Genomic DNA, 57,671 nt, shown 5'->3' with positions numbered 1-57,671 from the left:
CAGTACCACGGGCGCGAAGGCTTCCTCACCTTCAGCAAGGCCAAGAGCCTGTTCATCAAACAGCGCTTCAACGCCGCCCGGCTGATCTACCCGCCCTACGGCAGATGGTGGCAGAAGCTGATCTACGCTCTGTTCATCCGCTGAAGCACGACGTCACGATGCCCGATCTCTCCGTCAACCGCCGCCAGTTGCTCAAGATCGGCCTGCTCGGCAGCGCGGTGCTGGCCGGAGGCGGCCTGCTCAGCCGAACGCTCAGTGCCGCTGCCGACGGTCCGGCGAGTGGCTTCACCATGCTGCGCGAAAGCGATCTGCCGCTGCTCAATCGCCTGACGTCGCTGCTGCTGCAAGGAGCGGCGCCCGGGGAGGCCATGCCACAAGCAGTGCAGGATACCCTCGCCAGTCTCGACCTGGGGCTGCGGCATCTGTCGCCGGCCCTGGCGCAGCAGGTGCGGCAGCTGTTCGATGTGCTCAGCCTGCCGCTGACCCGCGGTCCGTTGACTGGGGTCTGGGGCGACTGGAGCCACGCCTCGGATGACGAGCTGCGGGCATTCCTGCAGCGCTGGCAGAACAGCTCGCTGGCCCTTTTGCGTCAGGGCCACGCCTCGTTATTGCAGATGATCCTCATGGCCTGGTACGCCAGCCCCGCCTCCTGGGCGCACTGCGGTTACCCCGGCCCGCCCAAAGTCTGACCAAAGGAGGCCTGCATGCCTGTTGTCGATCTGTTTGCCGAAGGCCTCGCCCGCGGCTGGACGACCCACGACGGCTCGCGACTGCAACGCGACCTGACCCTGGAAGCCGACATCGCCATCGTCGGCAGCGGCGCAGGCGGTGCCACCAGCGCCGAAGCGCTGAGCGCAGCCGGCTACAAGGTGTTGCTGATCGAGGAAGGCGCGCTGCGCACCAGCGGCGACTTCGACATGCAGGAGGGCCGCGCCTACCGCTCGCTCTATCAGGAAGCCATCGGCCGCACCAGCAAGGACGGCGCCATCACCATCCTGCAGGGTCGCGCCGTCGGCGGCACCACGCTGGTGAACTGGACTTCGAGCTTTCGCACACCGCCGCAGACCCTGCAGCATTGGGCCAGTGAGCACGGCGTCAGCGGGCTTTCCGCCGAAACGCTGCAGCCCTGGTTCGAACGCATGGAGCAGCGCCTCGGCATCGCGCCCTGGACCGTGCCGCCGAATGCCAACAACGCGGTACTGCAGCGCGGCTGCGAAAGCCTTGGCCAGCACTGGGCGGTGATCCCGCGCAACGTGCGTGGCTGCTGGAACCTCGGCTACTGCGGCATGGGCTGCCCGACCAACGCCAAACAGTCGATGCTGGTCACCAGCATTCCCGCAATGCTGGAAAACGGCGGTGAACTGCTCTACCTCAGCCGCGTCGAGCGCTTGCTGATGCAGGGCGAGCGGGTCGTCGGCCTGGACTGCCTGGGCATGGACGAACGCGGCGTAGAGCCGAACGGACACCGCATCCGCGTCGTCGCCAGGCACTACATTCTGGCCGGCGGCGGCATCAACACGCCGGGTTTGCTGCTGCGCTCGAACGCTCCCGACCCGCACCAACGCGTCGGCAAACGCACCTTCCTGCACCTGACCAACTTCTCCGCGGCGCAATTCGACGAGCGCATCGATGCCTTCAGCGGCGCACCACAGTCGATCTATTCCGACCACTTCCAGTGGCGCGACGGGGTTACCGGGCCGGCCGGCTACAAGCTCGAAGTTCCGCCCATCCATCCCGCGCTCGCGACTACCCTGCTTGGCGGCTTCGGCGCGGAGAATGCCCAGCGCATGGCCGCGCTGCTGCATACCCACGCGATGATCGCCCTGCAGCGCGACGGCTTTCATCCGGACAGCGCCGAGGGCACGGTCGAGCTGCGCAGCGATGGCAGTCCGGTGCTCGACTACCGCATGACCGACTATGCCTGGAACGGTATCCGCCGCGCCTTTCACAGCATGGCCGAGATCCAGTTCGCCGCCGGCGCCCGTGCCGTGCTGCCATTGCATGGCGACGCCCGCTACGTGCGTACGCCGCGTGCCGCCCGTGAACTGATCGAGGCTCTGGACCTCGCGCTGTACCGCACCCGCCTTGGCAGCGCCCACGTCATGGGCGGCTGCGCCATGGGCGAAGACCCGCGCCAGGCGGTGACCGACAGCCTGGGACGGCACCATCAGCTGGCCAACCTGTCCATACACGACGGCTCGCTGTTTCCCACCAGCATCGGCGCCAACCCCCAGCTCTCGATCTACGCGCTGTGCGCGAAATTGGCGTCGGATCTGGATGATCGGCTGAAGAAGTCCTGAGATTGACTCCCATTCACGTCAGATCGCCGCACGGCATTCAGGCTTTACGCTGTCGACACCGAGCCGCTACCATCCACACCCCCACGCATGCGTCAGGACGCCGCGATGAATCGAGTGTTGTATCCGGGAACCTTCGATCCCATCACCATGGGCCACGCCGATCTGGTGGAACGCGCCTCGCGCCTGTTCGACGAGGTCATCATCGCCGTGGCGGCCAACCCCAAGAAGAACCCGCTGTTCCCGCTCGAGCAACGTGTGGCGCTGGCTCAAGAAGTCACCAAGCACCTGCCGAACGTGAAGGTCATGGGTTTCTCCACGCTGCTGGCGCACTTCGTCAAGGAGCAGCAGGCCAACATCCTGCTGCGCGGCCTGCGCGCGGTATCGGACTTCGAGTACGAATTCCAGCTGGCCAACATGAACCGCCAGCTGGCGCCCGACGTGGAAAGCCTGTTCCTCACGCCGTCGGAAAAGTATTCCTATATTTCCTCGACGCTGGTTCGGGAGATTGCCTCGCTCAAGGGTGACGTATCCAAGTTCGTCCACCCGGCGGTGATGAGCGCGCTGCACGAGCGCTTCGGCCAGAACTGACGCTGCCCGCCGGTACCGCGTCGGGTGCACGCGGGCCGGCGATGCGGCACAATTACCCGGTCGTAATATTGCTGTGCCGTGGTCAGAGCCATGGCAGGAGTTAGCTGGATGTCCCTGAAAATCACCGATGACTGCATCAACTGCGATGTGTGCGAGCCGGAGTGCCCGAATAGCGCCATTTCCCAGGGCGAGGAAATCTACGTCATCGACCCCAACCTCTGCACCGAGTGCGTCGGCCACTACGATGAGCCGCAGTGTCAGCAGGTCTGTCCGGTGGACTGCATCCCGCTCGACGAAAACAACGTCGAGAGCAAGGACGAACTGATGCAGAAGTACCTGATCATCACCGGCAAGGCGTGATGATCCTGCGGCGACCGACCCTGCGGAAAAACCTGCTCAAGGGCTTCCAGGGTTGTCTCGCCGCCCTCCTGCTGCTGGCCTGCGCGGCCCAGGGCAGCTCCCTCACCAATGGTGCCGTGGCCACGGCCCATCCGCTGGCCAGCGAAGTCGGCCGGCACATTCTTGAATCAGGCGGCAACGCCTTCGACGCCACCGTTGCGGTCAGCGCAGCCCTGGCGGTGGTCGAGCCATACGGGTCCGGGCTCGGTGGCGGTGGTTTCTTTCTGCTGCGCGAGGCCGGCGACCCGGCCCGCCACATTTTTCTCGATGCCCGCGAGCGCGCACCTGCTGCTGCCACGCCGGACATGTACCTGCGCGATGGCGAGATCCAGCGCGAGCTCTCGTTGAACGGCCCGCTGGCCGCCGCGATTCCCGGCACGCCGGCAGCGCTGGTCGAACTCGCCGAGAAGCGCGGCCGCCTGCCCCTGAAAACCACCCTGGCGCCGGCCATCGCGCTGGCTCGCGATGGCTTTGCCGTGGATGCGGTCTATCGCCATCGCGCTAGCTGGCGCCTCACGGCGCTGCGCGATGATCCGGAGAGCGCGCGACTGTTTCTCCACGACGGGGACCTGCCAGCCGAAGGCCATCTGCTGCGCCAGGCGGAACTCGCCGAAACCCTCGAGCGCCTCGCCAGCCAGGGCCGTGATGGCTTCTACCGCGGCGAGGTGGCCGAGCGGTTGGTGCAAGGCGTGCGAGCAGCCGGCGGCATCTGGACACTGCAGGATCTGGCCGACTATCACACCGTCGAGCGCGAGCCGCTGCGCCTCGCCCTCGCCGATGGCCGCGAGCTGATCGGCGCGCCGCCGCCCTCGGCCGGCGGCATGATCCTCGCGCAGAGCCTCGGCATCCTCGAACGTCTGGCCTGGCGCGACGCCGAACCGCTGCAACGCAGTCATCTGGTGGTCGAGGCGCTGCGCCGGGCCTATCGCGACCGCGGCCTGCTGGGCGATCCGGACTTCGTCGCGTCACCGCTGCCACATCTGCTTTCAGACCAGTACCTTGAGCAGCTCGCCAGCTCCATCGACCCCGACCGGGCGACGCCCAGCATCGCGCTGCCGCCAGCGCCGCGCTGGCGCGAGGGCGAGCACACTACGCATTTCGCGGTGATCGATGCCGAAGGCAATGCGGTGGCCGCGACGCTGTCGCTGAACATGATGTTCGGTGCCGCCTTCACCGTGCCCGGCACCGGCGTGCTGCTCAATGACGAGATGGACGATTTCGCCGCCGACATCGACGGCAGCAATGCCTATGGCCTGAAAGGCAGCAGTGCCAACGCCATCTCCGGCGGCAAGCGTCCGCTGTCGAGCATGAGTCCGACCTTCATCGAAAGCGCCGAGGAGTTCGCCGCCTTCGGCACGCCCGGCGGCAGCCGCATCCCGAGCATGGTGCTGCTTTCGGCACTGTCTTATCTGGATGGCGAGCCGGTGCAGGCCTGGCCGGCGGTGCCGCGTTATCACCACCAATACCTGCCGGACGTACTGCAGTACGAGGCCGATGCCTTCACCCCGACTCAGCTCGATGCCCTGCGCGAGCGTGGCCACCAGCCGAAACTGATCGAGCGCGACTACGGCAACCAGCAGGTCCTCTATTGGCACAAGCCGAGCGGCACGGTCGAGGCGGCCAGCGACCCACGCGGCATCGGCCGAGCCCTGAAAGTGCCGGCAGGCCGCGAACCGGTTACAGCTGCAGAATGACCGGGCCGTCGTCCTCGGCGAGCTGACGCAGCTGCCGCGTCAGCTCATGCCCCTCGCCGAGCAGCAGCGCATTGCGCAGGCTCTGGATGATACGACTGGCATAGCCGAGATCGTTCATCAGCGAACTGGTCTGCAGGCCATCCAGCTTGTGGTTGCGGATCGACTCGAACAGGCGGCGGCGGAACTCGGTATCGAATTGCGCCGCGCGCTCGTCCAGCCAGTTCAGCCGCTCGCGCCAGAGCTCATCGGGCAATTCCGAGTGGTTCAGTGCACGAATCTCCCGTAGGGATTCCAAGAGATGCCGGCGCAACTCGACATAGGCCTGGCGCGCGGCAGATTCATCGGTGCGCAGATAGTGCCCGAGGTTCTTTTGCAGGTGCTTGGCATCCTTGACTGCATCAACCAGTTGCAAAGCCGCCACCTGACAGCTCAGCCAGAACGCCTGGTGGCTTTCGTCCAAGGGCAGTTCCAGGCGGCCCATGAAGGCCAGCAGATCGGAATACACGCCCTTGATATGCCGCTGATAAAGCCGCTCGGCGTCCAGCGCCTGCGCTTCGGGTTTCGCGTTGATCAGCGCTTCGTCGATCTTGCCCTGTTGCCGCAGCTGATCAACCGGCAGGTAGGTCGCATGACAGATCACCTCCAGGCTCAACCGCGCCAGGTGCTGCAGCTCCTGCGCCACCGCGCTGGCTGCAGCGTCTGCCGAATCCAGCGCACGATCGTTGAGGTAACGCGCATGGGTCAGCGGCTCTGCCGGCATCGCCTGGGCAAGCTCGGTAATCAGCACCGTCGGCTCGACACGATCGGGCAGCACCCGCTGCAGCAACTCGGCCAGCTGCCGCTGAAACGGCCAGAACAGGGCGACGCCCATGGCGTTGAACAACGAATGGAACAGTGCCAGCTGAATCAGCGTGTTGCCACCCAGCCCCAGGGGCTCGGTGATCCAGCGCACCAGATCGGTCAGCGGCAGCAGCAGAACCAGCGCCAGTAGCGCGGTCACCACGTTGAACAATACGTGCGCCAGCGCCAGCCGCTGGGCGCTCCGATTGCCGCCGAGCGAGCCTACCAGGGCAGCGGTCACCGTGGTTCCCACATTGGCACCGATGGCGGTCGCCAGCGCCTGCCCGAGATCCAGCTGCCCGGCCGCCAACGCTGTCAGCGTCAGCATCAGCGTCGCATGACTGGACTGCAGCACCACGGTGGCGAGCAGCCCGATCGCGACGAACAGCAGTTGCCCCTTCAATCCCCCCGCATGGTAGTGCGACAGGTCGAGGCTGCCGAAGCTAGAAAAGCCGTCCTTGATCTGGTCGATTCCGAGAAAGATGAAGGCGATGCCAAGCACGATGCGCCCGGCTGCCTTGCCCTTGTCGCCGGTGAAGCTGGCCAGCACACCGAATACCAGCAGCGGCAAGGCAAGCGGGCTGAGGCTGACGTTCTGCCCGGCCAGGGCGAGCAACCAGATGCCCGTCGTAGAGCCCAGATTGGCGCCGAACAAAATCGCGATGCCGCCCGCAAGCTTGATCAGCCCGGTACTGATAAAGGCGATGGTGAGTAGCGAAACCAGCGTGCTGGATTGCAGCAGCATGGTGCCGCTGATTCCGAACAGCAGCCCCTTGAGCGGGGTTGCCGTGCTACGCGCCAACAGCTGCTCGAGCTTGCTACCGGCCAGCTGACGTAACCCCTCCTCCAGGCACTGCATGCCAAACAGGAAAAGCGCGAGCCCCGCGCAAAGCTCGAGCCAGCCGTCATTGGCCCAGAACGACCAGGACAACATCAGCACGCCGACGATCGGCAGAAGGATCTTGAAGTAGCGATTGTTCAAGCGTTGGGCTTCGCGGTGCGGAATGGGAGGCGAAGCCTACTGCAGCAGCACCGCGACCGAAAGGCTCATGCCTGGCGAGTCGCGGCGCGGATGATGTCGATCAATTTTGGGCGCCATAGCCACTGGTGGTGCAACCCAGGCAACGGACGAAGGCCGCCTTGCCGGGCTCGACCACCAATGCCTTGCCAGCCTCGCCGACGTTACCGCCCAGCGCGGTGAACGGCAGGCTGACGACGAAAGCGGCGGCGCCCAGCACGGTCGCGCCGATCAGCAGCGGACGGGCGATGACTAGATCGCCGATCATCGAGTAGGCCTTGGGTGCCTCAACGGCGTACATCGGATCGCCGCTGACATTCTGCGGAACCGATTCCGCATGCGCCGGCAGCGCCAGCAGGCCAGTGGTCAGTGCCAAGACAGCAGCGGTAGAGCGGAACAGGTTCATGGTGTGGTCCTTCAGCTGTGCGAAACGCGGCAATTTTAGTTGTGGCGGCCACTATAGCAGTGGCCGGGGCAAGCTGAGCGTGAACGCCGTCAATGCACGCGCAGTCTGCGAGCGCTCAACGCTGGCAACGGCTGCAATAGACACTGGCGCGCTGACCGAGGCGTATCTCGCGCAGGGTCGAGCCGCAGCTCTTGCAGAATTCGCCGGCCCGTCCGTAGACGAACAGCTCCTGCTGGAAGTAACCGGGCTTGCCGTCGCCGCCGACAAAATCGCGCAGGGTCGTGCCGCCGCGCTCGATGGCCATCGCCAGTATTCGCCGGATTTCCTCGCCCAGCTTGAGATAACGCGCTCGCGAGATGCTTCCTGCCGGGCGCCGCGGGTCGATGCCGGCGGCGAACAGCGCCTCGCTCGCATAGATATTGCCGACGCCCACCACCACCGCGTTGTCCATGATGAACGGCTTGACCGCCATGCTCCGCCCGCGGGACAGCCGATACAGACGGTCGCCGTCGAAATCCTCGCCCAAGGGCTCGGGCCCGAGGCTCGCCAGCAGCACATGGGCGAGTGGCTCCTCGCTCCAGAGCATCGCGCCGAAACGCCGCGGGTCGGTGTAGCGCAGTGCCTGGCCGGACTCCAGCAGGATATCGACATGATCGTGCTTGCCCACCGGCTGCGCCGCTTCCACCAGGCGCAGGCTGCCCGACATACCCAGATGGACGATCAATGTGCCGGTTTCGGCCTTGATCAGCAGGTACTTGGCGCGCCGCTCGACGGCCTCGATACGCTGGCCGGACAGGCGCACATCAAGGTCTTCCGGAACCGGCCAGCGCAGGCGCCGGTCGCGCACCAGCACGCGGTCGACGCGCTGACCGAGCAGGTGCGGCTCGATGCCACGACGGGTAGTTTCAACTTCTGGGAGTTCGGGCATGGCAGACGTTGGATACAGCGAAGGGATGCCGACCTTAGCAGGCCGACGCCGGGGCGTCAGCCCACGCCAAGCTCGCGGATGCTTTCCTTGAGGCAGAGAAAATCGTATTCCGAGAGCCCGACATATTCGAGCACCAGCTGGGAGATGCTTTCCCACTCATGATCATCCGGCTGCGCGCCGAGCACGCGATGGCAGGCACAGATGTGCTCGGCCATCTTGAGAATCGCCAGCAGCGTCTTGATCGGTGCATCGCGTCCCGAGTCGTCTGAGAACAACGACAGGGCGTTGTGGTGATTGGCGATGGCATCGCACAGGTGCAACGGCAGGTTCCACGACTTGGCGGTGAAGTAACCAACCACCGCATGGTTGGTGCTGAGCACGCGGTTCTCGATGTCGACGATGCGCTGTTCAGTCCCGGCGCTTGCATAGGCCTCCTCCAGCACCGCCATGTAGCCGGGGAAGCGCTTGAGCATCAACGGGATACCGCAGTTATGGAACAGGCCCAGGGTGTATGCCTCATCCGGCGACTGGTAGCCGATGCGCTTGGCAAGGGTCAGGCAGGCCATCGCGACATCCTGTGCGGTATCCCAGAAGCGGCTGAGGGTGACGATGGTTTCGTCACTCATCTCGCCTTTGATCGACTGGGCATTGATCAGGTTGATCACCGAATTGCAGCCCAGCAGATTCACTGCCTGCTGAATGGAAGCGATGCGGTTGGCGAGGCCGAAATATGGCGAATTGACGATCTTCAGCAATGCGCCGGACAGTCCCGGGTCCTGGCTGATCAGCCGCGAGATGGCCTTCAGATCCGGAACGGGCATGACCTGCTCCATCTGCAGGTCGACCATGATTTGCGGTTGCGGAGGCACGCTGATGCCTTGTAGCACCCGGCTAATCTGTTCGGCGGAGAGGTCAACGGCCATGAAGGGACGCTCAAGGAGAGGGCAAAGTGCCATCGGCACGAAAAGGCGAACTTTGGCTGAGATGCGGGTCACATTTCAAGTGACCCGCATTCCGCGGGGCGACCGACAGGACAGAAGGAGGCAATGCTGATGAGCCAATCTCTCGCTGGCAAGCGCGTGGCAATACTGGTGACCGACGGCTTCGAGCAGGTCGAGCTGACCGGGCCCAAGGACGCGTTGGAAAATGCCGGAGCGACCGCCGAGATCGTTTCGGCCAAGAACGGAGAGGTGACCGGTTGGAACCACACCACGCCGGCCAGCAAGTTTCACGTAGACAAGACCTTCGACGGCCTCGATATGAATGACTACGACGCGCTGCTGCTGCCCGGTGGGGTCGTCAATTCCGACACCATTCGCACCGACGAAACCGCACAACAGCTGGTGCGCGATGCCGCCGCGGCGAACAAGCCGATCGCGGTGATCTGCCATGGCGGCTGGCTGCTGATCTCGGCCGGCCTGGTCAAGGGCAAGCGCATGACCAGCTGGCCCTCGCTTACCGACGACCTGAAGAACGCCGGCGCCGAATGGGTGGACCAGGAGGTGGTGGTGCACGGTCAGCTGATAAGCAGCCGCAAACCGGATGACATCCCGGCGTTCAGCCAGGCGCTGATCAAGGCCCTGTCCGCCTGACCGGACGATGCGCGGCAGGCGCTGCGAGGATTTTCCCGCAGCGCCGGCGCGCGTGACCTGCGGCTCGTTTAGAATGCCCGTCTTTTTCCCGGAGCCCTGCCGATGACCCTGCCCAGCCTGCGCCTCAAAGCCAACGCCGATCGCCGCCTGCGCGCCGGTCACCTCTGGGTCTACAGCAACGAAGTCGACACCGCGGCCACGCCGCTGGCCGGCTTCGTCGCAGGGGACCAGGCTGTGCTCGAAGCGGCCGGCGGCAAGCCGCTGGGCATCGTCGGGGTATCGCCGAACAACCTGATCTGCGCGCGATTGCTGTCGCGCGACCTCAAGCACAGCCTGGACAAGTCGCTGCTGGTGCACCGCATCAAGGTTGCCCTGAGCCTGCGCGAGCGACTGTTCGAACAGCCCTGCTACCGCCTGGTCTACGGCGATTCCGACCTGCTGCCGGGGCTGGTCGTCGACCGTTTCTTCGACATCCTCGTCGTGCAGCTCGCCTCGGCCACCATGGAGCGCAACAAGGACGCCGTGCTCGAAGCGCTGGTACAGGTACTCAAGCCCAGCGGCGTCCTGTGGAAGAACGACTCCAGCGCCCGTGACGCCGAGGGCCTCGAGCGCTACGTCGATACTGCGTTCGGTGTGGTGCCGGAATGGGTGGCACTGGAAGAGAACGGCGTGAAGTTCGAGGCGCCGGTCATGCAGGGCCAGAAGACTGGCTGGTTCTATGATCACCGCATGAACCGCGCGCGCCTGGCGCCTTACGTGAAGGGCAAGCGCGTGCTCGACCTGTTCAGCTACATCGGTGGCTGGGGCGTACAGGCGGCGGCCTTCGGCGCCAGCGAAGTGTTCTGCGTCGATGCCTCGGCGTTCGCGCTGGATGGTGTCGAGCGTAACGCCGCGCTCAATGGCGTGGCCGAGAAGATGACCTGCGTCGAGGGCGATGCCTTCGAGGCGATGAAGGAACTGAAGAATGCGGAAGAGCGCTTCGACGTGGTGATCACCGATCCGCCGGCCTTCATCAAGCGCAAGAAGGACCTGAAGAACGGTGAGGCCGCCTACCGTCGCCTCAACGAAGCCGCCATGCGTCTGCTGAACAAGGACGGCATTCTGGTCAGCGCCAGCTGCTCGATGCATCTGCCCGAGGACGACCTGCAGAACATCCTGCTCGGCAGCGCGCGCCATCTGGACCGCAACATCCAGCTGCTCGAGCGCGGCGCCCAGGGCCCGGATCATCCGGTGCATCCAGCCATTCCCGAGACGCGCTACATCAAGAGCCTGACCTGTCGCATCCTGCCCAACAGCTGATCCGCACCCCCCCCGATGCGCAAGACGACGGCGAGCCGTCGCCTTGCGCGCGACTCACGCCGCTATTCGATGCCCTTGCGCTCTACACTCCAGAGCAGGCTGGTGCACAGCCGGCAGAGACGCCCGTAGAAGGTGCTCCGCGCCGACTGGTCGTCCATCAGGTGATAGCGGAACCAGGCGGTAGTCGGTCCACGATACTCGCCGCCGCTGCCGACCGGTTCGAAGTGGCTGACGTAGCGCCGCTCACCCCAGAAGATCGGAACATTGGCGCGGGTGTAGACCGGCTGGGCGTTCAGATAGGGAACCGCGATGGTGTCGGCCCCTCCGGACATCAGGAACATCGGTCCGCGCTGATTGCGCTGCGACGACGAGTCATGCCCGAGACCGATGGTGTACGGCTGGATCGGCGCGGTCACCCGCACGCGGTCGTCCTGGCCGGCCATGATCGACCCGCCACCGCCCTGGGAATGGCCCGATGTAGCGACCCGCCCGGTGTTCAGCACGCCAACGTAGGTGCCGTACGTGCGATTGCTCTCCTGCACCAGATAATCCAGACAGGCCAGCATTTCCCGGCCGGTCCCGGCGTTGGAGGTCTCCGCCGCGGCGACCACGAAGCCATGGCTGGCCCAGTGAGTCAGCAGTCCGGAATAGGTGGTCGGCCCGGTACCGGTGCCATTGCCCCAGAGGATGATCGGGTGCCGGACACCGTTCTGGCCGAGGGTGCGCGGCCGGTAGACCCGGCAGTTCGGCCCTTCGCTCTGGCTGCTGACCGCATATGGGCCGGAGTTGTCGAAGCTCGAAACCGCGGGGAATGCCGTACCGGGCGTGTCCGGCAATGGCGCAGCCATGGCGGAAGCGGACAGGACCAGCAGAGCGGCAGCCCCTAAGTATCCACGTGCGAATGTGTGCATCTGTCTTCCTCGTTCTTGTCATTGGTATAAGGACTAAACGCCAGCAAACGCTAACCGCTACCTCCGCAAAACGGGTGCTCCTGGCGAGTGACCACGCGCCGTGGCTGAGCAGCCTTGAAGGCTGCCGCAGCTGGCACTACGGTCGGAAATGGACTCTAGCGAGCGATCTCTGACCCGCCAGCCAAGCGGACCGGCGGTCATGGACCGGAAAAAGGTTCTGAAAGACAGCAGTAACGGCGCTCCGTACAGCGCCGGCCGGCTAGCACGCGGGCTGGCGCGAGACCGGCAATCGTCCCGCCTGGCTCACGCACGGGAACGTGCGTAGAATCGGTGATATCTCGCCATTCACCACACGGCGGACTCTGAGCCCAGGCCCTACGAGCGTCTACCCGCCTCGACCCGGTCCCTTCCGAACGCACGGTCATCCTCCGTTGCATCCGGCACAGGCGTTGCTCACCATACGCATACCTCCGATTACCTGATTAGCCGCAGGAACCGTCATGCCTGATTACCGTTCGAAAACCTCCACGCACGGCCGCAACATGGCCGGTGCCCGCGCGCTGTGGCGTGCCACCGGCATGAAGGACGAAGACTTCAAGAAGCCGATCATCGCCATCGCCAACTCGTTCACCCAGTTCGTTCCCGGTCACGTGCACCTGAAGGACCTCGGTCAGCTGGTCGCTCGCGAGATCGAGAAGCACGGCGGCGTCGCCAAGGAATTCAACACCATCGCGGTCGACGACGGCATCGCCATGGGCCACGACGGCATGCTCTATTCGCTGCCTTCGCGCGAGATCATCGCCGATTCGGTGGAGTACATGGTCAATGCGCATTGCGCCGACGCCATTGTCTGCATCTCCAACTGCGACAAGATCACCCCCGGCATGCTGATGGCCGCCCTGCGCCTGAACATCCCGGTGGTGTTCGTCTCCGGCGGCCCGATGGAAGCCGGCAAGACCAAGCTGGCCAGCCACGGCCTGGATCTGGTCGACGCCATGGTTATCGCAGCCGATGAAAGCGCTTCGGACGAGAAGGTCGCCGAATACGAGCGCAGCGCCTGCCCGACCTGCGGCAGCTGCTCCGGCATGTTCACCGCCAACTCGATGAACTGTTTGGCCGAAGCGTTGGGCCTGGCCCTGCCCGGCAACGGTTCGACCCTGGCCACCCACAGCGACCGCGAGCAGCTGTTCCTGCGCGCCGGCCGCACCGTCGTCGAGCTGTGCAAGCGCTATTACGGCGAGGGCGACGAATCGGTCCTGCCGCGCAACATCGCCAGCCGCCGCGCGTTCGAGAATGCCATGACGCTCGATATCGCCATGGGTGGCTCGACCAACACCATCCTGCACCTGCTGGCCGCCGCTCAGGAAGCCGAGGTCGATTTCGACCTGCGCGCCATCGACGCCCTGTCGCGCAAGGTGCCGCAGTTGTGCAAGGTCGCGCCGAACATCCAGAAGTACCACATGGAAGACGTGCACCGCGCCGGCGGCATCTTCTCCATCCTCGGCGAGCTGGCCCGTGGCGGTCTGCTGCACACCGACGTGCCCACCGTGCATAGCCGGACCCTTGCCGAAGGCATCGCGCAGTGGGATATCACCCAGACCCAGGACGAAGCGGTGCATACCTTCTTCAAGGCAGGCCCGGCCGGTATTCCGACGCAAACGGCGTTCAGCCAGTCGACCCGCTGGGACAGCCTGGATGACGACCGCGAAAACGGCTGTATCCGCAGCGTCGAGCACGCTTACTCGCAGGAAGGCGGCCTCGCCGTGCTGTACGGCAACATCGCCCTGGACGGCTGCGTGGTGAAAACCGCGGGCGTGGACGAATCCATCCACGTGTTCGAAGGCACAGCGAAGATCTTCGAAAGCCAGGACAGCGCCGTGAAGGGCATCCTCAATGACGAAGTGAAGGCTGGCGACATCGTCATCATTCGCTACGAAGGCCCGAAAGGCGGCCCGGGCATGCAGGAAATGCTCTACCCGACCTCGTACCTGAAGTCCAAGGGCCTCGGCAAGGATTGCGCCCTGCTCACCGACGGTCGCTTCTCCGGCGGCACCTCGGGCCTGTCCATCGGCCATGCCTCGCCGGAAGCGGCTGCAGGCGGCGCCATCGGCTTGGTGCGCGATGGCGACAAGGTGCTGATCGACATCCCCAACCGCAGCATCCAGCTGCAGGTCAGCGATGAAGAGCTGTCCCACCGCCGCATCGAGCAGGACAAGAAAGGCTGGAAACCCGCCCAACCGCGCACCCGCAAGGTGACCACGGCGCTCAAGGCCTACGCCCTGCTCGCCACCAGCGCCGACAAGGGTGCGGTGCGCAACAAGGCGATGCTGGACGGCTGATCGCCAGGCTTGCTCGCTGTAAATGAAAAGCCCGACCTTCGCGTCGGGCTTTTTCATGCTCAGCAGACTATTCGGTGATTGCCGGCTCCAGCCGAATGCCGTCGATCTCCAGCGCCTTGAAGCGCGGCGCTACCACCTGTAAAGCGCCACGCTCAATTTGCTGCCTGAGCGTCTCGCCGTCGAGCGCTTGTTGATCGGTCGTGCGCAGGTGCCCGATCCAGCGCCAGCCACCGGTACCACGCCCCAGCACCGTCACGACCCGCGGCCGTGCACCACGCAACAAAAGCACCTCAGGCTGGTGATCATCATCCAGATCGACGGCAAACAGGGTGCAGTCCCCGTCACAGCCCTGGGTCGCGATCGCCTGGGCCAACGCGCCGTCGGCATCCTCGAGAGGCTCGCCGATCCAGGGCACCGGTGCGGTATTGGCCATGTCGTGCGCGTGTCGCCAGTTCCAGTAGCTGTCGGCCTTGTCCAATCGCTGCAGGTCTGCCTGCAGTTGCTCCCGATGCGCGTCTGCGAGGCCAGGCTCGACCAGGCGCTGGCGCAGTTTCTCCAGATGGTCGCGGCCGGGTTGTCCCAGCTGGAAGCGTAATGCGCCGAGATCGGTGCGATCTGTCGGCACCTGCTCGTCGAGCAGGCGCTGGTACTGATTGGCTGCGCTGAGCTGCAACGGGCTCAACGGCGGCAGATGCATGAGCAGCAACAGCACCACCGAAACCAGCGCCAGCAGCGGGTTGCTTCGGCGCAAGCCGGCCAACCAGCCACCCCGTCGTTGCAGCACCGCTGCCATCAGCGCCAACGCATGCAGCAGGGCAACCAGCGTCGCCCCGACCGCCACCACTCGATCAGGCGTGAGCCCGTATTGATCGATCCGCAGCCAGAGCGCGTACACCGCAAGAGCAGCCAGCAGCGGCAGGCACAGGGAGCTGGCGTCGACCAGCACGCGCAGCGCTCGTGGGTAATGCACCGCTTGCCGGCCATCCTGAACGACGCCGTTGAGCAGCGCGACATGAGCGAACACCAAGGCCAGCAGGATCGGCGTCGCATGGCGGGTTTCCCACAACGGCTGCAGGCCGGTGAACGGCAGGCAAACCACGAAAATCAGCAGGATCAGCACCGTCAGCGGCAGCAGGAAGCGACACATGGCCTGCAGTACATTGCGCAGCGCATCGACCACTTGGCCGCGCTCCAGCCCGATCCACAGTCCAATGGCGACCACCGTCGCGCTGGCGATCCAGATAAAGCCGGAGGACTCGAACAGCGTTGCGAAGATCCTGATGCCGACCAGCTTGAACAGGCCGGCCCAGAGCCAGATCAGCAGCCAGAACGCCGCCAGCATCAGCAGCGCCATGAACAGCAACAGCCCATTGTTGATGGCATGCCGGTACAGCGCGGCGTAGTCGACCCGCCAGCGATGATCGGCATCCCGCGCCTGGATGAAGGGTGTCAGCACATAAGCCAGGATCAGGTTGCTCCAGAGCAGCAGGGTGCCGACCGATTCACCCAGGTAATACCAGCGCGGCTGGTCGAACTGCAGTGCGAGGCCGCCCGCCAGCACGGCCGGCAACACGGCAGCGGCAAGCACCAGGCGCCAGCGTCCGGCCTCGCGCAGCCCGCCCCAGAGCAGCTGCACCTGCCAGCCGCCAATCACCGTGAACGCCAGCAGTGCCGAGCACAGGACCCGCCAGCCCGTGGCGTGTGGCCACGCCTCGCTGGCTGCCCAGAGCGCCAAACCCTGCAGCACCCCCACTGCCAGATAGACGTTCAGCGGGCGGGCCTCGCCTGTCTGTTCCATGCACATTCCTTTTGCCGGTGATTGCGCCGTCCGATCGCGGCGGGTTGCAGTGTGCGGCCCGTCCGCACGGGCCGCAACGCGAGTGCGACAGTGCGTGATCAGGTCGCCAGTACCTTGTGTTCGAGCAGCCCGCAGACGTGTTCGGCAATCGCCAGGCAGGCGGTCAGGCCCGGCGATTCGATGCCGAACAGGTTCACCAGCCCGGCGACGCCGTGCTGCGCCGGGCCATCGATGCGAAAGTCCGCGGCAGCCTCGCCAGGCCCGCTGATCTTCGGCCGGATGCCGGAGTAGGCCGGTTGCAAGGCATCGTCCGGCAGCCCTGGCCAGTAGCGGCGGATCGCGGCGTAGAAGCCCTCGGCCCGTTCCGCCTCGATGCGGTAGTCCAGGTCCTCGACCCACTGCACATCCGGGCCGAAACGCGCCTGCCCCGCCAGGTCCAGGGTCAGGTGCACGCCGAGGCCGCCGGGCTCGGGCAGCGGATAGACCAGATGGCGAAATGGCGTGCACCCGCTCAGGCTGAAGTAGCTGCCCTTGGCGAAGAACTGCCGCGGCCGCGCGGCATCGCTCAGGCCCTGAGTGCGCGCGGCAAGTACCGGGGCGCCATGCCCGGCGCAATTCACCACGGTGCGTGCCAGCAGCTGCAGTGGATCGGCGCCGCCTACCTCGACCCGCAAACCGTCGCTGCCAGCCGTGATCGCCGTTACCGGCGCGTTCAGTGCCAGCACCGCGCCGTGGCGCTCGGCATCGCCCAGCAGTGCCAGCATCAGCGCGTGGCTGTCGATGATGCCGGTGCTTGGCGAAAGCAGCCCAGCCACCGCCTGCAGCTGCGGTTCCAGCGCCAGCACCTCGTGGCCATCCAGACGCTGCAGATCGTCGACCCCATTGGCCTGCGCGTGCCGCTGCAATTGCTCCAGCGCAGCGATCTGGGCCTCGTCGGTGGCGACGATCAGCTTGCCACAGCGGCGATAGGCCACGCCGTGGCTGTCGCAGAAATCGTAGAGCTGACGGCGCCCGGCGACGCATAGCCGGCCTTTGAGCGAGCCCCGCGGGTAGTAGATGCCGGCATGAATGACCTCGCTGTTGCGCGCGCTGGTGGCGGTGCCGAAGGCTGCCTCGGCTTCCAGTATCAGCACCTCGCGCCCGGCCAGCGCCAGCGCGCGTGCCACTGCAAGCCCGACCACTCCCGCACCCACCACCACGCAATCCACTCGATCCATGCCAGACTCCTCGACCCGAGGGTCCCAAGCCTGCCGCAACCACAGCGGCCGGCCAAGGGTCGGATGACCTGACGAAGCAGTTAAAGGGAACACCGGCATGCGCATCGGCCTGATCTCCGACACCCACGGCCTGCTCCGCCCCGAGGCAGCAGCGGCACTGCAGGGCTGCGCACAGATCATTCACGCCGGCGATATCGGCAAACCACAGGTGCTCGACGGGCTGCGCGCCATCGCGCCGCTGGAGGCGATTCGCGGCAATATCGATACGGCCGAATGGGCACGGGAGCTACCCGAGCGACTGGATCTGCGCATCGGCGGTCTCAGCCTGCACGTGCTGCACGACCTCAAGCAGCTGGACATCGACCCGCTCGTCGCCGGCATCGACGTGGTGATCGCCGGCCACTCGCATAAACCGAAGGTCGAGCGGCGCGACGGCGTGCTCTACGTGAACCCTGGCAGCGCCGGGCCACGACGCTTCAGCCTGCCGATCAGCCTGGCGCTGCTGGAGTTGAACGACGGTGATGCACAGGTCGAGCTGATCAGCCTCAGCTAACGCCCATGTAGCGATCGGCGCGGTGATTGATCGCCAGCACCAGATTCAGCGCCACGGCGCCGAGTACCGACAGCAGCACCTTGTCCGCCGGCACGACGAACACCGCGGCCATGACGATCAACGCGTCGATGCCCATCTGGAAGGTGCCGGCGCGCAGGCCGAAACGCTCCTGCAGGAACAACGCGAGAATGTTCACCCCGCCAAGGCTGGCGCGGTGGCGGAACAGGATCAGCAGGCCGATGCCGATGGCGAAACCGCCGAACACCGCGGCGTAGATCACGTTCAGCTCGGCGAAGCGCACCCACTGCGGGGTCAGCTCGGCGAACAGCGAGACCAGACCCACCGCGCAGACGGTGCGCAGAGTGAACTTCCAGCCCATGCGCCAGATCGCCAGTGCATAGAACGGCAGGTTGAGCAGGAAGAACGCCGGGCCGAACGACCAGCCCGCCAGGTACTTGAGCAGGAAGGCCAGGCCCACGGTGCCGCCGGTCAGCAGCCCGGCATGGCTGTAGAAGGCAATGCCAAGGGCGACCAGCGCGGTGCCCGTGAGCAGCGCCAGGCCGTCCTCCCACAACGGGTGGCGGACGAAGATCGCGGCAACGCGCTCGGCTTCCGGGGCGTCGGATTTGTCAGGTTGCATGAGATTTCTCGTTACGACAGCGACGGGCCAGCATAGAAGCTGCGGCCCGCGAAAGATTTGGCGCCGATCAAGCGAGGAAGGTGCCGGTCAGCGCTGTTTTTGCCAGGTTTCGAAGCGGTAGGCTGGTGCCTCGCCCTCGGCCGGATGTGGCTGGCTTTCGACGCACTGCCACTCAGCCTCGTCGAAGGCCGGAAAGAATGCATCGCCTTCGGGAGCCGCATCGATTCGTGTCAGGTAAAGCCGCTGCGCCTGCCCCAGCGCCTGGGCGTACAGCTGAGCACCGCCAATCAGCATCAGCTCGTCGACGCCCTGCTCACGCGCCCACTGCTCGGCACGCACCAGCGCGGCGTCCAGGTCGGTGAAGGTTTCCGCCCCGTCGAGCTGCAGATCCGCCTGCCGACTGACCACCAGATTGAGCCGGCCCGGCAGCGGGCGACCGAGCGAATCCCAGGTCTTGCGGCCCATGATGATCGGCTTGCCGAGGGTCATGGCCTTGAAATGCTTGAGATCGGCAGGCAGGTGCCAGGGCATGCGATTGTCGAGGCCGATCACGCGGTTCTGCGCGAGGGCGGCGATCATGGCGAGGGGAAGAGGGGTCTGATTCATGGCGGCGAGAATAGCAGAGCAACGCAGCTTGCCGAAGCGCCAGCCGTTCGTCGGCTTCATCGTCTTGCAATAGAAGCGGCAACGCAGCGTCAACAACCGGTCATGCTAGTGGCTCAGCCTGTGACATCCAAACCGAGGAGATGCCGAAATGGCCCGCAAGACCACCGCTTCCCTTCGCCGCTGGCTGACCGCCTGCAGCCTGCTGCTTCCACTGGCGGGCTTCGCCGCGCCGGATGAACATGCTGTGAAACACCAGGCCGCCCGTGGCGAGCCGTCGCCGCTGGTGATCGCGCACCGCGGCGCCAGTGGCTACCTGCCGGAACACACGCTGGCCGCCTATGCGCTGGCCGTGTTCCAGGGTGCCGACTATATCGAGCCGGATCTGGTGATGACCCGCGACGGAAAGATCGTCGCCCGTCACGACAACGAGCTGGGCCTGACCACCGACGTCTCGCAGCGCCCCGAGTTTGCCGATCGCAAGCGCACCCAGCAGGTTGATGGCGTCACCCTTACCGGCTGGTTCAGCGAAGACTTCACTCTCGCCGAACTGAAGACCCTGCGCGCCATCGAGCGCATCCCGGATATCCGCCCAGGCAACGCGCGCGTCGACGGCAGCCTGGAAATTCCGACCCTGCAGGAGATCATCGATCTGGTGAAAACCCTGCAACTCAGCCAGGGCCGGCGCATCGGCCTGTACCCGGAAACCAAGCACCCGACACACTTCCAGCAGCTCGGCCTGGCCATGGAAAAGCCGCTGGTGCGCATCCTCACCCGCAACGGCTATGTCGGGCGGCAGGCGCCGGTGTATATCCAGTCGTTCGAGGTGGACAACCTCAAGACCCTCAGCCGCCTGACCCAGCTGCGCCTGGTGCAGCTGTTCAGCTCCGGCCAGCCGTATGACCAGCAGGTGCGCGGCAGCAAGCTGACCTACGCACAGATGGCGACGCCGGCCGGGCTCAAGGATATCTCCCGCTACGCCGCCGGCGTCGGTCCGGAGAAGAGCTACATCATCCCGCGTGATGCCAACGGCAACCTCGGCACGCCGACCGGCTTCGTCGCCGCCGCCCACGCCGCCGGCCTCAAGATCCACCCGTACACCTTCCGCGCAGAAAACGCCTTCCTGCCGGCCAACCTGCGCAGCAGCGACAAGCGCCACGAGCGCGGCGACAGCGAAGCGGAGATCCGCGCCTTCCTCGATGCCGGTATCGACGGGCTGTTCATCGACCAGCCGGACATCGCCGTGCGCCTGCGCAACGCCGACTGAGGGCCCCAGCGGGGAGCCGCAACGGCTCCCCGTTTTCCCGTTCCCCACGGCAGCGGTTATCCTCAGGGCACGACCCGCCAGCGAGATGCCGTGTGATAGCCCGCCCCGCCCCTGATCTCGATACGCTCGACCGCCTCTGGCTGACCGAAGCCGTACGCCTGCGCGAAGAACATGCCGGGCCGCTGGAGGACGACGAGGCCAACCGCCAGGCTCGGGCGCAAGGCGGCGACCTGCCGGCGCTGATCGAGCGCCGGGCGCTGTGGCTGGCGCGCCGTGACGGGCTGATCGAAGCGCTTGAGCACTGGCGTCAGGGCGCACGCCTGGGTGGCTTCGTGCTGGCGCTGCTGGCGGTCTTCACCGGTGCCGGGCTGGCCTTCGCCGCGCTCGGCGACGGGCAGCGACCGGTCAACGTGTTCTGGGCGCTCGGCAGCCTGCTTGGGCTGAATCTGCTGACCCTGCTCGGCTGGCTGCTCGGCCTGCTTTTCGCGCGCGACAGTGGCGGTGCGTTGGGACGCTTGTGGCTTTGGCTCAGCGAAAAACTCGCCCGCGATGCCCGCGCCGCGCAGCTGGCGCCGGCCTTGCTGACCATCCTGCACCGACATCGGCTGGGCCGCTGGCTGTTGGGCGTCGGCGTACACGGCCTCTGGCTGCTGGCGATGGCCAGCGCCCTGCTTACCTTGCTCGCCCTGCTGGCAACGCGGCGCTACGGCTTCGTCTGGGAGACCACCATCCTCGGCGAGAGCGCCTTCGTCGGCCTGACCCAGGCACTCGGCGCGCTGCCGGCACTGCTCGGCTTCAGCGTGCCGGATGTTGAGCAGATCCGCGCCAGTGGCGCACTTGGCGGCGATCTGGAAGGCACCCGGCAACGCTGGGCCGGCTGGCTGGTCGGCGTGCTGCTGGTCTATGGGCTGCTACCGCGGCTGCTGCTGGCGGGGTTCAGCCTGTGGCGCTGGCGCCGCGGCCGCGCCGCGTTGAGGCTCGACCTGAGCCTGCCGGCCTATCGCCTGCTGCGCGAACGCCTGCAGCCGCCCAGCGAGCGCCTCGGTATCAGTGATGCAGCACCCGCCCACCTGCACGCTCCCAGCGCCGGCGCTCAGCTCGATGGCAGCGCCGGCGCCGTACTGGTGGCCATCGAGCTGGATGGCAGCTACTCATGGCCGCCGGCTCTGTCCAAGGGCATCGCCGATGCCGGCATCCTCGACGATCGCGAGGGGCGCCGACGCCTGCTCGATCAGCTCACCCGCTTTCCCCCGGCGCGCCTGGCGATCGCCTGTGATCCCCGACGCTCGCCGGATCGCGGCACCCTGGCGCTGATCGGCGAACTGTCGCGCTGCGCCGCAGCCACTCGCGTCTGGCTGCTACAGGCACCACCCGGCGAGGCGCTGGACAGCGCGCGTCTGGATGACTGGCACCAGGCACTGGACAGCCTTGGCCTTCCCCACTCAAGCGCTGCGCCGCTGGGCTGGCTGGAGAGCGGACATGACTGAAGCCCTGAAGCTCGCCGTGGTGGGCCACACCAATGTCGGCAAGACCTCGCTGCTGCGCACCCTGACCCGCGATGCCGGTTTCGGCGAGGTTTCGCACCGCCCCAGCACCACTCGCCACGTCGAAGGCGCTCGACTGTCGGTGGACGGCGAAGCGCTGCTGGAGCTGTACGACACACCCGGCCTGGAAGATGCCATCGCCCTGCTCGACTACCTCGAGCGCGTCGAACGCCCGGGCGAGCGCCTCGACGGCCCGGCGCGCACGCTGCGCTTTCTCGATGGCAGCGAGGCGCGCCAGCGTTTCGAACAGGAAGCCAAGGTGCTGCGCCAGCTACTCGCCAGCGACGCCGGGCTCTACGTGATCGATGCCCGGGAGCCGGTACTGGCCAAGTACAAGGATGAGCTGGCAGTGCTAGCTGGCTGCGGCAAGCCGCTGCTGCCGGTGCTCAACTTCGTTGCCCAGCCGGGGCATCGTGAAGATGAATGGCGTCAGGCGCTGGCCCGTCTCGGCCTGCATGCACTGGTGCGCTTCGACAGCGTGGCGCCGCCGGTGGATGGCGAGCGCCGCCTGTACGAAAGCCTGGCGCTGCTGCTGGAACAGGCACGGCCCAAGCTGCAGCGGCTGATCGAGGACCATGAGGCGCAGGCCGCGGCGCGCCTGGTCAGCGGGCAGCGGCTGATCGCCGAGCTGCTCGTAGACGTCGCCGCCTGCCGCCGCAGCGTGGCCGCACAGCCGGAGCTGGAGCGTGGCGCCATACGTGAATTGCACGACGCCGTGCGCGGCCGCGAGCAGCGCTGCGTCGAGGCCCTGCTGCGCCTGTACGCCTTCCGCAAGGAGCAGGCGGCGGCCAGCGACCTGCCGCTGCTCGACGGCCGCTGGGGCGACGATCTGTTCAATCCGGAAACCCTCAAACAGCTGGGCGTGAAGATCGGCAGCGGCATGGCCGCAGGCGCGGCCGCCGGTGCCGGGGTCGACCTAATGGTCGGCGGCATCACCCTCGGTGCCGCGGCGCTGCTCGGCGCCATCGCCGGCGGCGGTGCGCAGACTGCGCGGCACTATGGCAATCGCCTACTGGGCAAACTAAAGGGCCAGCGTGAACTGAGCGTCGACGACGCCGTACTGCGCCTGCTCGCCCTGCGCCAACGCCAACTGCTGGCCGTGCTTGCGACTCGCGGGCACGCCGCCACCGAGGCCATCCGCCTGGCGACGCCGCAGGATCAGAGCTGGCGCGAGGGCAAGCTGCCCGATGCGCTGCAGCGCTGCCGCGCCCATCCCGAGTGGTCCTCGCTCAACCCCGGCGCCCGTCTGCAGGACGGCGAGCGCCAGGCGGCGCTTGACGAGCTGCAGGCCGAACTGCGGCAGGACTGACCGACCTGCTGCTTCGCCGTGCCTGCACGCTAGGCTCGGGCCGGCGCACCATCGCCGGCCATTCTCGGCGCCGGCTGGCGGCCGATGCTAAAGGTGCACAGCGTTGCCAGCATGATCAGCAACCCGCCCGCCCAGCCCATCGGCCCCAGCCGCTCACCCAGCCAGACACCGGCAATGATCGCGCCGAAGAGCGGTTCGGAGCCCATCAGCAGCGACACCCGCGTTGCGCTGCTGCGCCCCAGCGCGCGGTTCTGCGCGAACATGGCGAACAGCGTCGCGAACAGCACCAGATACAGCGTGCCGAACCAGAACGCCGGCTCCACCGGCAGCGCCGGCAGTCCGCCCGGCAGCGACACGCCGAGCAGGATGCAGCCCGCCGCGACGACCCCGCTCTGCACCGCAGTCAGCGCCAGTGCCGGGATTTCCCGGCCGGCCGTCAATCGCCGGGTCAGGCAGACCAGCACCGCGCGCAGCAAGGCGGCGGCCAGCATCAGCGCATCGCCGAGATTGAGCGACAGCTGCGGGCCGCCGGTCAGCAGCCAGACGCCCGCCAACGACAGCGCGCAGGCAAGGAACAGCGTGTTGTGCGGCCGCTGGCGCAGCAGCAGCCATTCCATGAACGGTGTGATCACCACGCACAGGCTGATCAGAAACGCCGCATTGCTGGCGCTGGTCAGCATCACGCCCCAGGTTTCGCAGAGAAAGATCGCCAGCATCACCAGCCCCAGCGGCAGGCCGGGGCGCAGCGCCCGGCGACCGGCACCGCGCAGTTGCGGCAGCAGCAGGAAAAAGGTCAGACCGAAGCGGATCGCCAAAAAACCCAGCACCGGATAGAACAGCAGCGCCTGCTTGGCCACTGCATAGCTACTGCCCCAGATCAGCGCCACCATCAGCAGCATGCCATCGGCCAGCCACAGCCCCTGCCTCCACGTACCTTTCATGCTCGATCTCCGCACCAATCAGACGCTGATTGTCGGGCTTGCCGCCAAGGTCGATAATCCAGCGAAACAGCACAGGACCTGTTCCGCATGGGAACGAATGACAGCGCAGCCCTGCTGCCTTACATGGCCGTGTTCGTCCGAGTGGTCGAGGCCGGCAGCCTCTCCGGCGCCGCACGCCTGCTGGGCAGCACACCGTCGGCGGTGAGCCGCCAGGTGGCCCGTCTGGAGCAGGCCCTGGCGCTACGCCTGCTGGAACGCACGACACGCCAGCTGCGGCTGAACGAGGCCGGGGCGGAGTTCTACCAGCATTGCCGGGACATGCTCGATGCGGCCGACGCCGCCGTCGCCATCGGCGAGCGACTGATGCGCAGCCCGCGCGGGCTGGTGCGCCTGAGCGTGCCGAAGGCCTATGGCAAGTTCGTCGTCGGGCCGTTGATGCCGGCCTTTCTGCAGCGCTACCCCGAGGTCGATGTGCAGCTGCGGATCAGCGACCAGAGTCCGGACCTGATCGAGGACGGTTTCGACCTGCTGGTGCAGGTCACCGACAACCCTCCCGAAGGCCTGGCCGGCAAACCGCTCGGGCCGGTGCGCCAGCTGCTCTGCGCCAGCCCCGACTACCTGCAACGCCACGGCGAGCCGCAGCATCCGCAGGACCTGCTGCGCCACAGCTGTCTGTATCTGGGGGAAACGGCGGGAGACAATCGCTGGCACCTGCGCCGCGGCGAGCTGCAGGAGACGGTGACGGTGCGTGGCCGCTACATCAGCAACCACAGCGAGGCACGGCTACTGGTGGCGCTGGCGGGTCTGGGCATCACCTGCCTGCCGCATTTTACCGCCGCCCAGGCGCTGGCCGACGGGCAGTTGCGCGAGGTGCTGCCGCAGTGGCGCTACACCGGCTCCTACCAGGGCGCGGCCTGGCTGCTGTGGCGACAGAATCACCACCTGCCGCCGAAGACGCGGGCGCTGATCGACTACCTGAGCGAGGCGCTGATAGCCACCTGAGCGCAACACGCATCCGCAGCCAGTGGGCTTACGCCCACCGCGACGGGCGCGCCTATCAGCGCTCCTTGGTGCCTTCCACTTCCTCGGCCATGCGCGCCAGGCCGAGGTGGCGCACGTCGGTGCCGCGCACCAGGTAAATCACCAGTTCGGCGATGTTGCGTGCGTGGTCGCCGATGCGTTCCAGCGAGCGCAGCGCCCAGATCACGCTGAGCACGCGGGAGATCGAGCGCGGGTCTTCCATCATGTAGGTGACCAGCTCGCGCAAGGCGGTCTTGTATTCGCGGTCGACGGTCTTGTCGTACTGCGCCACCGACAGCGCGAGGTCGGCATCGAAGCGGGCGAAGGCGTCGAGCGCTTCCTGCACCATCTTGCGTACCTGGTCGCCGATGTGGCGCACCTCGACGTAGCCCTTGGGCGACTCGCCTTCCTCGCACAGCTGGATGGCGCGGCGGGCGATCTTGGTCGCCTCGTCACCGATGCGCTCGAGATCGATCACCGACTTGGAAATGCTGATGATCAGGCGCAGGTCGGAGGCCGCCGGCTGACGCCGGGCGAGAATGCGTACGCACTCCTCGTCGATGTTGCGCTCCATCTGGTTGATCTGGTCATCCACTTCGCGCACCTGCTGAGCGAGGCCCGAATCGGCCTGAATCAGCGCGGTCACCGCGTCGTTGACCTGCTTCTCCACCAGCCCGCCCATGGCCAGCAGGTGGCTGCGCACCTCCTCCAGCTCGGCGTTGAACTGCTGGGAGATGTGTTGGGTGTGGCTGTCTTTGCTGATCATGTGCGAACCCTTGCGAAACTGTTGTTCTCTCGCCGGACGGTCCGGCCTTTGGCAAATCGTGCTGCGCTAGGAGGCGGCGCGCAGACAGTACGAACCAGGTACGGCAAGCGCCGCCGACAACGCGCAGCGCGATTTGCCATAGCCGGCTAGCCGTAGCGGCCGGTGATGTAATCTTCTGTCTGCTTCTTGGCCGGGTTGGTGAACAGCGTATCGGTGTCGCCGTACTCGATCAGTTTGCCCATGTACATGAACGCCGTGTAGTCGGACACCCGCGCGGCCTGCTGCATGTTGTGGGTGACGATGACGATGGTGTACTTGGCCTTCAGTTCGTAGATCAGCTCCTCGACCTTCAGCGAGGAGATCGGGTCGAGAGCCGAGCTCGGCTCGTCGAGCAGCAGCACTTCCGGCTGCACGGCGATGGTACGGGCGATGACCAGACGCTGCTGCTGACCGCCGGAGAGGCCGAGCGCCGATTCGTGCAGACGATCCTTCACTTCTTCCCACAGCGCGGCGCCCTTCAGGGCCCATTCGACGGTTTCGTCGAGCACGCGCTTCTGCTTGATGCCCTGGATGCGCAGACCGTAGACCACGTTCTCGTAGATGCTCTTGGGGAACGGGTTGGGCTTCTGGAACACCATGCCGACGCGACGACGCAGGTCGGCGACGTCCTCGCCCTTGCGGTAGATATTGGTGCCGTCGAGGTTGATCGCGCCTTCGATGCGGCAGCCGTCGACCAGATCGTTCATCCGGTTGAAGCAGCGCAGCAGGGTCGACTTGCCGCAGCCGGACGGACCGATAAAGGCAGTCACGCGTTGGCGCGGGATGTTCATGCTGACGTTGAACAGCGCCTGCTTCTGGCCGTAGTACAGGCTCAGATCCGGCACTTCGATGGCCACCGGCTCCTTGGCCAGGTTCAGGCTGCGCTTGTCACGGCCGAGGGCCGAGATGTCGATGGAATGCGTGTTGGTTTGCATGTGCTCGCTCCGTTCGCAGCTGCCAGCTGCAAGCTACAGGCTGCAAGTCCAGGCCAGCGCCTCGTTCTTCCGAGGCCGGTGGCTTGAACTCGCCGCTTCGATTAGTGATCCAGCGCCTTGTACTTCTCGCGCAGGTGGTTGCGAATGTAGATCGCGCTGAAGTTGAGCGTGGCGATCACCAGTACCAGCAGCAGTGCGGTGGCATAGACCAGCGGCCGCGCCGCCTCGACGTTGGGGCTCTGGAAGCCGACGTCGTAGATATGGAAGCCCAGGTGCATGATCTTCTGATCCAGATGCAGATAGGGGTAGTTGCCGTTGAGCGGCAGGTTCGGCGCCAGCTTGACCACACCGACCAGCATCAGCGGCGCCACTTCACCGGCAGCGCGGGCCACGGCGAGGATCAGGCCGGTCATCATCGCCGGGCTGGCCATCGGCAGCACCACCTTCCACAGCGTCTCGGACTTGGTCGCACCGAGGGCCAGCGAGCCTTCACGGATCATCCGCGGGATGCGCGCCAGGCCTTCCTCGGTGGCCACGATCACCACCGGCAGGGTGAGGATCGCCAGGGTCAGCGAGGCCCACATCAGGCCCGGCGTACCGAACACCGGTGCCGGCGCTGCCTCGGGGTAGAACAGGCGATCCAGCGAGCCGCCCAGCACGTAGACGAAGAAGCCCAGACCGAATACGCCGTAGACGATCGACGGCACCCCGGCGAGGTTGTTCACCGCGATGCGGATGATGCGGGTGAGCAGGCCCTGCTTGGCGTATTCGCGCAGATAGACTGCCGCGATGACGCCGAACGGCGTGACGATCACCGCCATGATCATGGTCATCAGCACAGTACCGAAGATCGCCGGGAATACGCCGCCTTCGGTATTCGCTTCACGCGGCTCGTCGCTGACGAACTCCCACAGCTTGGCGAAGTAGAACATCAGCTTCTGCGGCGTCGACATGGCATTGGGCCGGAAGGCCCGCACCACCTTGCCCAGGGTGATCTCCTGCTCGCGGCCATCGGCCGTGCGCACGGTGATGCTGTCGCGGTTGAATTCCTGCTGCAGGGCGATCAGCTGGTCTTCCAGCACGCGGTACTCGGCGTCCCACTGCGCGCGCTCGGCATCCAGGTCAGCCTGGGCAGCGGCATCCAGGCGATCGTCCAGCTCCAGCTTGCGGGTTTTCAGGCGCAGACGCTCGAGGCCATGGTTGATGCGGCCGATCTCGACCTTCTCGATGCGCGAGATCCGCGAGTGCAGCTCATCGACGCGATCGATGCGCGTCTGCAGCTCGTTCCAGGCACTGTCGCCCTCGGCAACCAGCTGGCCGGCCTCCTTGACGTTGAGCAGGTAACCGTAGAAGTTGCCCCACTCGCGACGCTCCAGAACCATCAGCTCGGCGGGCGTGTGCTGATTGCTCAGCCACTCGCCGACTACCCAGGAGAAGTCGGCACCGTACACCTCGCGGTTGCCGACCTTGAGCAGCTCGCGGGTCATGAACTCGCCGCCCTCGACGTTCACCGGCAGGCCACTGGCCGCCAGGCGCGCGCGCGGTACTTCCTCGGCCTGCACCACTTCACCGGCCAGCACGCGCATCTCGGCGCCCGGCATGCTGTAGTCGGCGACGATCACATCGGCCGGCCAGAAGTGCGCCAGGCCACGCACGGCGATGATCGCCAGCAGCCCCAGGGTCATGATCACGGCGATGGACACCGCACCGGCGTTCATCCAGATCCAGGGTGTGCCGCTCTTGACCCAGCTGTTCAACGAATCCTTTTTCACGGATCGATACCTTCTGCGAAATCTGGTTTACAGGCTGGCGTACTTGCCACGCAGACGCTGACGAATCAGCTCGGCGAGGGTGTTCATCACGAAGGTGAACATCAGCAGCACCATCGCGGCGAGGAACAGCACACGGTAATGGGTGCCACCGACTTCGGATTCCGGCATCTCCACTGCGACGTTGGCGGCCAGGGTGCGCATGCCTTCGAAGATGTTGGCTTCCATGATCGGCGTGTTGCCGGTGGCCATCAGCACGATCATCGTCTCGCCCACCGCACGGCCCATGCCGATCATCAGCGCCGAGAAGATGCCCGGGCTGGCGGTCAGCAGCACCACGCGAGTGAGGGTCTGCCAGGGCGTCGCGCCGAGCGCCAGCGAACCCAGGGTCAGGCTGCGCGGCACGCTGAACACGGCGTCCTCGGCGATCGAGTAGATGGTCGGGATCACTGCGAAGCCCATTGCCAGGCCGATCACCAGGGCGTTGCGCTGGTCGAACGGGATACCCATGTCGTTGGACAGCCACAGGCGCATGTCACCGCCAAAGAACCAGTTCTCCAGATGGCCGCTGATTTCCAGCGAGCCATAGCCGATCAGGAGAATCACCGGAATCAGCAGCACGGCTTCCCAGCCATCCGGCACGGCAAGACGCACGCTCTGCGGCAGACGACTCCAGCTCCAGGCGGCGAACAGAATGCCCACCGGCATCAGCAGCAGCAGGGCGAAGATGCCCGGCAGGTGGTTTTCCAGGAACGGCGCGAGGAACAGGCCGGCGAAGAAACCGAGAATCACCGTCGGCAGCGCTTCCATCAGCTCGATGACCGGCTTGACCTTGCTGCGCAGCCTGGGCGCCATGAAGTAGGCGGTGTAGAACGCCGCGCAGATCGCCAGTGGCGCGGCCAGCAGCATCGCGTAGAAGGCTGCCTTGAGGGTGCCGAATGCCAGCGGTGCAAGGCTCAGCTTCGGTTCGAAATCACTGTTGGCCGACGTCGACTGCCAGACGTAATCCGGCTCCGGGTAGCTTTCGTACCAGACCTTGCCCCACAACGCGCTCCAGGAGATCTCCGGGTGCGGGTTATCGATCACGAAACGCTGCAGACCTTGCTGCGATTCCACCAGCAAACGGGTAGCGCGCGGCGACATGGCGGCCAGGGCGGTGCCGTCGGCGACCTGTTCCTTGACCAGCGTGCGATGCGCGGTGCTGTGGAAAACGCCAAGGCTGCCGCTGTCATCCAGCGCGAGGAAGCCTTTGCGGCGCTCCTCCGGGAGGATCTGGCGGACCGGGCTGCTGCCCAGCTTGAAGTTGCGCACAAGCTTCAGCTCGGCCTGGCCATCCGCCGCACGGACCATGAACCACTGGCCGATGCCGCCCCTGGAGTCGCCGACCATCAGCGAGATGCCGCCCAGCAGCGGGCTGACGCTGGTGATTTCGCTGCCGTCGCCGACCAGCTTGTAGCGGCCGTTGAGTTGCTTGCGACGCAGGTCGAAAACATCCGCGCTGGCCTTGCCGCTGATCGCGTAAAGCCACATATGCCGCGGGTCGATCAGCAGCTGGCGAATCGGCTCGGCCAGCTGCGGCAGGTCGAGGCGCTCCTGTTCAAGGGTCACCTCACCGGTCAGCAGGTTCTCGCTGCTGGCGATGCGCTGGGCATGCAGTGTGGTGCCGGTGGCGCCGGCAACCAGCAGCGTCTTGCCGTTCATGCTGATGGCCGCGCGATCAATGGCGCGGCCTTCCGGGTCGAGCTGCAACGGTTCTTCACCGAAGGGATAGGCCAGCTCCGGCGTGATGGTCTTCTGGTTGTTCGGGTAGGTGAGCTTGTAGTTGTGCTCGACCACCAGCGCCTGGCCATTATCCAGGCCCAGCACCAGCCGGCGCGTACCCGGAGTGTCCTGACCCACCGAGACGATGCGGCTGCCTTCCGGCAGCGGCAGGGACTTGCTCGACAGCAGCGCACCGTCGCGCAGGCCAAAGAAACGCACCTGACCATCATTGCCCAGGCGCATGGCGACCTGGTTCTGCTCCTCAATGGTCAACAGCAGCGGCTCGCCGGCTTCAGCCAGCCATGCCGGCTGCTGGACCGCGCGGCTCTCCAGTTCGGCGCCCTGGAACATCGGCAGCACGACCTGCGCCAGATAGAAGAAGATCAGGGTGATGGCGCCCAGCACCGCCAGGCCGCCGATGGATACGTACCAGCGCGCCAGGTGGTCTTTCAGCGCGCGGATGCGACGCTTGCGCTTCAGCGCCGGCGTGTTGAAGTCCAGCCGTTGCACATCGGAATTCGCGCTCATGGTCTCGATATCGTTCATGCGAGGGTCCTGGCCGCTCAGGCCGTTTTAACCGCCGCGCCGCCTTGGCGCGAGCCTCTTCCGGACCTGGTGGCCGGTTCGGCGCCTAATTTACTGCAGCCGTGTGACAGAAAAATTACATAGAGGTGACACGACGACGCCCGCCAACGCGCATGCGTGGCGGGCGTCTGCTCAGCTCGCGATACTTATCGCGAGGCGGGCTTCTGCTCTCAGTTGAGACCCAGATCCGTCATGGTCTTGTCGACCACCTTCTTCGGCAGCGGGATGTAGCCGTCCTTGACCACAACTTCCTGACCCTGCTTGGACAGCACCAGCTTGAGGAACTCGGCGTCGATCGGGCTCAGCGGCTTGTTCGGCGCCTTGTTGACGTAGACGTAGAAGAAGCGCGCCAGCGGGAACTTGCCGGCCAGGGCGTTCTCTTCGCTCGCCTCGAAGGCTTCGCCGCCCTTGGACAGCGGTACGGCACGGACGCTGGAGGTCTTGTAGCCGATGCCGGAGTAACCGATGGCGTTCAGGGTGCTGGAGATCGACTGCACCACCGAAGCGGAACCCGGCTGCTCGTTGACGTTGGACTTGAAGTCGCCTTTACACAGGGCTTCTTCCTTGAAGTAGCCGTAGGTACCGGATACCGAGTTACGACCGAACAGCTGGATCGGCTTGTTGGACCACTCGCCGGTCATGCCCAGATCACCCCAGGTCTTGATGTCCTTCTCGCCACCGCACAGGCGGGTGCTGGAGAAGATCGCGTCGACCTGCTCGATATCCAGCGACTTGATCGGATTGTCCTTGTGCACGAACACCGCCAGGGCGTCGATGGCCACCGGAACGGCCGTCGGCTTGTAGCCATACTTCTCTTCGAAGGCCTGGATCTCGTTGTCCTTCATCGGGCGGCTCATCGGGCCCATGTTGGAGGTGCCTTCGGTCAGAGCGGGCGGCGCAGTGGAGGAACCGGCAGCCTGGATCTGAATGTTGACGTTCGGATAGCTGCGCTTGAACTCTTCGGCCCACAGGGTCATCAGGTTGGCCAGGGAGTCGGAACCAACGCTGGACAGGTTGCCGGATACGCCGGAGGTCTTCTGGTAGCTCGGCAGGGCCGGGTCTACAGCAGCGACCGCGCTCGCAGCGCCAACGCCAGCGGCTACAAAGGTCAGGGCCGCCATCAAACGATTCAGTTTCATACCTTGCTCCTAGCAGGTGTGTCTCGAGTGTGTTGGAACGGGGGCCAGTATCTGCAGGCCGTATGAACACTCTATGAAGCAAGTGTGACAATCTGATTACGGAGCGGCGCATTGACCAGCCGCGGTCGCTGTGGGACTGCACAGCCGCTATACTCGGCGCCGTCGCCCGCGCTAGTACGGGCATTTCGCGCCAAAACAACAATCGCGCCGCGAGTCAGACCGAATGAAAGAGTACGAACAGGAAGATCCGATTCCACAGGGCGACCTGGCCCTGCAGCTCACCGCCCTGCCGCGCGAGACCAACGGTTTCGGCGATATCTACGGCGGTTGGCTGGTGTCGCAGATGGATCTGGCCGGCACCGCAATGGCCAGCCGCGTGGCGGCCGGTCGGGTCGCTACGGTGTCCATCGATCGCATGGCGTTCATGGTTCCGGTGGCCGTCGGCGCGCAGCTGTCCTTCTATACCCAGACGCTCGAGGTCGGGCGCAGCTCGATCCGCATGCTGGTGGAAGTCTGGAGCGACGATCCGCTGTCCAGCGAATGGCGCAAGGTCACCGAAGCGGTGTTCGTCTTCGTCGCCATCGATGGCAGCGGCCGCACCCGCTCGGTCCCACCGCGCCGCTGACGCGACCGGCTAGCGATCCGGCAGGTCCGAACGCGGCTGCGCCGCCGCCACCGCGAAGCGATTCTTGCCGCTGGTCTTGGCCTGGTACAGCGCGGTATCGGCGCAATGGTAGAGCTGCTCGGGCTGCTGACCTTCCTGCAGCGTGGCGATACCGATGCTGACCCCTACCCGCGCGATGGCCTCCTGCGGGTGCCTGATATCTAGCGCTGCCAACGCGCTGATCAGCTGTCGCGCAATACGCTGCGCCGCTGCGTTGTCGCAGTTGTACAGCAGCAGCGCGAATTCCTCGCCACCCACCCGCGCCGCTTGATCCAGCGGCCGCCGCGCGAAACCGACCAGCAGATCGGCAAAGGTACGGATCAATGCATCACCGGCCGGATGGCCGAAGGTGTCGTTGTAGGCCTTGAAATCATCCAGATCGAGCAGCAGCAGGCTCAACGGCCGGCGGTCCCGGCGCGCCTGGGCGACCCGCTGACGCAGCGCCAGGTCATGACTGCGCCGATTGGCCAGACCGCTCAGGGCATCGTGCTCGGCGACCCAGCCCAGCAGCTTGCGCATCAGAAACTGTTCCCGCTGCGAATACTCGTGCACGTAGCGACTGATGGCACCGATGATCAGCAGCAGCACGTAATAGCTGACCGCGATCCAGTGCTCCGGCATCCGCTCCGCCGGGAGGATCAGACTGGCCATGCACACATCGGCCAGCACGATGAGTACCGCGCAGAGCAACGCCCACCAGAAGGTCACGCCCAGAAAGAAGAACGAGCTGACGATCAGCAGGCCGGCGCCGTAGCGGAAGTTCAGCTCGGTTTGTAGCGCCTCGAAACGGATGTCGATCAGTGCAGCGAGAATGCCGACCGTTACCAGCAGTACCGGGAAAACACGGTTGGCCTGCGCGCGAAATCTGCGGCTGTAGAACGTCAGCACCAGCACGACGACGCCGGGAAGAATCTGCAGACCGCGCAACAGGGTCAGCGTGGTCAGCCAACCCGTACCGGCCAGATCGAACAGCCGCAGCTCGCAGTACAGATAGCCCGAAACGACGAGAATCAGCAGCAGCGCGGCAAGGCGCTGCGAGGCCCGGGCGTGCCGGTCCAGGTAATGCCGAAACTCCCGCTCCAGCTCCGACTTGAAGCAAAGCAACCGAAAGCCGGCATGCAGTTGCCGGCCATAGGGCGTATCGCGGAAGCCCTCGGTAGAGGAGTAATCGGTGGTATGTGGCATCGGAAGCCCGTCGTTTGAGCGCTCAAATGATATCACCAGGCCATCACCGAGTTGACGACAGTCCGACCGGCGTAACCCCTGCATAGACCGGCAACTTGGACAGGAGACTTGCACTGGGCGTTTCCAGCATTGAAGATCCCTTTCACATGCATAGCTGGATGTATCCGTGACAGCCCTTCTGCTGGCCCTCTGGCCCCTCTTCGCGCTTATCGTTGCCGGCTATTGTCTGCGCTTGCGTGCCTTTCCCAGCGTGGAGTTCTGGCCAGGCGCCGAACGCATCAACTACTTCGTCCTCTTTCCCGCGCTGCTGTTCAGTAGTCTGGCCACCGCGCCGCTGGACAATCCCGCACTGCCGCAGCTGGCCGCCGCGGTAATGCTCGGCCTTGGCCTGGCCTGGATCGCCCTGCTGCTGATGAAGCGCCTGCGCGGCTGGCCCGCGGGCCGCTTCGGCGCCATCACCCAGGGCGTGCTGCGTTTCAATACCTATCTGGGCCTGGCCGCCGTCGGCAGTCTGTTCGGCAAGGAAGGCCTGGCGCTGGCCGCACTGATGCTGGCCTTGATGGTGCCGACAGTGAACGTCATGTCGGTCTGGGCACTGACCGCCGAGCGTGGCGTCAGCGTGCGCGGCCTGCTGCTGCCCATCGCCAAGAATCCGCTGATTCTCGCCTGCGTCGCCGGCGCGCTGGTGAATCTGTCAGGGCTGGGCTTGCCCGGCGGCACCGACCGCCTGCTGAGCCTGCTGGCCGCGGCTAGCCTGCCGTTGGGCCTGCTCTGCGTCGGCGCGGCACTCAAGCCGCAGGAGCTGGGCGGGGAAATCCCCGCGCTTGGCTGGAACTGCGCGGCGCGCCTGCTCGCTATGCCGCTGCTGGCCTACGGCGTGGCGCTGGTGCTGGGCTTGCCGCCAATGGAAACGACCATTCTGGTGCTGTTCTTCGCCCTGCCGACCGCCCCGACCGCCTATGTGCTGACCCGCCAGCTCGGCGGCGACAGCCATCTGATGGCCGGCATCATCACCCTGCAGACGCTGCTCGCGGCGGCCAGCCTGCCGCTGGTGCTGACGTTGCTGAATGGCTGATCAGCGCGCGACCTGACCGCGCAAGAGACGCAGCAGCATCAATGCCATACCGACGCCCAACGCGCCGAGCACCAACAGCGGACCGAGATAACCAAGAGCATCCTGCAGCCAGCCGAGCAGCAGGTGCAGCCACTCGGTGTGCAACGAGGCCTCGACTGCCACGTAGCCGCCCTGCTCCCAGATCTGATACGCCGCGTGCAGCGGGATCAGCGTCAGTGGCAGCAGGATCAGGCACAGCCAGTAGCCACTGCGCCGGTACGCGCCCAGCAGCCCCCACGGCAGGTAGGCGGCGCGGATAAGCTGGAAGAAGCAGACGACGTAATAGACCACCAGCAGCAGCGCAAATCCGCTGCCCACGGACGGCTCGAGCCACAGCGTACGCAGCGCTGCGGTGCTTATCGTCAGGCTGAGCACGCCCCATAGCAGAAGGAAGAAGGTTCTCATCGCAAGTCCCGGTGTCGGCTTTCGGCGAAAGCGCATCGGAACAGAATTCCGAGCGCGATACGCACAACCGCTTCACGAAACAGGCGGCGATGAGCAGCGAACGTGCCGGCTTCGAGCAGCCGCGCACGGTTCAGAACAGGCTGAGCTGATCGCCTTTAGGCTCATCTGGCTTCGCCGCTGGCAATGCCTCGACAGGCCTGTCCGGCACGCGGGGAAGCGCCAGTCGCTCGGCCAAGCCGGCGGCGCGCTCGGCGCGGGTATTGACTGCCTCGGCCAGACGCGCCGGCAGTGCCCAGATCTCCACCTTGCGTTTGGCGCGGGTGATACCGGTATAGAACAGCGAGCGCGTCAGCAGCGGGCTGGGTTGCTCCGGCAACGCCAGCAGCACTTCGGCGAATTCCGAGCCCTGGCTTTTGTGCACGGTCATGGCGAAGGCACTGTCATGGCTCGGCAGCCGCGCCGGGGCGAAGCCGCGGTAGCCGTCGTCGCCCTCGAAGAACACCCGCAGGCCCTGCTCGGTCCTCAGACACAGGCCGATATCGCCGTTGAACAGACCGAGGGCGTAATCGTTCTGCCGGACCATCACCGCGCGGCCAGGGTACCAGCGTTCACGCGCCGGCACGCTGAGGCGACGCTTGAAGCGCGCTTCCAGCGCCTCGTTGATACCCGTGACGCCGAAAGCGCCTTCGCGCTGGGCGGTCAGCGCGCGAAAGCCGTTGAAGGCCTCGACCGCGGCGGACGGATCGGCCTGGCGTACGGCCTGCAGGTAAGGTGCGTAGCCCTGCTCCAGCCGTTCGATCAGCGCCGCGGGGCTGGGCGCTGCGTTCCAGGCCAGATCCGGCCGGCCTTCCTGCAGCAGCGCGACGGTGCCCTTGGCATCGCCACCATTGATTCGCCGCGCCAGTTCGCCGATGCCGCTGTCGCCGGCGAAGCGATGGCTGTGGGTGAGCAGCACCACCGCATCACCCAGGCGCGAGCGCGGCGTCTCGACCGCTACGTTCTGCCCGGTAATGCGTTGCAGATCGGCGGCCGCTTGGCTATCGAAACCGCGCCCTTCGCAGAGCTCGGCGAACACCGCGCCGGCTTCCACGGCGGCCAGCTGGTCCTTGTCGCCGAGCAGGATCAGCCGCGCCTTCGGCGGCAGCGCGGCGACCAGCTTGGCCATCAGCGCCAGGTCGACCATCGACGCCTCGTCCACCACCAGCACGTCCAGCGCCAGCGGGTTGGCCGCGTCGTGGCGCACGCGCGGGCTGTCGGCGCGGCTGCCGAGCAGGCGGTGCAATGTGCGAGCCTCGTCCGGCAGAGCGTCCTTGACGGCATCACTGACCGGCAGATCGGCCTTGGCGTTGCGGATCGCTTCGGCCATGCGCGCCGCCGCTTTGCCGGTAGGTGCCGCGAGGCCGATGGCCAGGCGTTCACCACCGGGCTGTTCCAGCAATGCCGCCAGCAAACGGACCACCGTGGTGGTCTTTCCGGTGCCGGGGCCACCGGAGATTACTGCCAAGCGACGACGTACCGCCTGAGCCGCGGCGAGGCGCTGCCAATCAGGGCTTTGCTGATTGAAGGCGAACAACCGCGCCAGGCTGTCGCTCAGCTGCTGCTCATCCACCTCCGGCGCATCCGCTGCGCGAGCCAGCAGCTGCTCAGCCAGTTGTTGTTCGTAAGCCTGGTAACGGGCGAGGTAGAGCCGTTCTCCGCTCAGGATCAGCGGCGCGTAATCCCCCGGCGCACCGATCAGCTCTGAGGCATCCAACTGCGCTCGCCAGGTCGCAAGCGGCGGCAGGCTGAAATCCTGATCCGGCCATGGCCGCTTGCCGGCTAACCGACCCAGCGGCAAGCAGACGTCGCCATCGGCCAGCGCTTCGCAACAGAGCGCGGCGGCGAGCAGCACCGGCTCGGACGCTTGCGGGTCGAGGCGCTGCAGGCTGGCGACGAAGGCGCGCTCCAGTGGGCCGAGGGGCAGATCGGCAAGGGTCATATATCGCTCCTGAAATTCATGAAGGCGCCGCTAAGCCCACATTCGCGGTCAAGACCGCTAAAGCGCGCCATCACCGCCCCTCCTCGAACAACCGATCCAATGCATCAAGCAGCGCATCGTCCGGCCGGGCGAAATACACACCGGCTTCGGGCATGCCGCGCAGGAACAGGTAGAAGGCACCGCCGAGCTGCTCGTCGTGGAAGTCCGCCAGGCGCTGGCGCAGGAAGCGGCGCAGGGCGACCAGATAGATCAGGTATTGCAGGTAATAGTGCTCGCCGGCCAATGCTTGCAGCAGCCGCTCACCGCCGTAGTAGCTGGCATCCGGACCTAGCCAGTTGGATTTGTAGTCGGCGATGTACCAACGGCCGTCGTGTTCGAAGGTCAAGTCGATAAAGCCCTTGAGAAAGCCCTTTAGGCTGTCGAATTCCAGCCGCGCCGCCGCTTCGCGCAAGGGTTCGGCGAGGCCGTTGGCCGGATCGACGAGCAATGCACGCAGCCGCGCCACGTCCAGATCCCGCACCGGAAAGGTGAAGCCCAGTTCCGGCAGGCGTCTGGCCGACTGCAACGCGGCGAGGGTCAGGCCAGCGCCATCCATATCGGTTTCCAGCACCTTTTGCAGATGCGCCGTGGCGATCTCCTGCCACTCCAGCGGCAGCCCGTAGGCTTGCAGCGCAGGTTCGACCAGCGCCTCCAGCTCGCCTTTGCCACGCGCCCAGTCTTCGAGGATGGCGTGCAGGCAAGTACCGGCGCGCGCGCCACGGGGGAAGGCGAAGAAGCCGCTGCCCGGCTCGCCGGCATCGGGAATGGCCAGGGCGTCGCGGTCCGGCGCTTCCATGTGCATGCCGGCGGCAAGGCCGGAGAAGCTGCCGATGCGCCAGGCGCTGTGCAGGCTGCGATTGAGCTGCGACAACTGCTGAGGCGGCACGGCGCGGCCGGGACCCTGTGCATTGGCTTCGCGCGACTCCAGCGGCAGGCAGGCCATTCGGCCGTTGCTGCCCTGCACCAGCCGCTCGATGGCCAGGCGCAGGCTGCCGCCGTTGAAGTCCGCCAGGTAGTTGCCCAGCTCGCTCAGCGGTTGTTCGCCTGGGAGTTCACGCCCATGCAGCAGCCAGGCCAGGGCACTGCTGTGCAGGCCCTCATCGGCCAGGCTGCCGTCCTTCTTCGGTTTGCACAGATTGACCGGCCCCCAATGCAGCCAGAGCCGGTCACGGGCGCGGGTCAGCGCGACATAGGCCAGGCGCAGCTGCTCGGCGAAGACCTCCTGGCGCGCGCGCTCGAGGTTGTCCTCCAGCTCACCGCTACCGAGATCCAGCAGTGGCTGGCCAGTCGCATCGTGGCAGCGGGTGCTGTCGCGGTTCTTGCCGAGCAGCTTGCCGTCCCAGAGGAAGGGACAGAACACCAGTGGGTATTCCAGGCCCTTGCTGGTGTGGATGGTGACGATCTGCACCCGCTCGGCATCGCTTTCCAGACGCAGCAGGGCTTCCTCACCGGCGCCCTCGCTGCCGCGCTGGGCATTGAACCAGGCAAGCAGCGGTTCCAGCCCGGGACGCAGCAGGCTCTCGGCCTGCAACAGTTCACCGAGGTGAAGCAGGTTGGTCAGCCGGCGTTCGCCATCGACCCGCGCCAGCAGCCGTTCGGCCACCGCCTGCTCGTCGAGCCAGGCACGGAACACGCGCATGAAACCCTGCTGCTGCCAGAGCTGGTGATAGCGCTCGGCGGCCTCGCGTTCGGCGTCCCACTGCTGCTGATCGTCCTGGCAGCGGGCAAGGTCGGCGGCGCTGCGGCCCAGCAGGCGCGTGGCCAGCGCATAGCGCAGCAGGCCTTCACGACCGGGCTCGGCATAAGCGGCAAGCACCGCGGCCAGCTCACCGGCCTCCTCGCTGCGCCAGACGCTGTCGCGTCCGCGGCGCACGCTGGGCACACCGCGTGCGGCCAGTTCATCGGCGATCATCCCTGCCTGCCGGTGGTTGGCCACCAGCACGGCGATATCGCCACCCTTGAGCGGTGTGAACTCGCCGTCCTTGTCGAAACCAGCACGTCCTTCGGCGGCGCCTGCCAGTTGCAGGGCGATACGCCGTGCGGTGTCGCTCGCTGCCAGCTGCGCGGCCTCGCCCTTGCCCAGCGGATCGTCGCCAAGCCAGATCAGCGACAGCGGCGCCGCCTCGCCCTCTTCCAGCAGACGCAGGCCGGCCCGCGGCTTGTCGGCGGCACCTACCGGCGGGTAGCGCAGGTCAGGTTGGGCGAAGGGCTGTGGATGGTCGAACAGCTGGTTCAGCGCGGCGATCAGCTCGGGGGTCGAACGGTAATTGGTCGGCAGGTTGAACGGTTCGCGATCGGCCTGCTGCTTGGCCGTCATGTAGGTCGCCAGGTCCGCACCGCGGAAGGCATAGATCGCCTGCTTCGGATCGCCGACGAAACACAGCGACGCCTCGCTGGCCTTGGCATAAATGCGGTTGAAGATGGCGTACTGGATCGGGTCGGTGTCCTGGAATTCGTCGATCAGTGCCAGCGGATAGGTGGCACGCAGCGAGGCCGCCAAGTCTTCGCCGACAGGCCCTTGCAGCGCCTGATCCAGGCGATTGAGCAGATCATCGAAGGCCAGCAGCCGCTGCGCCGCCTTGCGCTCCGGCAGCTCGCGGTTGAGCCGTTCCAGCAGCGCCACCTGCAGGGCGATCAGGCGTTGCTTGCCGGCCGGCAGCGCCTCGGCGACCTGATCGGCCAGCTCGTCCAGTGCATGGGCCAGCTCGCAGACCGGCGCGTCATGGCCCTTCTTGCACGCTTTGGTCAGCGCGCGGACACCGAACTTGGCCGCGCCCTCGGGCAGGTCGAACATCACCGCCGGATCGGCGAAATAGGCATCCAAATCCATCTGCCAGGGCGCAAATTTGATGCTTTTGTGGGTGCTCTGGCTGAGTCCACCATGGGCCAGCAGCTCGGCGACCCAGGCACTGCCCGCTCTCTTCCACAAATCGGCGGCGCGCTGCCAGGCGGCCTCGACCGGGCGCAGGTCGGCGGCAATGGGCGCACCCTGCGGCTCGACGCGCAGATAGGGCTTGCCCAGGTGACTGCGCAGGCGCTGACGTAACCACAGCGGCGTGATCCGGCTCTTTGCCAGAAAGCGCGCCCAGGCCGGGTCGGCATCGGCCAACTCGCTGCGCCAGGCGTCAGCGAGCAGCGCGTCGATGATCTCGCGGTCATCGGCGGTCAGCTCGCTATCGAAATCGCCACCCGCCTCGAAGGCCGCGTCCTGCAGGGCGCGCTGGCAGAAGCCGTGAATGGTGAAGATCGCTGCCTCGTCGAAGCCGTGCACGGCCAGCAACAGCCGGCGCCGCGAGGCTTCGTCCGGGTAGCGCGCATGCAGGCGGTTGAGGAAGTCATCGGTGCTCGGCGTGCCGTCATAGACAGCCAACAGGTCGGCAAGCCGCGCGCGGATGCGCTCACGCAGTTCGGCCGTCGCTGCAGTCGTGTAGGTGACCACCAAAATCTGCCCCACCGACAGCTGCCGCTCCAGCAGCAGACGGGCATACAGCGCGGTCAGGGTCCAGGTCTTGCCGGTGCCGGCGCTGGCCTCGATCAGCGAGCGGCCATCGAAGGGCGAATCGAGCAGGTCGAGTTTCATGCTTCCTCCTCGTCTTCAGCCAGGGCGTCGAGGGCCGGGCCGATCAATTCCTGAGCCAGGCTTTCGAAACGCTCGTCCAGCGGATCGCGATCGCGGAAGGCTAGGGCGTTCCAAGGGTCTTCGGCCTCGGCGGCGATGGGACTGAATTCGGCACCGAGCCAGGCTTCGCGGGCGCGTTTACGTGCGCAGTCGGGCGGTTCGCTGCCGCGGCTCGGCTTGCGATACCCCTTGGCGAAGGCATGGCTGCTGCGTGGCAGCAACGGCAGTGGCTCACGGATGGCACAGAGATAGGCGGCGAGCCAGGGTTCGAGCAGCTCGGCGGCATTCGCCAGCGGCCCCAGTTGCCAGTCACCGGCGGGCGACAGCATCAGGCTGTGGCGCTCGATGCCGGGCGTGGCGGACAGATTGAGCAGCAGATGGCGCAGCCAGAACGGCGGCAGGTCCCACTCACCGAGACGGCCAAGCTTCCAGCCGAACAGCCCGGCCGGGGTCACGCCGTCCAGCCAGCCATGCACGCGCACACCGGCCAGGGTGATGTCCACCGGCAACGGCTCGGGCACCGCGTCCGGGCGCAGTTCGAATAGCCGCGGCGCAAAGGCACGCACCGGGCCGCGCAACTTGCCCCACAGCGCCTGGCCCAGTTCGCCGGTGGGCAGCCAGCCGGCGGCGCAGGCCATGCGCCGTTCGTCTTCATCACTCCAGCCGTGCTCCATGGCCTGCAGCGATAGACGGCGCAGGCCATTCCAGGCCGGCATCTCCAGATCGAACGGCTCGTCACTGGCGAGCGACTCCTGGTCGTCGGCCAGACGCAAACCAAGGCGCTGCTCGAGCAGGAAGCGCGCCGGATGGCGGAAGCACTGCAACAGCTGCGACGGCTCGATGGTCAGCCAGGCCTCATCCGGTTCGGCGAGCAGGCTGGCAAAGGGTTGCGGCTGGGTATGCGGCGGCTCGGCCAGGCGCTGGGCGGCACGAAACCAGGGCGAGGAGAACCCGGCGCAGAGCCCGTCGCCAAAATTGCGTGGCGAGAACGGCTGCAGCGGGTGGGCGACGAGAATCTGCTGACTGACCGGCTTCGTGCCATCGGCCAGCACCGCCGTCATGTCGACCGCTTCCAGCACTTCGCTGAGCAGCACCGAAGGCGGCAGCACGGCGTTGTCGCGCGGGTCGCGGCCGACATAGGACAGGTACAGCGCCTCGCGCGCCGAAAGCAGGGTTTCCAGCAGCAGGTAGCGATCGTCCAGGCGCCGCGCCCGGTCGCCACGGCGCGGATGCCGGCCGATCAGGTCGAAGCCCGACGGCGGCGTGCGTCGCGGGAAGGCGCCATCGTCCAGACCCAGCAGGCAGACCACGCGGAACGGCAGGCTGCGCATCGGCACCATGGTGCAGAAGGTCACCGCGCCGGTGAGAAAACCCGAGGCGCCACCGCCCTGCTGCAGCGCGGCGCTGAGCTGCTGGTGCACCAGTTCCAGTTCGATGGGCCGAGTCAGGTCGGCGGCCTGGGCCTGATCGCGCAACGCCGCGCAGGCCTGGGACAACAAGAGCAACGTGTCGCCGGCTTCGCGCTCGTCGAACAGGGTGTCGATCAGGATTTGCAGGTCATCGGCCCACTCGGCCAACGGACGCGGCCGCGCCAGCTGATCGGCCAAGACGCCGAGGCGTTCGACGAACTCCACCAGCCGCCCGAGCAACTGCGCGCGCGCGCCTTCCAGGGCATCCAGCGGCCAGTGGTCGCCGAGCAGTGGCGCGTGGTCGCCAGCCAGTTGCGGCGGCGCGGCAAAGCCCAGCAGCAGGCGGTCCAGCCCCTGGCGCCAGGTGAAGGCCGATTCGTCCGGCAGGCCGAGACGCGCCCGCTGGCTGCCGTCACGGCCCCAACGCACGCCGGCTTCGCGTAACCAGTCGCGCAGTAGCGGCAGGTCTTCGCTTTCGATCCCGGCGCGGCGGGCAATGGCCGGCTGCTCCAGCCAGGCGAGGACTTCCTCGGCGGTGAAACGGCTCTGCGCCAGCATCAGCAGTTCGAGGAAGGCCTCGATCAGCGGCATTTCGGCGCGCAGGCTGCGGTCGGCGAGGCTGTAGGGAATCCGCGGGCTGCCCTCGCGCGGGGCGAACACGGCTTCGATAAAGGGCGCGTAACGCTCGATATCGGGGGTCAGCACCACCACCTGATCGGGCGTCAGCGCCGGGTTGGTGGCGAAACGAGCCAGCAGCTGGTCATGCAGGATCTCTACCTCGCGCAGCGGCGAATGGGCGATATGCACTTCCAGCGAACGGTCACCGTCGGCCAGCGTGATGCGCTCATCCGGCAGGCGGGTGCGCAGGCGCAGGATGTCGTTCTGCAGGGCGTGCAGCAGGCTGTCGTCGCGCAGGTCTTCGTCTTCGGAATACAGGCCGAACTCCTGGCTGCCTTCGCTGGCGGTCAGGCTGAACAAGGAATCGAAGAAATCGCGGCCCTGCTTGCCGAGACTGGCCAGCAGCGGATGGCCGACGTCGAGATACCAATCGTCAGCCCCGCTCTCGGGCTGGCGCGCCAGCTCGCGGATATCGCGAATCTCGCCCCAGGCCTCGCGGCTCGGGTTGAGTGCGCAGACCACCACGTCGATATGCCGTGCCAGGCCGTCGAGCACGCGCAGATGGTGCGGCGGCAGGCTGCTGATGCCGAACACCAGCAAGCGCTCGGGCAGACCGGGCAAGGGTTCGTCGCTGTAGAGCCGCTGTAGCAGATCGCCGAGCAGCCGTGCGCGGTGCGGGTGGCCGTCCTTGGTCAGTTCGCGCCAGAGCAGCGCCTGCCAGGCTTCGTCCGGGCCGAGATCGAAGGTTTCGCCACGTTCCCAGGCCGCCAGCCAGTCGTCGCGATAGAGCAGATACTGGTCAAAGACGTCGGCGATCTTCGCTGCCAGCGACAGCCGCCGGCGCTCGTCGCCACCGTCGAGGTACTGCGCCAGACGTGGCGCCAGCTCGAGATTGGCTGGCTCGCAAAGCCAGCCATAGAGGCGCCAGGTCAGGGTCGTCGGGGAAAACGCCGATTGCTCCGGCAGACTGCCCAGCACGGTGCGGCTCAGGTCCCAGACAAACTTGGCTGGCAGCTGAATCTCCAGCTGCATGGCGATGCCCTGCTTGCGCGCCAGCTCCAGCGTCAGCCAGCGGCCCATGCCCTGGCTCGGCACCACCACCAGCGCCGGAGCGAAGGGATCGGCGAGTGGCTGGGCGAGCAGGCGCGTGGCCAGTTCGCCGAGGGTTTCCAGATCGGGAGCGTGGTAGAGGCTGAGCATGGGCGCACCGCGTGAACAGAAGTCGCTAGGTTACAGGCCGCTCCGCAGGGGAGCGAGCCGTGCACTTGAGTCTGTATCCCGGTTGCGACAACTCGTGTCGCAGCGCATCTCCTCCTTTCGCCCTGCCCTTTTGCTTCTCTCGACCAATATCAATTACGCCGCGGCTGCCTAGCATGGGGCAACGGGGCGGCCGCTTAGTCGCCCGCCATCAGGTCAGGAGTCGTTCATGAACCGGAACCGCAAGAAGCTGCTCGCCCTCTCTCTATCTGCCACGCTGGGCGCCGTGCCGCTGCTGCTGCACGCACAGGAGCCAGCCCAGCAGCGGACGCTCGGCTCGGTGGAGCGCAGCCACGCCAGCCAGGCACGCGCCCTGCTCGACAGCGCCGTGTTGACCTTCCAGGCCAAGGGCCCGGAGCAGGCATTGGCCGCCTTCAACGACCGCAACGGCGAATTCGTTCACGGCCAGTACTACATCTTCGTGCTCGGCGAGGACGGCACCATGCAGGCCAGCAGCGGCCCTTCGGCCAGCCTGGTCGGACTGAACGTCGCTGAGCTCAAGGATGCCGCCGGCAAGTCGTTCATCCGTGAAATCCTCGACAAGTCGACCAAGCAGGACGGCGGCGAAGTCGAATACCAGTGGCTCAACCCGGCCGACAACAAGGTCGAGAACAAGCTCAGTCAGTTCCGCAAGGTCGGCGATCACGTGCTCTGCGTCGGCTACTACATCCCGCGCGCTACCGCCGAGCATGCCAAGGCGCTGCTCGACCGCGCCGTGCAGCAGGTCAAGGACAAGGGCGCCGAGGCAGCCTTCCGCAACTTCAACGATCCGCGTGGCGGCTTCGTCTTCAACGACGAGTACGTCTTCGTCATCGGTCTGGACGACGGTCGCTATCGCGCCAGCGGCAGCTCGCCGAACCTGGTGGGGGTCGATGTGCGCAACGTCAATGATGCCGCCGGCAAGCCGCTGTTCAAGGAAATGATCGAGCTGGCCCGCAAGCAGGGCTCCGGCAGCGTCGACTACGTCTGGCGCAACCCGGCGACCAACGCGGTCGAGCAGAAGCACACGCTGATCCAGCGGGTCGACGATGTACTGCTGGGCGTGGGCTACTACACCCGCCCCTGATCGGGCGGGCCAACCGGGCTTTGTGACGTTTCGGTGAACGTGACCGGCAGGCCAGGGTCAATCGAGTATCCCCGGTGAAGATCTGCGTCCTTGTGACGCAGACTTTCGCCGTTGCTGCTCGATGAGGCAGGAGCCCGACCGATGCTGACCCTGTTGCACCTGTTGTCGTCCATCGCCCTGCTGGTCTGGGGTACGCATATCGTGCGTACCGGGATCATGCGGGTGTATGGCTCGCACCTGCGACGGGCGCTCGGCCAGAGCATGGGCAATGCGCCGCTGGCCTTCGGCGCCGGCATCGGTGTTACGGCGCTGGTGCAGAGCAGCAACGCCACCGCGCTGCTGGCCATCTCCTTCGTTGCCCAAGGCCTGATGGCGCTGCCCACTGCGCTGGCGATCATGCTCGGCGCGGATGTCGGCACCGCGCTGATGGCTCGTGTGCTGACCCTCGATCTTTCCTGGCTGTCGCCGCTGCTGACGCTGCTCGGCGTCTGCCTGTTTCTCTCGCGCAAACAGAGCCGCATCGGTCAGCTCGGCCGCGTGCTGATCGGCCTTGGCCTGATCATTCTCGCCCTGCAGTTGATCGTGCAAGCCGCCGAGCCGATCACCGAGGCGCGCGGCATGCAGGTGCTGTTCTCCTCGCTGGCCGGCGACACCCTGCTCGCGGTGCTGGTGGGTGCGCTATTCGCCGTCTTGTCGTATTCCAGCCTGGCCGCGGTGCTGCTGACCTCGACGCTGGCCGGCGCCGGCCTGATCAGCCTGCCGGTGGCACTCGGCCTGGTGATCGGTGCCAATATCGGCAGTGGCCTGCTCGCCTGGTTCAACGCCAGCCTGCAGCCGGCCTCGGCGCGGCGAGTGGCGCTGGGCAACCTGCTGTACAAGCTCGCCGGCCTCATCGTGCTGCCTTTCCTGGTGCCGCTGGTGGCCTGGATGGACACCCTCGGCTACAGCGCGCAGACCCAGGTCATCGGCTTCCATCTGGTCTACAACAGCCTGCGCTGCCTGATCCTGCTACCCACCGTGCAGCCGATGAGCCGGCTATGCGAATACCTGCTGCCGGAGCGCGCGCTGGATAACGGCGTGGCGCAGCCGCGGCACCTCGACCTCGCGGCGCTGGAAACCCCAAGCCTGGCGCTGGCCAACGCGGTCCGCGAAACCCTGCGCATCGGCGATATGGTGGAATTGATGCTGGCGCGCCTGCTGGAGGTGCTGCGCGACGATCGGCCTGAGCCCGGCGAGGAGATCCGCCGCCTGGACGATGACGTCGATGCGCTCTACAGCGGGGTCAAACTCTACCTGGCGCAGATGCCCCGCGAGGACCTGGCCGAGCAGGAAGGCCGGCGCTGGGCGGAGATCATCGAACTGGCGATCAACCTCGAACAGGCCGGCGACATCATCGAGCACATGGCCAGCAAGGTGCAGAACCTCAAGACCGCCAAGCGCCGCTCGTTCTCCGACAGCGGCCTGGAGGAACTCGGCCAGCTGCATGGCCAGCTCTGTACCAATCTGCGGCTGGGTCTTTCGGTGTTTATCTCCGGCGACTCCCACGGTGCGCGCCAGCTGCTGCAGCACAAGCGCCAGTTCCGCAAGCTGGAGCGCGAGCTGGCGCACTCCCACGTGCAGCGCCTGCATCAGCAGGTCGTGGAAAGCATCGAGACCAGCGCCGCACATCTGGAGCTGATCGCCGATATGAAACGCCTCAATTCGCTGTTCTGCAGCGCCGCCTATCCGGCGCTGGAAGGTCCGGCTGGTGGCAAGGCCCGCGCCACCAGCGACAGTACTCGCGAGGTGCTGGCCAACGAGCCACAGCTGCCAGCGCGTCCCGCCTAGCCTGCGCGACGCTGCCAGAAGCGGAACAGCGGCTCGGCGAGGAACATCACCAGAAACAGCCTGAGCACCTGTACCGCGGTGACCAGCGCCACCGACAGCTGCAGGGCTTCGGCGGTCAGGCACAGCTCGGTGATGCCGCCGGGCATCATGCCGAGCATCAGCGATACCTCGTCCAGCGCCGTCAGCCAACCCAGCGCGCCGCCCAGTGCAGCAGCCACCAGCATCGCCAGCAGGGTGAACAGCAGGATGCGCAACAGAAAGGCCGGCGCGCTGCGAAAGAACGGCCGGTCGAAATGGCAGGCCAACGAACAGCCGATCAGCCACTGGCCGAGCGCGCCGGCCCAGCCCGGCAGGCCGATATGCAGGTCGAACGCCACACTGGCCAGCGCGCAGGCGGTCAACGGGCCGAGCATCCAGGGGTTGGGCTGGCCGAGACGCTTCCAGAGCAGCGCCAGCAGACCGCCGGCCGGCAGCAGCACGGCTAGCCAGGGCCAGCTCACCGGGGCCGCGGGCGGCGCCGCGACCGTCGGCAGGCCCCAGGTGAACAGCGCCGGCACGATCAGCACCACCAGCAGCAGGCGCAGGCTGTGCGCCGCTGCCACGCTGGCCGCCTCGGCCCGGTGCCGGTTGGCCAGCACCACCATCTCGCTGGCGCCACCCGGCATGCTGGCGAAGAACGCAGTGGCGCGGTCGGTGCCGCTGCGCAGCAGGATGACGATGCCGATCAGCCCCAGCAGCAGGGTGCCGACCGCACCGGCGAGGATCACCCCGAAGTGCGCCAGCACCTCGCGCATCACCTCACCGGTGAAATGCAGGCCGATGGCGCTGGCGACGAGCCATTGCCCGACCTGCCGGCCGCGCGGCACTTCGCTCACCAGCCAGCCGCTGCAGCGCACGGCGATCACCGCCAGCAGCGAACCGACCATCCATGGCAGCGGCCAGTTGGCCAGGCTCGCCAGCCAGCCGCCGAGCGCACCGATCAGCGGCGTCGCCCACCAGGCCGGCAGCCGCTGGCGCATATCAGGCCTGCGCCTCGACCACGTTGCCGCGACGGCGCTTGAGGTACCAGCGCAGCCCTGGCATGGCCAGCATCGCCACGGTCAGCGCCCACAGCGCCAGAGTGATCGGGCTGCCATAGAGGATGCCCAGCTCGCCGTTGGAGATCGACAGCGCGCGGCGCAGGTTGTCTTCCATCATCTCGCCGAGGACGAAGCCGAGGATCAGCGCCGAGAGCGGGAAGTCCAGCTTGCGCAGCAGGTAGCCGAACACGCCGAGGCCGACCATCAGCACCAGATCGAACACCGTGCTGTGCACCGAATACACGCCGACCATGCTGATCACCGTGATCGTCGGTACCAGCACCCAGTTCGGCACGCTGAGCATGCGCGAGAACAGGCCGACCAGCGGAATGTTCATGATCAAGAGGATCACGTTGCCGATGAACAGCGAGGCGATCAGGCCCCAGACCACGTCCGGCTGCTGTTCGAACAGCAGCGGGCCGGGGGTGATGTTGTACAGCGTCAGCGCGCCGATCATCACCGCGGTGGTGCCAGAACCCGGCACGCCGAGGGTCAGCATGGGGATCAGCGAACCGCAGGCCGAGGCGTTGTTGGCCGCTTCCGGTGCCGCCAGGCCGCGCAGGTCGCCATCGCCGAAGCGGCCCTTGTCGCCGGCCATGCGCTTCTCGCTCATGTAGGTCATGGCGCTGGCGATGGTCGCCCCGGCGCCCGGCAGGGTGCCGATGACGAAGCCGGCCACGGCACTGCGCACCATGGTCCAGAAGGTCAGGCAGAACTCCTTGAAGTTGAACAGCAGCCGGCCGCTGGCCTTGACCGCCTTCTGCCCGCTGTGGGTCTTTTCCAGCATCAAGAGGATCTCGCTGACGCTGAAGAAGCCGATCACCACGATGACGAACTGGATGCCGTCGGACAGGCTGACGCTGCCGAAGGTGAAGCGGTACACGCCGGTGGTCGAATCGACACCGACGGTGGCCAGGGCCAGGCCCATCAGCGCGGCCATCAGCGTCTTCACCGGCTTGTCGCCGACCATGCCGCCAAGGCAGGCGATGGCGAAGATCATCAGCACGAAGTATTCCGCCGGGCCGAAGGCCACCGCCCACTTGGCCAGCAACGGGGCGAACAGCACCACGCCGCAGGTGGCGATGATGCTGCCGACGAACGAACTGACCGCCGACAGCGACAGGGCGATGCCCGCCTTGCCCTGGCGCGCCAGCGGGTAGCCGTCGAGAGTGGTCATCACCGCGGCGGCGTCACCGGGCACGTTGAGCAGGATCGCCGAGATGCGCCCGCCGTATTCGCAGCCCAGGTACACCGCAGCGAGCAGGATCAGCGCGGTTTCCGGCGGCAGGCCGAGGGCGAAGGCCAGCGGCAGCAGCAGCGCCACGCCGTTGATCGGGCCGAGGCCGGGCAAGAGGCCGACGATGGTACCGACGAACGCCCCGAACAGCGCCACCAGCAGGTTGGTCGGCCGGGTGGCGACGTCGAAGCCCTGCATCAAGAAATTCAGTGTTTCCATTTCAGCTCTCCAGCAGACGCAGCAGACCAAGCGGCAGCGGCACGTCCAGCAGGTAATCGAACAGCCCGTAGAGCAGCACGCCAAGCAGCGCACCGCTGATCAGGCTGGGCCACAGGCGACCGTTGAACAGCAGGCCGAGGGCGAAGCCGGCCAGGGCAGTGCTGATGACGAAACCGAGGATTTCGAACAGCAGCGCATAGATCAGCAGCGCCAGCACGCAGAGCACCGCCCGCTGGGCCTTGATGCGGTCGAACGCCGGCGTCGGCTCGCCGTGCGGCTTGATCAGCAACCACAGCGCGCCGCAAAACATCAGAAACAGCAGCAGCAGCGGATAGGCGCGCGGCCCGACCGGGTCGTAGGCGAAAGGCGCCTCGAAACCCCAGGCAAGCAGGGCGAGGCCGGCGCAGGCGAGCAGCCACACCGCGGCGAAGACACGTACGTACATGACGGGATACCTCAGGGATTCGGCGACCCGGCAGCTGCCGGGCCAGCCGTACGACCCGCGGGCGCGGGCCGGTTCGCGTTACTTGACCAGACCGAACTCGCCGGCCAGTGCCTTGTAGTCCTGCACCTGCTTCTCGACGAAGGCTTTGAGCTCATCGCCGGTCATCGACAGCGGGAACAGGTCGCGCTGCTCGCGCAGCTTGGCGAAGTCCTCGTCACCGAGCAGCGTGTCGAACTGGGTCTTCCACCAGTTGAAATCCTCGTCGGAGACTTCCGGGCCCATGTAGAAGCCGCGAATCACCGGCCAGCTGATGTCGTAGCCCTGCTCCTTGGCGGTGGGGATGCCATTCAGCTTGCCCGGCAGGCGCTCATCGGAGAGCACGGCGAGGATGCGGATCTTGCCGGCGTCGAGCTGCGGGGTGACTTCGCCGAGGCCGCTGGAAGTGACCTGCACGTGGCCGCCGAGCATGGCGGTGAGCGTCTCGCCGCCGCCCTCGAACGCGACGTAACGCAGCTTCTGCGGATCGACCCCGGCGGCGCGGGCGATCAGCGCAGTCTGCATCCAGTCCTGCCCACCGATGGTGGCGCCGGCACCGAACACCACGCTGCCGGGGTCCTTCTTCACCGCCGCGATCAGCTCGTCGAGGTTCTGGTAAGGCGCATCGGCACGCACCGAGATGGCGCCGTAGTCGGTGCCGACTGCGGCCAGCCAGCGCACGGCGCTTTCGTCATAGCGACCGAACTTGCCTTGCGCGAGGTTGAGCAGCGAGCCGCTGGAAAAGGCGGTGATGGTCCCCGCCTCCGCTGCACGCTGGGCGACCACGGCGTTGTAGGCCACCGCACCGACGCCGCCGGGCATGTAGGTGACGCGCATCGGCGCCTTGAGCAGGCCGCCGTCCTTCAGACCGCTCTGCGCCAGCTTGCAGGTCAGGTCGAAACCGCCGCCGGGCTTGGCCGGGGCGATGCACTCGGGGCGCTTGGGTTCGGCCAGCAGCTGGCTGGAGAGCAGCAGGCAGGACGACAGCAGGGCGATACGGCTGAGTCTGGTTTTCATGGGTGGGTCCTCTGTTCTTATTGTGGTCCGGGTTTACCAGATCGGCAGGCTGTAGCTGACGATCAGACGGTTCTCGTCGGCATCGCGGGCGAAATCGGAGCGGAACATGGCGTTGCGCATGCGCACCGCGACGTTTTTCAGCGGGCCGCTCTGCACCACGTACTTCAGCTCGATGTCGCGTTCCCACTCGCTGCCGTTGTTGCCACCGTTGTATTCGGCGTTGTCGCCGGAAACGTAACGGGTCAGGAAGGTCAGGCCGGGAATACCCATGGCAGCGAAGTTGTAGTCGTAACGCGCTTGCCAGGAGCGCTCGTCGGCGTTGGCGAAGTCGTTGATCTGCACGAAGTTGACCAGAAACGGATCGCTGCCATCGAGGTAGGCGTAGCCGGTGTCGCCGCGCATCTGCTGGTAGCCGAGGCTGAATTTGTGCCCGCCCAGGCTGTAGCCAAACATGCCATTCCAGGCCTGGTTGTCGATCTTGCCGGCATTGGCTGCACCGGTGTCATCGCTGATCATTACGCGCAGATCCGCGCTCAGCGCCGAGTTGTCGGTCAGCGGCTTGACGGCCAGCAGGCCGAAGAAATGCTGGCGATACACATCGTCCAGTTCGCCATAGTAGTAACGACCGGTGAGGTTCTTGTTGAAGGCGTACTCGGCCCCGGCGAACGTCAGGTGGTCGGCCTCGGCGGCACTGGCGAAGCGGCTGTTCTTGTTGTTCAGCTGCAGGTCCTGCGAGTTGGTCGAGGCGCGGTCGATGACCTTGTCCAGGCGGCCGCCGGTCAGCGTCAGGCCTTCGATGTCCGTCGAGGTGACGGTGGCGCCCTCGAACACTTGCGGCAGCGTGCGGCTGTCGCTGGCCTTGGCCACCGGCATCTCCGGAATGTGCGAGCCATAGCGCAGCTCGGTATCGGCGATCTTCGCCTTGGCGGTCAGGCCCAGGCGGCTGAATTCGTCCGGCGTGCTGCCGTCGTCGTGCACCGGCAAGAGATCGGTGCCGGTGCGACCGCCACCGGAATCCAGCTTGATGCCGAGCATGCCCATGGCGTCGAGGCCGAGGCCTACAGTGCCTTCGGTGAAACCGGACTGGACATCGAGAATGAAGCCCTGGGTCCACTCTTCGCGCTTGGACTGGCCTGTGCCTTCGCGAAAGTCGCGGTTCAGGTAGATGTTCTGCGTGTGCAGGGTCGCACTGCTGTCTTCGATAAAGGCGGCCTGAGTCGCTGGGGCCAGCGAGGCGGCGGCAACGGCGAGAGCGAGACGTGCAGGAACGGGTGAGCGTCTGACGGCAGTCAGCATCGTGTATCTCCACTATTGTTTTTGTTGTGACGGCGATATGCGCCGCGCGGGGTGGTTCGAGCCACCTATGAGCGATCCTAGGTGGTCAAGCTTTCGCCAGCCTTTCAGTGCTCAAAGCCAGCGGCGGGGCGGATGATCTACCGCTACACTGGCGCCCCGTCGCCATGGCAGAGGACAGGCAATGCGAATTCTTCTGGTCGAGGACCATCCCCAGCTCGCCGAAAGCGTGGCGCAGGCATTGCGCGCCGCCGGCTGGACCGTGGACCTGTTGCAAGACGGCGTCGCCGCCGATCTGGCGCTGGCCAGCGAGGATTACGCACTGGCGATTCTCGACGTTGGCCTGCCGCGCCTGGATGGCTTTCAGGTGCTGGCTCGTCTGCGCGAGCGCGGCAAGACGCTGCCGGTGCTGATGCTCACCGCCCGCGGCGAGGTCAGCGACCGCGTGCACGGCCTGAACCTTGGGGCCGACGATTACCTGGCCAAGCCGTTCGAACTGTCCGAGCTGGAAGCGCGGGTCAAGGCACTGTTGCGGCGCAGCGTCGGTGGGGGTGAACGCCAGCAGCGCTGCGGCGCGCTGGTCTACGACCTGGATGCACGGCGCTTCAGTCTGGCCGACGAGCCGCTAACGCTGACCTCCCGCGAGCAGGGCGTGCTTGAGGCGCTGATCGCCCGTCCCGGACGGGTGATGAGCAAGGATCAGCTCGCCGCCCAGGTGTTCGGCCTGGACGAGGACGCCAGCGCCGATGCCATCGAAATCTACATCCACCGTTTGCGCAAAAAGCTCGAAGGCCAACCGGTGCGCATCGTCACCTTCCGCGGCCTGGGCTACCTGCTCGAGGCACTCGATGGCTGAGCCGGAAGTCGCCGGCAGCCTGCGCGCCCGGCTGCTGCGCCGTCTGGCAGTCCTGCTCGCCCTGCTGCTGCTGTTCAGTGGCTGGAGCGCCTACTGGAACGGGCGTGCCGCCGCCGACACCGCCTACGACCGCACGCTATTGGCCTCGGCCAGAGCGATTGCCGATGGACTGGTGGCGAACGATGGCAAATTGCGCGCGAACGTGCCCTACGTGGCGCTGGACACGTTCGCCTACGACAGTGCCGGACGCATCTATTACCAAGTGCTGGATATCGAAGGCCGTCTGGTCAGTGGTTACGACCACCTGCCGGCACCAGGCGCCGACGTTCCCCGCACCGATGACTACCCGGCGTTGGCGCGCTTCTACGACGGCGAGTTCCAGGGCCAGGGCGTACGTCTGGTCAGCCTGCTGCAGCCGGTCAGCGAACCGGAGCTCAACGGCATCGCCGAGATCCGGGTGGCAGAGACCCTTGGCGCACGCGAGCGTATGGCGCGTGGCCTGCTGACCGATACCCTGTGGCGGGTCGGCCTGATGGCGATTGCCGCGCTGGTGCTGGTATGGCTGGCGGTCAGCGCCGCACTGCGGCCGTTGGGCCGGCTCAGCGAGGCGGTGCAGGAGCGTGCCCCGGACGATCTGCGGCCGCTGCCGCTGGTCAGCGTGCAACGTGAATTGAAGCCACTGGTGGCGGCCCTCAACGGGTTCACCGAGCGTCTGCGCGGACAGTTCGAGCGCCAGGCGCGCTTCATCGCCGATGCCTCCCACGAGTTGCGCACGCCGCTGGCGGCGCTGAAGGCGCGGATCGAATTGGGCCTGCGCGAAGCGGAACCTGCGGCCTGGCGAAGCACCCTGGAAGATGCCGGGCAGAGCACCGACAAGGTCATCCATCTGGCCAACCAGCTGCTCTCGCTGGCGCGTATCGAAAGCGGCGCGCAATCCATTGCCGAGGGCGGTGCGCAGCGTCTTGATCTGTCACAGCTGGCCCGCGAGCTGGGGCTGGCAATGGCGGCATTGGCCCACAAGCGCGGTGTCGCCCTGGCCCTGGAGGCCGAGGCGCCGGTGTGGATCGACGGCGAGCCGACGCTGATCAGCGAGCTGCTAAGCAACCTGCTGGACAATGCGCTGGCGCATACGCTGACCGGCGGCAACGTGGTGCTACGGGTGCTCGACGGCGCCGTGCTGGAAGTGGAGGACGACGGCCCCGGCATTCCTGTCGCCGAGCATGACCGCGTTTTCGCGCGCTTCTACCGCCGTGACACCGGCGGGCATGGCGCCGGCCTCGGGTTGGCCATCGTCGGCGAAATCGTTCGTGCGCACCGCGCCCAAATCAGCCTGGATCAGGGTGCGCTGGGCGGGCTGCTGGTGCGGGTGCGCTTCATACCGGCTGAGGGCTGACGCCGGCGCCGGTTTCGCCGATCGCCGCCTCAGGCGCACAGACCACCTGGTTGCGACCGGCGTGCTTGGCGGCATACAGCGCCGCATCCGCAGTGGCCAGCAGCGCCTCTGCCGACGCGACGGTCGGCCCCAGCGTGGCGACGCCGAGGCTGATGGTCAGCGCCACCGCCTGGTCGCCGTGGCGCAGCTGCAGGCGCTCGATGTTCTGGCGGATCCGCTCGGCCAGCACAAACGCCTGGCGCTGGTCGGACGCCGGCAGCAACACGACGAACTCCTCACCCCCATAGCGCGCCGCGAGATCACCGGCACGCTGGCAATGCGCGGCGAGCACCGCCGCCACCTGCCGCAGGCACTCGTCGCCGAAAGGATGCCCATAGCCGTCGTTGACCCGCTTGAAGTGATCGATATCGGCCAGCAGTACCGACAGTGGGCTGCCGCTGCGTCTGGCGCGGCGTATCTCCTCGTCGAGCAAACGATCGAAACGTCGGCGGTTGGCCAGCTGCGTCAGCGCGTCGGTAGTGCTCAGACGCATCAGTTCGGCATTGGCGGCCTCCAGCCCCTGCCTCACCTCCTCCAGCGCGCGGGTACGCTCATAGACCCGCGCCTCGAGCACCTCATTGGTGTGCAGCTGCAGGTCCAGCGCCTCCTGCTTGGCCTGCAGGTGCAGGGCACGTTCCTCGGCAAGCGTCTCCGAGGCCTGCAGTGCCAGCTGCTGCGCGGCGATACGCCGATTGCGTTCGACATTGATGCGTTCGGCCAGCGCCATGGAGAGCAGGACGAATTCGGTGAACATGCCGATCAGCTGGCCATTCAGCGTCCAGGCATTGAGCGGCAGGGTGCCGTTGAGTGCCAAGAGGTTGATCACCGTGAATCCCAGCAAGGTGCTCCAGGCGATGCTGAACAGCCGCGCCGACTGGTTGCCGCGCGCCCACAGATTGAGCGTCACCGCCATGGTCAGCACGCAGTGCAGCAGCGCGACGCTTTCCATGAACAGGTAACGCGCCAGCGTCGGCGCCAGCAGGATCGTCAGTGCGACCAGCCCCCAGTAGCAGGTCAGCGTGATGGACACCGCCCAGACCCAGCCGCCGTAGCGGCGGATGCCGAGAAAGCGCAGCGCGAAGAGCATCGGCGTGAAGAAGCACAGCGCCGCGGAAAGTCCATAGAAACGCGCCGACAGCTCGGGGATCTCCGGCCACAGGTAGAGCTGACCGAAGCCGGTGATGGTCAGCACGTAGAACACGGCGCTCAGCAGATAGAGCACGTAGAGAAAATAGCTGCGGTCGCGGGTGAAGATCAGCAGGCTGCAGTTGTACAGCACGATCACCAGGATGCCGCCGAAGAACAGACTGACCAGGGTGACATCGCGCAGCTTGCCTTCGATCAGCTGCTTATCGTCGATCAGCTCCAGCGGCAACGCGAGGATTTCTCTGGCCTGCAGCTGCATATAGACCACCACCGGCTCACCCGCAGGCAGCTCGAGCGGATAGACGAAATGGTGATCGGCCAGCGGACGAACGCTCAATGCCAGGGCATCGCCGGCCAGCATGGGCTGACCCCAGCGGCCGCTGTCCGGGTAGTGCAGGCGTACCGCAACGCGGTCGAGCACCGGCCACTTCAGCAGCAGATACCAGCGCTTAGCCTCGGCGCCCTCGTTGTACAGGGTGAAGCGCAGCCAGGCACCGTCGCGCTGTTTGCCGAGATTGGGCTTGGTCAACGCCTGCCACTGCAGATCGGCCGCCGCGATGTCGGCGAAATCCGCTGCTGGCTCGCCAAGCAGATACTCCACCACGCCGACCTGCAGCGCCGCTTCGGTACGAGTCTGCAGCACGGACGTCTGCGGGGCCGCCGACACGTTGGCGCCCCACGGCAAGGTGGTCAGGCAGGCTAGCAACAGCAAGAAGGTGCGAATCATGCGAGAGAGCCTCGGGGCGCTTGCACTTGCCGGCAAAGTGCCAGCCAACCGGCGCCATTAATTAAGCACCGATGCGTGCATGATGCCACCTAGCCATCACGCTGTCCTGTCCCGAGCGACAGACTGCTTCCTTCAGCCCCGTCGGCGCGTCCAGAACTGCTGAACCAGCTCAAGCATTCCATCGGCCAGCAGGGCAACACCGGTTGCGTTGCGCTGGCTATGCAGCCCACTGGCGACATGCTCGTCGGAGCTACCGCGAATGCTGACGATGCTCTGACTGATCTCCTCACCGACCGAGCTCTGCTGGTCGACGGCCGCGGCGATCTGGCTGCTCATCGCACTGATTTCGTTGACCCGGCTGTTGATCCCACTGAGCGAATGCTCGGCCTGATCAGCATGGCTGACACTGTGCTCCGCCTGCTCGCGGCTGCGCTGCATCACGTCCACGGCTTCGCGGGCGCCAGTCTGCAACGAGCCGATCATCCGCTGGATATCAGTAGTCGCCAGGGATGTGCGTGAGGCCAGCTGGCGCACCTCGTCGGCGACAACGGCAAAGCCACGGCCCTGTTCGCCAGCGCGCGCCGCTTCGATCGCTGCGTTGAGCGCCAGCAGATTGGTTTGCTCGGCGATGCCGTGGATCACGTCGAGTACCCGGCTGATTTCCTGACTGTGGTTTTCCAGCTGGTGAATGACCTCAGCGGCCTGCTGAATATCAGCGGCCAGCCGGGTGATGCTGCTGCCGGTGCGGCCGACGACCTCACGTCCCTTGGCCGCTTCGCTGTCGGCACGCGCAGCCACCTCGG

The 57,671-nt window shown here is 66.2% G+C and carries 47 protein-coding genes (2 of these 47 running past the window's edge); 20 read left to right on the top strand and 27 right to left on the bottom strand.

Features of this window, described 5'->3' with window-relative positions:
• The 6 genes from BHD08_RS01625 to ggt all read left to right on the top strand — a co-directional run.
• Positions 1–144: the 3' end of a coniferyl aldehyde dehydrogenase gene (locus tag BHD08_RS01625; protein WP_125020589.1), read on the top strand. 1,269 nt of this gene lie to the left of the window's left edge; 144 of the gene's 1,413 nt are visible here — the last part of the coding sequence; the start codon falls outside the window, past its left edge; the stop codon is at positions 142–144.
• A gap of 14 nt (positions 145–158) precedes the next feature.
• Entirely contained in the window at positions 159–689 is a 531-nt protein-coding gene (locus BHD08_RS01620) for a twin-arginine translocation pathway signal protein (protein ID WP_125020588.1), read from the top strand.
• A 15-nt stretch (positions 690–704) separates the two neighbouring features.
• Positions 705–2,300, top strand: coding sequence for a GMC family oxidoreductase (locus BHD08_RS01615; protein ID WP_125020587.1), 1,596 nt, complete (start codon positions 705–707; stop codon positions 2,298–2,300).
• A gap of 105 nt (positions 2,301–2,405) precedes the next feature.
• The gene (gene coaD, locus BHD08_RS01610) at positions 2,406–2,888 is read left to right on the top strand and encodes a pantetheine-phosphate adenylyltransferase (protein WP_014818712.1); all 483 of its coding nucleotides are present in this window, start codon (positions 2,406–2,408) and stop codon (positions 2,886–2,888) included.
• A gap of 108 nt (positions 2,889–2,996) precedes the next feature.
• Entirely contained in the window at positions 2,997–3,248 is a 252-nt protein-coding gene (locus BHD08_RS01605; RefSeq protein WP_003303200.1) for a YfhL family 4Fe-4S dicluster ferredoxin, read from the top strand.
• Entirely contained in the window at positions 3,248–4,981 is a 1,734-nt protein-coding gene (gene ggt / locus BHD08_RS01600) for a gamma-glutamyltransferase (RefSeq protein ID WP_125020586.1), read from the top strand. Before BHD08_RS01605 ends, ggt begins: the two co-directional genes overlap by 1 nt.
• Here ggt and BHD08_RS01595 read toward each other — a convergent pair.
• The 4 genes from BHD08_RS01595 to BHD08_RS01580 all read right to left on the bottom strand — a co-directional run bounded on the left by BHD08_RS01595 (position 4,965) and on the right by BHD08_RS01580 (position 9,042).
• Entirely contained in the window at positions 4,965–6,755 is a 1,791-nt protein-coding gene (locus BHD08_RS01595) for a Na/Pi cotransporter family protein (protein ID WP_375708237.1), read from the bottom strand. The genes ggt and BHD08_RS01595 overlap by 17 nt on opposite strands.
• A gap of 148 nt (positions 6,756–6,903) precedes the next feature.
• Positions 6,904–7,245, bottom strand: a complete 342-nt coding sequence (locus BHD08_RS01590; protein WP_015275252.1) for a hypothetical protein — start codon at positions 7,243–7,245, stop codon at positions 6,904–6,906.
• A gap of 115 nt (positions 7,246–7,360) precedes the next feature.
• Positions 7,361–8,173: a bifunctional DNA-formamidopyrimidine glycosylase/DNA-(apurinic or apyrimidinic site) lyase gene (mutM, locus tag BHD08_RS01585; protein WP_125020584.1), complete on the bottom strand. Its 813-nt coding sequence runs from the start codon at positions 8,171–8,173 to the stop codon at positions 7,361–7,363.
• Between the two features lie 56 nt (positions 8,174–8,229).
• Positions 8,230–9,042 (bottom strand): HDOD domain-containing protein, encoded by an 813-nt coding sequence (locus BHD08_RS01580; RefSeq protein ID WP_177412629.1) that lies wholly within the window; start codon positions 9,040–9,042, stop codon positions 8,230–8,232.
• A 183-nt stretch (positions 9,043–9,225) separates the two neighbouring features.
• Between BHD08_RS01580 and BHD08_RS01575 the strand changes: the two genes are divergently transcribed.
• Together BHD08_RS01575 and BHD08_RS01570 are read left to right on the top strand one after the other, a co-directional pair.
• On the top strand, positions 9,226–9,765 hold the full coding sequence (locus tag BHD08_RS01575) for a type 1 glutamine amidotransferase domain-containing protein (RefSeq protein WP_125020583.1): 540 nt from the start codon (positions 9,226–9,228) through the stop codon (positions 9,763–9,765).
• 102 nt (positions 9,766–9,867) lie between these two features.
• Positions 9,868–11,064 (top strand): class I SAM-dependent rRNA methyltransferase, encoded by a 1,197-nt coding sequence (locus BHD08_RS01570; protein ID WP_125020582.1) that lies wholly within the window; start codon positions 9,868–9,870, stop codon positions 11,062–11,064.
• 62 nt (positions 11,065–11,126) lie between these two features.
• Here the strand turns inward: BHD08_RS01570 and BHD08_RS01565 are convergent, their stop codons facing one another.
• Complete coding sequence (locus BHD08_RS01565; protein WP_015275247.1) at positions 11,127–11,975, bottom strand: hypothetical protein; 849 nt, start codon at positions 11,973–11,975, stop codon at positions 11,127–11,129.
• 500 nt (positions 11,976–12,475) lie between these two features.
• Between BHD08_RS01565 and ilvD the strand changes: the two genes are divergently transcribed.
• On the top strand, positions 12,476–14,314 hold the full coding sequence (gene ilvD / locus BHD08_RS01560) for a dihydroxy-acid dehydratase (RefSeq protein WP_125020581.1): 1,839 nt from the start codon (positions 12,476–12,478) through the stop codon (positions 14,312–14,314).
• Between the two features lie 67 nt (positions 14,315–14,381).
• Here ilvD and BHD08_RS01555 read toward each other — a convergent pair whose 3' ends face one another.
• Together BHD08_RS01555 and BHD08_RS01550 are read right to left on the bottom strand one after the other, a co-directional pair.
• Positions 14,382–16,112, bottom strand: coding sequence for a DUF4153 domain-containing protein (locus tag BHD08_RS01555; RefSeq protein WP_125020580.1), 1,731 nt, complete (start codon positions 16,110–16,112; stop codon positions 14,382–14,384).
• A 98-nt stretch (positions 16,113–16,210) separates the two neighbouring features.
• The gene (locus BHD08_RS01550) at positions 16,211–17,329 is read right to left on the bottom strand and encodes an NAD(P)/FAD-dependent oxidoreductase (RefSeq protein WP_125020579.1); all 1,119 of its coding nucleotides are present in this window, start codon (positions 17,327–17,329) and stop codon (positions 16,211–16,213) included.
• A gap of 97 nt (positions 17,330–17,426) precedes the next feature.
• Between BHD08_RS01550 and BHD08_RS01545 the strand changes: the two genes are divergently transcribed.
• Positions 17,427–17,882 (top strand): metallophosphoesterase family protein, encoded by a 456-nt coding sequence (locus BHD08_RS01545; RefSeq protein ID WP_015275243.1) that lies wholly within the window; start codon positions 17,427–17,429, stop codon positions 17,880–17,882.
• On the opposite strand, the gene BHD08_RS01540 is transcribed toward BHD08_RS01545, so the two are convergent.
• On the bottom strand, positions 17,875–18,522 hold the full coding sequence (locus BHD08_RS01540) for a YitT family protein (RefSeq protein ID WP_125020578.1): 648 nt from the start codon (positions 18,520–18,522) through the stop codon (positions 17,875–17,877). The two genes, BHD08_RS01545 and BHD08_RS01540, sit on opposite strands and share 8 nt — an antisense overlap.
• Before the next feature lie 87 nt (positions 18,523–18,609).
• Positions 18,610–19,128, bottom strand: coding sequence for a dihydrofolate reductase (locus BHD08_RS01535; protein ID WP_125020577.1), 519 nt, complete (start codon positions 19,126–19,128; stop codon positions 18,610–18,612).
• Between the two features lie 148 nt (positions 19,129–19,276).
• Between BHD08_RS01535 and BHD08_RS01530 the strand changes: the two genes are divergently transcribed.
• From BHD08_RS01530 to BHD08_RS01520, 3 genes are all read left to right on the top strand, one after another.
• Positions 19,277–20,392, top strand: a complete 1,116-nt coding sequence (locus tag BHD08_RS01530) for a glycerophosphodiester phosphodiesterase (protein ID WP_125020576.1) — start codon at positions 19,277–19,279, stop codon at positions 20,390–20,392.
• Positions 20,393–20,484: 92 nt separating this feature from the next.
• A complete protein-coding gene (locus BHD08_RS01525) occupies positions 20,485–21,879 on the top strand; it encodes a DUF2868 domain-containing protein (protein WP_125020575.1) in 1,395 nt (464 codons plus the stop codon).
• Positions 21,872–23,245, top strand: coding sequence for a DUF3482 domain-containing protein (locus BHD08_RS01520; protein ID WP_125020574.1), 1,374 nt, complete (start codon positions 21,872–21,874; stop codon positions 23,243–23,245). The genes BHD08_RS01525 and BHD08_RS01520 overlap by 8 nt, the downstream gene beginning before the upstream one ends.
• A 29-nt stretch (positions 23,246–23,274) precedes the next feature.
• On the opposite strand, the gene BHD08_RS01515 is transcribed toward BHD08_RS01520, so the two are convergent.
• Positions 23,275–24,186: a DMT family transporter gene (locus BHD08_RS01515; RefSeq protein WP_125020573.1), complete on the bottom strand. Its 912-nt coding sequence runs from the start codon at positions 24,184–24,186 to the stop codon at positions 23,275–23,277.
• An 87-nt stretch (positions 24,187–24,273) separates the two neighbouring features.
• Between BHD08_RS01515 and BHD08_RS01510 the strand changes: the two genes are divergently transcribed.
• Complete coding sequence (locus tag BHD08_RS01510; RefSeq protein WP_125020572.1) at positions 24,274–25,188, top strand: LysR family transcriptional regulator; 915 nt, start codon at positions 24,274–24,276, stop codon at positions 25,186–25,188.
• Between the two features lie 55 nt (positions 25,189–25,243).
• Here BHD08_RS01510 and phoU read toward each other — a convergent pair whose 3' ends face one another.
• The 5 genes from phoU to BHD08_RS01485 all read right to left on the bottom strand — a co-directional run bounded on the left by phoU (position 25,244) and on the right by BHD08_RS01485 (position 32,200).
• A complete protein-coding gene (gene phoU, locus BHD08_RS01505) occupies positions 25,244–25,972 on the bottom strand; it encodes a phosphate signaling complex protein PhoU (RefSeq protein WP_015275235.1) in 729 nt (242 codons plus the stop codon).
• Between the two features lie 146 nt (positions 25,973–26,118).
• Positions 26,119–26,946 (bottom strand): phosphate ABC transporter ATP-binding protein PstB, encoded by an 828-nt coding sequence (gene pstB, locus BHD08_RS01500; protein ID WP_102823989.1) that lies wholly within the window; start codon positions 26,944–26,946, stop codon positions 26,119–26,121.
• A gap of 101 nt (positions 26,947–27,047) precedes the next feature.
• Positions 27,048–28,664 carry a phosphate ABC transporter permease PstA gene (gene pstA, locus BHD08_RS01495; protein WP_177412628.1) on the bottom strand — a complete coding sequence of 539 codons (1,617 nt, stop codon included), beginning with the start codon at positions 28,662–28,664 and terminating at the stop codon, positions 27,048–27,050.
• Between the two features lie 81 nt (positions 28,665–28,745).
• Positions 28,746–31,022, bottom strand: coding sequence for an ABC transporter permease subunit (locus BHD08_RS01490; RefSeq protein ID WP_125020570.1), 2,277 nt, complete (start codon positions 31,020–31,022; stop codon positions 28,746–28,748).
• Positions 31,023–31,231: 209 nt separating this feature from the next.
• Positions 31,232–32,200, bottom strand: coding sequence for a PstS family phosphate ABC transporter substrate-binding protein (locus tag BHD08_RS01485; RefSeq protein WP_015275231.1), 969 nt, complete (start codon positions 32,198–32,200; stop codon positions 31,232–31,234).
• 223 nt (positions 32,201–32,423) lie between these two features.
• Here BHD08_RS01485 and BHD08_RS01480 point away from each other — a divergent pair, with 223 nt between their 5' ends.
• On the top strand, positions 32,424–32,825 hold the full coding sequence (locus BHD08_RS01480; RefSeq protein WP_003303235.1) for an acyl-CoA thioesterase: 402 nt from the start codon (positions 32,424–32,426) through the stop codon (positions 32,823–32,825).
• Between the two features lie 9 nt (positions 32,826–32,834).
• Here the strand turns inward: BHD08_RS01480 and BHD08_RS01475 are convergent, their stop codons facing one another.
• Positions 32,835–34,049, bottom strand: a complete 1,215-nt coding sequence (locus BHD08_RS01475) for a GGDEF domain-containing protein (RefSeq protein WP_125020569.1) — start codon at positions 34,047–34,049, stop codon at positions 32,835–32,837.
• A 154-nt stretch (positions 34,050–34,203) separates the two neighbouring features.
• Between BHD08_RS01475 and BHD08_RS01470 the strand changes: the two genes are divergently transcribed.
• Entirely contained in the window at positions 34,204–35,124 is a 921-nt protein-coding gene (locus BHD08_RS01470) for an AEC family transporter (protein ID WP_177412627.1), read from the top strand.
• Here the strand turns inward: BHD08_RS01470 and BHD08_RS01465 are convergent, their stop codons facing one another.
• The 4 genes from BHD08_RS01465 to recC all read right to left on the bottom strand — a co-directional run bounded on the left by BHD08_RS01465 (position 35,125) and on the right by recC (position 44,431).
• Complete coding sequence (locus BHD08_RS01465) at positions 35,125–35,568, bottom strand: hypothetical protein (protein WP_015275228.1); 444 nt, start codon at positions 35,566–35,568, stop codon at positions 35,125–35,127.
• Positions 35,569–35,698: 130 nt separating this feature from the next.
• Complete coding sequence (recD, locus tag BHD08_RS01460; RefSeq protein WP_125020567.1) at positions 35,699–37,546, bottom strand: exodeoxyribonuclease V subunit alpha; 1,848 nt, start codon at positions 37,544–37,546, stop codon at positions 35,699–35,701.
• Between the two features lie 70 nt (positions 37,547–37,616).
• Positions 37,617–41,165, bottom strand: a complete 3,549-nt coding sequence (gene recB / locus BHD08_RS01455; protein ID WP_125020566.1) for an exodeoxyribonuclease V subunit beta — start codon at positions 41,163–41,165, stop codon at positions 37,617–37,619.
• Entirely contained in the window at positions 41,162–44,431 is a 3,270-nt protein-coding gene (gene recC, locus BHD08_RS01450; protein WP_125020565.1) for an exodeoxyribonuclease V subunit gamma, read from the bottom strand. Before recC ends, recB begins: the two co-directional genes overlap by 4 nt.
• Before the next feature lie 226 nt (positions 44,432–44,657).
• On the opposite strand from recC, the gene BHD08_RS01445 reads away from it, so the two are divergent.
• Complete coding sequence (locus BHD08_RS01445; protein WP_125020564.1) at positions 44,658–45,554, top strand: cache domain-containing protein; 897 nt, start codon at positions 44,658–44,660, stop codon at positions 45,552–45,554.
• A gap of 141 nt (positions 45,555–45,695) precedes the next feature.
• Positions 45,696–47,381 carry a Na/Pi cotransporter family protein gene (locus BHD08_RS01440; protein ID WP_125020563.1) on the top strand — a complete coding sequence of 562 codons (1,686 nt, stop codon included), beginning with the start codon at positions 45,696–45,698 and terminating at the stop codon, positions 47,379–47,381.
• Here the strand turns inward: BHD08_RS01440 and BHD08_RS01435 are convergent.
• The 5 genes from BHD08_RS01435 to BHD08_RS01415 all read right to left on the bottom strand — a co-directional run bounded on the left by BHD08_RS01435 (position 47,378) and on the right by BHD08_RS01415 (position 52,710).
• Positions 47,378–48,400, bottom strand: a complete 1,023-nt coding sequence (locus tag BHD08_RS01435) for an AbrB family transcriptional regulator (RefSeq protein WP_125020562.1) — start codon at positions 48,398–48,400, stop codon at positions 47,378–47,380. The genes BHD08_RS01440 and BHD08_RS01435 overlap by 4 nt on opposite strands.
• Before the next feature lies 1 nt (position 48,401).
• A complete protein-coding gene (locus BHD08_RS01430; RefSeq protein WP_125020561.1) occupies positions 48,402–49,916 on the bottom strand; it encodes a tripartite tricarboxylate transporter permease in 1,515 nt (504 codons plus the stop codon).
• A gap of 1 nt (position 49,917) precedes the next feature.
• Positions 49,918–50,361 (bottom strand): tripartite tricarboxylate transporter TctB family protein, encoded by a 444-nt coding sequence (locus tag BHD08_RS01425; RefSeq protein ID WP_125020560.1) that lies wholly within the window; start codon positions 50,359–50,361, stop codon positions 49,918–49,920.
• A 78-nt stretch (positions 50,362–50,439) separates the two neighbouring features.
• Positions 50,440–51,414: a tripartite tricarboxylate transporter substrate binding protein gene (locus BHD08_RS01420; RefSeq protein ID WP_125020559.1), complete on the bottom strand. Its 975-nt coding sequence runs from the start codon at positions 51,412–51,414 to the stop codon at positions 50,440–50,442.
• Positions 51,415–51,447: 33 nt separating this feature from the next.
• Complete coding sequence (locus BHD08_RS01415) at positions 51,448–52,710, bottom strand: OprD family porin (protein ID WP_125020558.1); 1,263 nt, start codon at positions 52,708–52,710, stop codon at positions 51,448–51,450.
• 181 nt (positions 52,711–52,891) lie between these two features.
• On the opposite strand from BHD08_RS01415, the gene BHD08_RS01410 reads away from it, so the two are divergent.
• Positions 52,892–53,563: a response regulator gene (locus tag BHD08_RS01410; protein ID WP_103457099.1), complete on the top strand. Its 672-nt coding sequence runs from the start codon at positions 52,892–52,894 to the stop codon at positions 53,561–53,563.
• Entirely contained in the window at positions 53,556–54,956 is a 1,401-nt protein-coding gene (locus BHD08_RS01405) for a sensor histidine kinase (protein ID WP_125020557.1), read from the top strand. The genes BHD08_RS01410 and BHD08_RS01405 overlap by 8 nt, the downstream gene beginning before the upstream one ends.
• Here the strand turns inward: BHD08_RS01405 and BHD08_RS01400 are convergent.
• Positions 54,937–56,868 (bottom strand): diguanylate cyclase, encoded by a 1,932-nt coding sequence (locus tag BHD08_RS01400; protein WP_125020556.1) that lies wholly within the window; start codon positions 56,866–56,868, stop codon positions 54,937–54,939. The genes BHD08_RS01405 and BHD08_RS01400 overlap by 20 nt on opposite strands.
• Positions 56,869–57,000: 132 nt before the next feature.
• On the bottom strand, positions 57,001–57,671 hold the 3' portion of the coding sequence (locus BHD08_RS23375) for a methyl-accepting chemotaxis protein (protein WP_375708236.1). Its footprint extends 343 nt past the window's final position; the window shows 671 of its 1,014 coding nt (coding positions 344–1,014); its start codon lies off the right edge, out of view; it ends in the stop codon at positions 57,001–57,003.

It is taken from the genome of Pseudomonas sp. SCT, assembly GCF_003864275.1.
GTDB classification, from domain to species: domain Bacteria; phylum Pseudomonadota; class Gammaproteobacteria; order Pseudomonadales; family Pseudomonadaceae; genus Stutzerimonas; species Stutzerimonas stutzeri_AE.
Note: the sequence above shows the minus strand (reverse complement) of the source record. Positions and strands in the feature narration are given on the sequence as shown.

Bases quoted from the DNA above. Each gene is read 5' to 3' on its own strand.
- BHD08_RS01620 (WP_125020588.1), top strand. From the start codon at position 159: ATGCCCGATCTCTCCGTCAACCGCCGCCAGTTGCTCAAGATCGGCCTG.
- BHD08_RS01615 (WP_125020587.1), top strand. From the start codon at position 705: ATGCCTGTTGTCGATCTGTTTGCCGAAGGCCTCGCCCGCGGCTGGACG.
- coaD (WP_014818712.1), top strand. From the start codon at position 2,406: ATGAATCGAGTGTTGTATCCGGGAACCTTCGATCCCATCACCATGGGC.
- BHD08_RS01605 (WP_003303200.1), top strand. From the start codon at position 2,997: ATGTCCCTGAAAATCACCGATGACTGCATCAACTGCGATGTGTGCGAG.
- ggt (WP_125020586.1), top strand. From the start codon at position 3,248: ATGATCCTGCGGCGACCGACCCTGCGGAAAAACCTGCTCAAGGGCTTC.
- BHD08_RS01595 (WP_375708237.1), bottom strand. From the start codon at position 6,755: ATGTTGTCCTGGTCGTTCTGGGCCAATGACGGCTGGCTCGAGCTTTGC.
- BHD08_RS01590 (WP_015275252.1), bottom strand. From the start codon at position 7,245: ATGAACCTGTTCCGCTCTACCGCTGCTGTCTTGGCACTGACCACTGGC.
- mutM (WP_125020584.1), bottom strand. From the start codon at position 8,173: ATGCCCGAACTCCCAGAAGTTGAAACTACCCGTCGTGGCATCGAGCCG.
- BHD08_RS01575 (WP_125020583.1), top strand. From the start codon at position 9,226: ATGAGCCAATCTCTCGCTGGCAAGCGCGTGGCAATACTGGTGACCGAC.
- BHD08_RS01570 (WP_125020582.1), top strand. From the start codon at position 9,868: ATGACCCTGCCCAGCCTGCGCCTCAAAGCCAACGCCGATCGCCGCCTG.
- BHD08_RS01565 (WP_015275247.1), bottom strand. From the start codon at position 11,975: ATGCACACATTCGCACGTGGATACTTAGGGGCTGCCGCTCTGCTGGTC.
- ilvD (WP_125020581.1), top strand. From the start codon at position 12,476: ATGCCTGATTACCGTTCGAAAACCTCCACGCACGGCCGCAACATGGCC.
- BHD08_RS01555 (WP_125020580.1), bottom strand. From the start codon at position 16,112: ATGGAACAGACAGGCGAGGCCCGCCCGCTGAACGTCTATCTGGCAGTG.
- BHD08_RS01550 (WP_125020579.1), bottom strand. From the start codon at position 17,329: ATGGATCGAGTGGATTGCGTGGTGGTGGGTGCGGGAGTGGTCGGGCTT.
- BHD08_RS01545 (WP_015275243.1), top strand. From the start codon at position 17,427: ATGCGCATCGGCCTGATCTCCGACACCCACGGCCTGCTCCGCCCCGAG.
- BHD08_RS01540 (WP_125020578.1), bottom strand. From the start codon at position 18,522: ATGCAACCTGACAAATCCGACGCCCCGGAAGCCGAGCGCGTTGCCGCG.
- BHD08_RS01535 (WP_125020577.1), bottom strand. From the start codon at position 19,128: ATGAATCAGACCCCTCTTCCCCTCGCCATGATCGCCGCCCTCGCGCAG.
- BHD08_RS01530 (WP_125020576.1), top strand. From the start codon at position 19,277: ATGGCCCGCAAGACCACCGCTTCCCTTCGCCGCTGGCTGACCGCCTGC.
- BHD08_RS01520 (WP_125020574.1), top strand. From the start codon at position 21,872: ATGACTGAAGCCCTGAAGCTCGCCGTGGTGGGCCACACCAATGTCGGC.
- BHD08_RS01515 (WP_125020573.1), bottom strand. From the start codon at position 24,186: ATGAAAGGTACGTGGAGGCAGGGGCTGTGGCTGGCCGATGGCATGCTG.
- BHD08_RS01510 (WP_125020572.1), top strand. From the start codon at position 24,274: ATGGGAACGAATGACAGCGCAGCCCTGCTGCCTTACATGGCCGTGTTC.
- phoU (WP_015275235.1), bottom strand. From the start codon at position 25,972: ATGATCAGCAAAGACAGCCACACCCAACACATCTCCCAGCAGTTCAAC.
- pstB (WP_102823989.1), bottom strand. From the start codon at position 26,946: ATGCAAACCAACACGCATTCCATCGACATCTCGGCCCTCGGCCGTGAC.
- pstA (WP_177412628.1), bottom strand. From the start codon at position 28,664: ATGAACGCCGGTGCGGTGTCCATCGCCGTGATCATGACCCTGGGGCTG.
- BHD08_RS01490 (WP_125020570.1), bottom strand. From the start codon at position 31,022: ATGAACGATATCGAGACCATGAGCGCGAATTCCGATGTGCAACGGCTG.
- BHD08_RS01485 (WP_015275231.1), bottom strand. From the start codon at position 32,200: ATGAAACTGAATCGTTTGATGGCGGCCCTGACCTTTGTAGCCGCTGGC.
- BHD08_RS01480 (WP_003303235.1), top strand. From the start codon at position 32,424: ATGAAAGAGTACGAACAGGAAGATCCGATTCCACAGGGCGACCTGGCC.
- BHD08_RS01475 (WP_125020569.1), bottom strand. From the start codon at position 34,049: ATGCCACATACCACCGATTACTCCTCTACCGAGGGCTTCCGCGATACG.
- BHD08_RS01465 (WP_015275228.1), bottom strand. From the start codon at position 35,568: ATGAGAACCTTCTTCCTTCTGCTATGGGGCGTGCTCAGCCTGACGATA.
- recD (WP_125020567.1), bottom strand. From the start codon at position 37,546: ATGACCCTTGCCGATCTGCCCCTCGGCCCACTGGAGCGCGCCTTCGTC.
- recB (WP_125020566.1), bottom strand. From the start codon at position 41,165: ATGAAACTCGACCTGCTCGATTCGCCCTTCGATGGCCGCTCGCTGATC.
- recC (WP_125020565.1), bottom strand. From the start codon at position 44,431: ATGCTCAGCCTCTACCACGCTCCCGATCTGGAAACCCTCGGCGAACTG.
- BHD08_RS01445 (WP_125020564.1), top strand. From the start codon at position 44,658: ATGAACCGGAACCGCAAGAAGCTGCTCGCCCTCTCTCTATCTGCCACG.
- BHD08_RS01440 (WP_125020563.1), top strand. From the start codon at position 45,696: ATGCTGACCCTGTTGCACCTGTTGTCGTCCATCGCCCTGCTGGTCTGG.
- BHD08_RS01435 (WP_125020562.1), bottom strand. From the start codon at position 48,400: ATGCGCCAGCGGCTGCCGGCCTGGTGGGCGACGCCGCTGATCGGTGCG.
- BHD08_RS01430 (WP_125020561.1), bottom strand. From the start codon at position 49,916: ATGGAAACACTGAATTTCTTGATGCAGGGCTTCGACGTCGCCACCCGG.
- BHD08_RS01425 (WP_125020560.1), bottom strand. From the start codon at position 50,361: ATGTACGTACGTGTCTTCGCCGCGGTGTGGCTGCTCGCCTGCGCCGGC.
- BHD08_RS01420 (WP_125020559.1), bottom strand. From the start codon at position 51,414: ATGAAAACCAGACTCAGCCGTATCGCCCTGCTGTCGTCCTGCCTGCTG.
- BHD08_RS01415 (WP_125020558.1), bottom strand. From the start codon at position 52,710: ATGCTGACTGCCGTCAGACGCTCACCCGTTCCTGCACGTCTCGCTCTC.
- BHD08_RS01410 (WP_103457099.1), top strand. From the start codon at position 52,892: ATGCGAATTCTTCTGGTCGAGGACCATCCCCAGCTCGCCGAAAGCGTG.
- BHD08_RS01405 (WP_125020557.1), top strand. From the start codon at position 53,556: ATGGCTGAGCCGGAAGTCGCCGGCAGCCTGCGCGCCCGGCTGCTGCGC.
- BHD08_RS01400 (WP_125020556.1), bottom strand. From the start codon at position 56,868: ATGATTCGCACCTTCTTGCTGTTGCTAGCCTGCCTGACCACCTTGCCG.